The following is a 56504-nucleotide window of genomic DNA, read 5'->3' as shown; positions in this document are numbered from 1 at the left end:
GAGTGCAGGCGTCCTTGCCGGGCCGTCGAGCGAGTGGAACGCAGTACACGGCGCTGGTGCGGCGGCCCTTCGGGAGTCACTGTGCCGGCACGACTCGGCGTTGCGTTTCTTGGCAAGGGAGCGGCCATTCCCTTCGAAACGCGCCTTGAGTCGCACCGGCAAAGTGGCTCTGAGCGTTACCCAATTCGCCGCATGGCACACTAAACGGACAACCAATGACGGCCCGCACCGCATGAACCCGGACGGACAGCTCCTGCAACGCATCGCCGACGGCGATCGGTCCGCCGTGTCCGAATGCATCGATCGCTATTCCGGCCTGGTGTGGTCCCTGGCCCGGCGATTCATCGCTATCGAGGCCGACGCCGAGGAAGCGGTCCAGGACGTGTTCATGGAGCTCTGGTCGAAGGCCGACCGCTTCGACCCGGACAAGGCGGCCGAAGCCACCTTCGTGTCGATGGTCGCGCGTCGGCGGCTGATCGACCGGGGACGCAAGGAGAGCCGGCTGCCCGATCGGCAACCGCTGGCCGACCTCGAGCAGCAGCTGAGCAAGGACGGCCATGCCGCGATCGAAGCCAGCGTCGAGTCCGAGCGTGTGCTGCAGGCCATCGATCGGATGGAGCCGGACCAGCGTAGGGTGCTTCGCATGGCGACCTGGCTGGGCATGACGCATGCCGCCATCGCCGAGGAAACCGACTTGCCGCTGGGCACGGTCAAGAGCCACCTGCGGCGCGGCCTGATACGAATACGAGAGCAACTGGGCATCGCTCCTGCCGATGGAGCCGGATCATGAACAGCAAACCGATGAACGAAGAACTCCTGAACCTGTTGAGCGATCGCGCCCTGGGCGAGCTCTCTCCGGCCGACGACGAACGGCTCGACAAGCTGCTCGAAGCGGCCGTGCTGACCGACGAGGACGAGATCGAGCTCGCTGTCGCGGCGGCCATGAACGCATTCGCGGTCGCGGAGACGAGCGGCACGGAGACGACCAGCGGTGAAGCGCCGCCGGCATCGCTCGGCAAGAAGCTGCGCGCGGACGCCGATCGTTACTTCGAACCCGAGCCCGCGGTCTCCACGGTGAGCCGTCTCGACGAGGCGCGCGCCAGGCATACGAAGAACCACGATCGCGCTGCCAGTCGCAGCTGGACGGCGGGCATCGGTTGGGCCGTGGCCGCCATGCTTGCGGTGGTGGTCCTGGTCACCCTGCCGCAGGACCCGGTCCCGGACGGCGTCGAACCGGTCGTCGATGCCGCCGCTGCCCGATCGACCCTGATGGCCGAAGCCGGTTCCACCGTGATCGAATGGGGCCGCTCCGACATCCCGGCCTACAACAGCGTCACCGGCGACGTCGTCTGGAACGACGAGCGCCAGGAAGGCTACCTGCGCCTGGTCGGCATGCCGAGAAACGATCCTGCCATCGCCCAGTACCAGCTCTGGATCGTCGACCCCGATCGGGATGCCAACCCCGTCGACGGCGGCGTGTTCGACATCCCGGCGGGCGCTGACGAGATCATCATTCCGATCGACGCCAAGCTGGACGTATCGCAACCGGCTGCGTTCGCGATCACCCGCGAACAACCCGGCGGCGTGGTGGTGTCCGACGGGCCGCTGCTGATCGTGGCGGCGGTGGACGAAGTCGGCTGAGGAGCGGATGGAGCCGGACCGCTGGCCGCGAACCGCGGACCAGCCCGATCGTTCGACGCTCTCGCACCGGGTCGCTCGGCCCGCTCACCACTTCGTCGATACCGTTCCGGTGGCCGGGCACGGTGCGGAGGCCGACCGGGCGCCTAGCGCGGTTCAATGACCTAGCGCGGTTCAATGACCTAGCGCGGTTCAGTGACCTGGCGCGGTTCAGTGACCTGGCGCGGTTCAATGACAGCGATGCACTCCACCTCGACCCGAGCGCCGAGCGCGAGACCGTCCGCACCGAGAGCGCTGCGCGCCGGAAAACGCCCCGGCTCGAAGTAGGTCCGGTAGACGTCGTTGAATGCGCTCCACTCCTGCATGTCGTCGAGCATGACGAGGCACTTGACGAGGTGCTCCATGCCGAGACCGTTGGCTTCCAGCGTCGCGCGGATGTTTTCCATGGTCTGACGCGTCTCCGCCGCGATGCCACCTTCGACGAGCTCGAACGTCCGCGGCCGGACGCCGATCTGCCCGGACAGGTAGACGGTGTCGCCCACGCGCACCGCTTCGGAAAACGGTAGATCGGTCGGCAGGACTTCGCCGGAATTCAGGAACTGGGGCTCGGCGCTGGCCCCGAACGCGACCATCCATGCAAGCAGCCCTGCAAAACTCGTTTTCATCGGCATGTCCTCTGCTCCCGGCGGGTCAGGGACCGCGCCGCTCCCGGGGGATCGGTTCGAAGCCGTCGGCGAACAGCAGTTCGGCGGCAAACGCCTGCCGGAGCACGCCGAGCCCGTAGACGTCGTTGACGTTGTCCGGTGCGGTCAGCACCGCGATGTAGGCGACCTCCCCGGCTTCGTTGATCGTCACCCCGCCGGAGAACTCGATTCCGCTCGGGCTGTCGATCCGCGCCGGCCCGAGATCCGTGTCGACGAGGTCGCCTGCGCCGACCAACCTTCGGGGCAGCTGTCCGGACTCGGCCAGCCAGATCGCCCGCCGCCCGGTGCCGGCGTCGAAGGCCCGGAACGCGACCCGGCCCTGGTTGTCGATCGCCGGACCGAAGAACTCGATGTCACCGACGCCGTCTTCGCCTTCGGCCGCCAGCTGCTCGGTGATCGTTCCGTCGCTGAACCACACGCCCCGCTGGCCTGCGACCGTGGCGATGAAGCCGGTGTCCCCGGAGTCGTTGATCACCGGAGAATTGTCGAGGCTGGTGAAGGGGCTGCCGCCGTCGGCCGCCTGGTCGGAGACCAGCACGTCGAAACCGCCGTCGGGCCCGGTCCGGATGATCTGGTTTCCGCCGGCAGCCAACAGGGCCTTGCCGCCGATCTGGCCGGCGGCGTTGAACGACGGCGTGAACAGGAAGTCCCAGGGGCTGCCGGGCTGGATCGCCGCCTCCGCTGCATGGATGTTCAGGGTGCCCGACGACGTGTACGACGCCCAGGCGCGACCGCCGCCGCCGAAGGTCGCGCGAAATCCGATCGTTCCGGCGTCGTTGATCTGCACCGTCCCCCAGGAGGACGTGCCCAGCGGCTGCGCCGTGACCAGCGACACCGTGTCGCCGACCGGGTCCCAGCGATAGATGCCGTTTGCCGGCGTGTCGGTCTGAGCCCAGACGATCTCGGCAGCGTTGTTCAGGTCGGCATCGGTAAAGAACCAGGATGGATCGCCGGTCGCGACGACGTCACCCGTCGTGCCGTCCCCGAACCAGATGCCCCGGCTGCCGGCCACGCCGATCGAGGACAGGCGCAGGGCCGCTTCGCCCGCTTCGTTCAGCGCGACATCGTTGTTGGAAAACCCGGTATTTCCGGGAATCAGGAAGCCATCGACCGGGCCCGAACGGCCGATCAGTATCGGGACGGTCTGGGCGATCGCTGCGCTGGTGGCAACGAAGGCGACCGCCGCGAGTGCGAGCCGGCGCAGGACCATGAATTCTCTCGATCGAAGGCGTTCCTCCATCGTGCAGGAACCGGCGGGAGAGTTCAAACCCGGCTTCGTCGTACGGATCAGCGGTAGGCAAGCGCTCCGGAGACGTACTGCGTCAACGAATGGATTTCGCCTTCCTTTTCCTCGATCTGGTGCTGGACGAGTTCCCCGATGCCCAGGACTCCGACCAGCTTCTGTCCGGTCACGACCGGGAGGTGGCGGATGTTGGCCGCGGACATGATCGACAGGCACTTGTCCAGCGAATCGCTCTCGGTGACGGTGACGACATCGGCGGTCATGATCTCGGAGACCGGCGTGTCGATCGATGTCTTCTTGTGCAGCACCACCTTGCGCGCGTAGTCCCGCTCCGATACGACGCCGACCAGGCGGTCGTCTTCATCGAGCACCACGAGCGCGCCGCAGTTCTTCTCCGCCATCAGCTTGAGCGCGTCGATGACCGGCGCGTCCTCGCGGACGCTCCAGACCTCGCGGCCCTTCTCGTCCAGGAACTGTCGAATGCTGTACATCGGGAATCCTCGGGCATGCCCGGTCATTGATGATGAAATCACGGTGCGCTCGATGCGGTGAATGGCCCGTGAGCGGCCGGGGCGGCAGGCGCGCCGCCGTTCCGTGGCCGCGCTTCAAAGGTCAATCGATGATGTCCACGAGCTCGAGTTCGATCGTTTCGACCCGCCCGCCGCGATCGATTCCCCAGCGAGTCGTCGCAGGCTCCGGCTCGTCGAGCTGTCGACAACCGCGATCGAGTACCGGGACTCCGTTGCGTTCGACGGCCCGATCGCCCGGTCGCAGGCCGGCACGGTCCGCCGGTGTCCCGGGGTGCACGTGCGCCACTTCGAAGAAGCCCTCCGGGTCGGCCCGGAAGATCGCGCCGGACCCGCGCTCCGGCTCCATGCGCACGGGCGCGGCTTGCGCCGGCTGGAACCGGACCCGGTCGTTGGCGCCGTCGAAGGTCAGGACGAAGTGTTTGAGGACCTCGACGCCCATCAACTCGGTTCCGGAGGTCAACGAGACGATCGGCTGGTCGAACTCGAGGTTGGCGATGCGTACGGGATTCCGGACCCGCGCCGCGCGACGGATCGTGTACTTGTCGAAGCGAGTCGAAACGCCGGCGACGCGCGGCGCATGGAGCCACTCCAGCCCGTAGCGTCGCTTCAATTGGAGGCGGCCGTTCGACCCGCTGTCGATGAGGACGCGCCGCGCTCGATCGGGAAAGTCGACCCGCAGCCAGGGCCTGCGATCCGGACCACGCGACGAGAACACGGTCTCCCCGTCCGGTTCCGGCAGTGAACCGGTTTCGATGCGCATTTCGCCGGCCGGATAGTCCAGGACGATCAGGCGCCCGTCGAAGGCGCCGAAGGGAAGAAAGACGTCGAAGTCCTTGCCGAGCGCGGCCCCGAGGTGACTCATCTCGCGAACGCGCGGCCGGAACGTCGTGAACTCGAGTCCCTGGGCCGAAACCCCCTCCATGCGGACGGTCCGGCCGGGTTGCACGCGCCGCCCGCTCGCCCGTTCGAGCCCGTCCGGATCGATGAACAGGTCCGAACCGCCCGTATCGAACACGGCGGTCAATTCATGGGACGTTCCGCTCTCGCCCGTCCAGGCAAGGGGAACGACCCACAAGCCGTTGCACAGTTCCCTGGACACGACGACCGTCTCGGCGGCAGCGGCCTGGCAAAGCAACGGCAAGAGGAGCCAGATCGAACGGTTGCGTCTTGCGGCGCGTTGTGTCCCGGGCGACGAACTCATGCGACCAGTGTAGCCAGCCTGCTCCTGGCGCAGGGCAGCTTCCCCCGCCCCGGAGCAGGTGTACGATGGTCGCTCCAACCTGTGCCCGGGAAATGGATCATGAACTGGCCAAGAACATCGAGGGGACTGGCGCTCGCCGCGTCCATCTGCCTGCTATCGACCTCGGGGGCCGTCGGCCAGGAGGCGCAGGATGGCACCGGAGCCGGCGATCAACGAAGCGCCGACAGATCGCGGTTGCTGGCGCTGAACGAGGAGCTCGTGCGAAGCCAGATCGTCCAGCGCGACGCATCGTTCTTCGATCGGATCGCGGTCGATGAATTCCGGGTCCTCGCTCCCGGCGGCCTGATCGAAACCCGGGCCGAGGCCATCGCCGGAGTAACGGCATGGGATGTGACCGACGTGCAGCTGAGCGGAACGGACATCGTCTTTCACGGCGACGTCGCGATCATGACCGGCAGGATGGACATCGACGGCACGATGCAACCGGTCGGCCGGTGGGGTCCGTTGAAGTACATGAGCACCTGGATCAAGCAGGATGGCGAATGGCGGCTGGCATCGCGCTCGTTGACGCCGTGTCTCGACAAGCTGATCGAGATCGGACGCTGCTGATCGAGAGGCTGCCGCTCAGCCGTCGAGCAAAGCCTTCAGTGCAGCGAAGTTGTCGCGCGCGGCATCGGCGTCGACTTCCTTGCGGCCGTCCTTCCCCGGCCAGTCGAGCAGATCCCGGGGCAGTTCGTCGATGAAGCGGCTCGGCTCGCACTTGCGGGTCTCGCCGAACTGGCGCCGGGTCCGGCAGAAGCTGATCGACAGCCTGCGCTCGGCGCGAGTCAGGCCGACGTACATCAACCGGCGCTCTTCCTCGATCCGGCCTTCTTCGACGCTGTTGCGGTGTGGCAGCAGGTGTTCTTCCACGCCGGCCAGCCAGACCCGCGGAAATTCCAGCCCCTTCGACGCATGCAGGGTCATCAGCCGGACTTCGTCGACGTCCGAATCGCGGTCGTCGTCCGGGCTCGAAGCCAACGCGATCCGGGCCACCAGCTCGTCGGGCGACTTGCAGTCCTTCGCCAGCCGCCCGACCCACCCGACCAGGTCGTCGAGGCTCTTCCGCCGCCGCCGGGCCTGCTCGGGCTTGTCGGCGGTTTCGTCGAGAAACTCGGGATACTCCACGTGTTCGAGCAGATCGCCGAACAGCGGACCCAGCTCCTCGGGCTCGGCCCGGCTCGCCCGATCGGAAAAATCGACGACGAGGTTGATGAAGCCGCGCAGGCCCCTGGCCGCACGCTCGGGCAGCTCGCGCTGGAACGGCGCGTCATCGGCGGCCGACAGCAGGCTCTGCTTCGATGCGCGGGCGAAATCGAGCAGGCGGGCCAGCGAGTTCGAGCCGATCCCGCGCCGCGGCGTGTTGACCACGCGGAGGAAGGACGGGTTGTCCTCGGGATTGAACATCAGGCGCAGATAGGCCAGGCCGTCCCGGATCTCGCGCGCGTCGAACCAGCTCGGTCCCCCGGTCAGGCGGTACGGGATGCCGTACTCGCGCAGGGCCTTCTCGATTTCGCGGGCCTGGAAGTTCGAGCGGTAGAGCACCGCGGCCTGGCCCCAGCGCATCGAGGTGCCGCCGCGGGCAGCGACCAGGTCGCGCGCGATGCCCTCGGCCTCGTCGGTCTCGTCGGCGTACTCGCGGATCGCGATCGGGTCGCCCGGGCCGTGCTCGCTCCACAACCGCTTTTCGTGCGTGTGCGGATTGATCGCGATCACCGCATTGGCGGCGTTCAGGATGTTGCCCACGGAGCGGTAGTTCTGCTCGAGCTTGATGACCTTCAGGCGGGGGAAATCGGTACCGAGCTGGTCGAGGTTCTCCGGCCGCGCGCCGCGCCAGCCGTAGATCGACTGGTCGTCGTCGCCCACCGCGGTGAACTGCCCCGACTCGCCGGCCAGCCGCTTCAGCAGCCGGTACTGCGCCGCGGAGGTATCCTGCACCTCGTCGATCAGGAAATAGCGCAGCTTCGCGCGCCAGCGGGTGCGCAGTTCCGGGTGATCGAGCATCTTCGCCGGCAGCGCGATCAGGTCGTCGAAATCGACCGCGTTCAGTTCCTGCATTCGCTGCTGGTAGGCCTGGTAGACCGTCGCGACCAGGCCCTCGCCTTCGCTCTTCGCGTCGGCCAGGGCCCGGCCCGGGTCGATCCCCTCGTCCTTCAGCGCGCCGATCGCCGACATCGTCATGTACAGCTGGTCGTTCTTGACCTGGCCGGGCAGGAGCTCGCGAACCAGGTCGGCGGCGGCGTGCTGATCGAGGATGCTGATGCCGCGGGCCCGGCCGGCCGCTTCCGGCTCGGCGCGCAGGATCTGCCAGCCCAAGGAGTGGAAGGTCGAGATGATCAGCCCTTCGGCCGCCTTCTTCTTCAGGCGCTTGCCCACGCGCTGCCGCATCTCCTTCGCGGCCTTGTTGGTGAAGGTGATCGCGGCAATCTGCGAAGCCCGGAAGTGGCCCTGCCCGATCAGCCAGGCAATCTTCTCGGTGATCACGCGGGTCTTGCCCGACCCGGCCCCGGCCAGCACCAGCAGGGGCGAATCGACGTGCTGCACCGCGGCGCGCTGCTGGGGATTGAGACCGGACATAGGCGCGGCATTCTACCCCGGGCCACCGCCCGGGCCGGTGCCGAAACGACACCGATCGGGCACATTGCGGAACGTATACTGCACCGCATGCGATCCCGCCTCCACGCCCTGTCCGCGCTCCTGCTCACCGCCGCCGCGACCGCGATAATCGCCCCCTCGAATGCGCAGCAGCCGGCCGGCTGGACGGCCCTGGCGCAGAGTCCCGAGGCGGTGCTGGCCCACCAGCGCCTGCCGGGCAACGCGCGTGCCCAGGCCAAGCGGCGGGGAGCGATCCGGACCGTACCGCACCTGTTCGTCTACCACCGCGACGCCACCCCGGCGTTCCACATGGACGGCCTGCGCCCCGGCTTCGAACGCCAGCTGAACCTGCTGATCGACGCCTTCCGGATCGACCGCTCGATGGTCGAACTCGACACGCTGCTGGCCAACGCCCGCAACGCGGACGGCGTCGCGCCGCTTGCCGGTGATCTCGAGCCAGGGCGCATCGTCCTGGTGCTCTACACCCGCGAAGGATGCAGCGACTGCGAGGCCGTGCGCGACCGGCTCGAGACCTGGCTGGACGGCCGGCCCGACCTGCAGCCCAATCGCCTGCTGATCCGGATGCCCTAGCGGGGCTCGCGAACGGCAGCGGACGCCCGGCCGCTGCCGGGGCGGCGTGCGCAGCATGCGCCGACGACGGATCACCGGGCACTTTTATATCGACTCCATGGACCACGGATGGCCAAGCTCTACTTCTATTACTCGACCATGAACGCCGGCAAGACCACGGTGCTACTGCAGTCGGCGCACAACTACCGCGAACGCGGCCTGCGGCCGCTCCTGCTGACCCCGGCACTGGACGATCGGGCCGGCCGCGGAACGATTCGGTCGCGGATCGGGCTGGAGGCCGAGGCGCACGCCTTCGAGGCCGAGGAGAACCTCCTGGCCTCGGTGCAGGCCGACCTCGAGGTCCGCGGGCCGATCGCCTGCGTGCTCGTCGACGAGGCCCAGTTCCTGTCGCGTGATCAGGTCCACCAGCTCGGCGACGTGGTCGATCGGCTCGGCGTCCCCGTGCTGGCCTTCGGCCTGCGTACCGACTTTCGCGGGGAACTGTTCACCGGCAGCCGCTACCTGCTGGCCTGGGCCGACGAACTGAAGGAACTCAAGACCATCTGCCACACGGGCTCCAAGGCGACCATGGTGGTCCGCGTCGACGCCGAAGGCCACGCCATCACCGACGGCGCACAGGTCGAGATCGGCGGCAACGACCGCTATGTACCCGTCAGCCGCGCGGAGTTCAAGCGCGTGTTCTACGGCGGCGAGAAGGCGAGGTTGTTGAAAGGCAGGGAAGAGGGGAAAGGGACAGGGGGCTAGTAAAACCTTGGGACTCGGCGGCACTAGTCCCTAGCCCCTGGTCCCCGACCCCTTTTCCCCCTCCCCCCCCATCACCCGGTCGCCGCCGAGGTCGCCTTCGCCGTCCAGGATCGCGTCGATCCGGTCCAGGGCGTCCCACATCACGGGGATCAATGGGCGATAGCGAGTGTTCATTCCCGGAAACGGGACCAGCGAGTCGAAGTGCTGGGCGCCGTCGACCTCCCAGTAGGCCAGCGCTTCGGCGCCGGCCGCGCGCGCCGCGGCCACGTACGGGCGTGCGCTGAAGGCGGCCGGGATCAGGCCGTCCTGTCGGCCATGCACGACGACGACCGGCACATCGGGTAGCCGCCCGGTGGCCCGGGTCGCCTCGACGGCACGGCGCAGCGCATCGGCGTCGTCTCCGTCGCCGGTCCAGAGCTCGCGAAGGCAGACGAGACCGCCGAAGTCGGGGTCGTCGGGAAAGCGAATCGCGCGTGGGTCGAACCACTCCACGCCGCCGCCGGGGACGACACCGGACGTCTGTGCCCACCACAGGTTCCGCTGAGCGGCGGGCGCGGCGATACGGCGCCCGTCGGCACCGAGGACCGCGGTGCCGTAGCCGCACGGCATGGCATCGACCGGGGCCCGGAGATAGGCCGACGCGTAGAGGGCGGCGACGGCGCGCCAGACGTCGATGCTGGTGTTGACCGCAAGTTGTTCAAGCGCCCCGGCATCGAAACCGCCGGCCTCGAGCACCTCGCGCGCCGCGGCCGGTTCCGCGCGTTCGAGCAGGCCCGCCTCGACCAGGGACTCGCAGCGTACGCGGCCCGGGCCGACCAGCATCGGATTGGCGAACGGAAGGCCGGCCAGGGCGGCGGGATCCCCGAGCACGCAGGGCTGGAAGAGCGCCGCCTCGGTCGCATAGTCGTACAGCGGGCGTGCCCCGGGCGGCGTGACGTTCGGGGCCCCGACCACCGCCGCATCGAACAGGTCCGGCGGCGCCTGCTCCAGCGCACGCAGGACCGCGCCCCCGCCGTTGGACAGGCCGAACGCGATCACGCGAACCTCGGGCATCGGCTGCGACGGGTCGGGCCAGAGCTGTCGCAGCGCGTCGAGGCCGAATCGCGCGGCCTCGATCGTGTACCGACCCCAATCGGCCTCGGGGTGGTCGCCCGAGTGCGCATGGGGGATCGATACCCAGGCGCCGTCCACGACCGGCGGCGCCAGGCCCAGGGTGGCAGCACCACGTCCCGCACGCGTGCCGTCCAGGGTCACACCGCTGTCGCTGGCGTGGTCGAAGAGATCGGTACCTGCGCCCTTGTCGGTCATCGCCAGCGCACAGCCGCGCGGCAGCGCCCACGGACCGGCCACGGGCAGCGCGCCGTAGATGCCGCGCGAGCCCGACGATGGCGCGACCACCAGGCATGGCCGCTCCCTGTCCAGGTCGTCGGGAATCATCACCGCGACCCGGGCCGGATGGCTGCGCCCGGCCAATCGCAGCCAGGCGTGCATTTCGCGGCCGGGCACGGCGGGCAGGTCGTCGCTTTCCAGGCCGCCCGAGGCCGTCAGGTCGACCAAGCCCCCGTAGTTGGCATGGATCGCAACCCGGCGCAACTCTTCCGGCTCGGGCGCATCGCGATCGGCCGGCAGCGGCGGAGGCCGCCGCAGACCGTCGAGACCGAGTCCCGCAGTCAGCAGGTCGTCGTCGCCGGCATGATGACGCAGCAGCCTGCCTTCGAAGTCTGCCGAAGGCCGTTCGGCGCCGGCACATCCGGCAAGCATTGTGCAGCTGATCGCCAGCGCGCAGGCGATCGATGCGAAAAATGCCGGTCGTCCGTTCAAGCGCGTCGAAGGCGAGGGGCAGGACCGGACGTGAGGCGGAAAGCGGCGCATGGCGAAGCGTCCTCGATGACTGGGGAATGGAGGGATGAGGCGTATCGGCTGAATCTAGCACTTGCCCGCGCCGACCGGCATGGACTTTGGTACACCACCGCCGCGCCGATCGCGGCGCTAGACTCGATGCTGGCTCCCGATCTACGCGCCGAACGCATGACGCCACGACGATTCCGGATCCTGATCACCGGCGCCGGCAGCGGCATCGGCGCAGGACTTGCCGAACACCTCGCGGGGGCCGGGCACAGCATCCTGTGCACCGACCTCGACGAGACCGCTGCTCGCGCGGTCGCCGAACGGATCGTCGGCCGGGGGGGACGAGCGACGGGACATGCGCTGGACGTGACGCGGGACGAGTCGGTCGACGCGCTGCTCACCGCCCTGCCCGAGGCCCCGGATGTGCTGGTCAACAACGCCGGCATCCAGCATGTCTCCAGGCTCGAGGACTTTCCGATCGACCAATGGGACCTGCTGGTGCAGGTCATGCTCACGGGCGTGGCCCGGCTGACCCGCGCACTGCTCCCCGGCATGCGCGAACGCGGCTACGGCCGGATCGTGAACATCGGGTCCATCCACTCGCTCGTCGGCAGCCCCTACAAGAGCGCCTACGTGGCCGCCAAGCACGGCCTGATCGGCTTTTCCAAGGTCATCGCGCTGGAGACCGCGGACACCGATGTGACCATCAACACCATCTGCCCGACCTACGTGAAGACCCCCCTGGTCGAGAAGCAGATCGCCGACCAGGCGAGGGTCCACGGCCTGTCGGAAGACGAAGTGGTCGAGAAGATCATGCTCAAGCCGATGCCCAAGGGCGTGTTCATCGGCTTCGAGGAGCTGGCCGGCATCACCGCGTTCCTGTTCGGCCCGGCCGCGCGCAATATCACCGGCCAGGCCATCGTGGTCGACGGAGGCTGGACCGTCCAGTAGCGGCGAGCGGCTCCGCACCGGCCGGGGATTGCGCGTACCATGCGCTTCGAGCCCCTTCCGCGACCGCACGATGACCCGAATCGTCATCGCCGACGACCATCCCCTGTTCCGGACCGCGCTCGGTCACGCACTCGCCGCGGCACTCGACGGTCCCGAACTGCTCGAGGCCGCCGACCTGGAGGCGACGCTTGCCACGCTCGAACGATCGGCACCGGTCGACCTCGTCTTGCTGGACCTGCACATGCCCGGCAGCCAGGGGCTGGCCGGCCTGGCGCGCCTGCGCGGCCTGCATCCGGAGGTCGCCGTGGTCGTGGTCTCGGCCAACGAGGATCCGCGGGTGATCCGTCGCGCGCTCGACCAGGGGGCCGCCGGCTTCATCCCGAAGAGCGCCGGGCTCGACGAGATCGGCCGCGCACTCGAGGCCGTGCTCGATGGCCGGACCTGGGTTCCCGAACACCTCCAGCGAGCGATCCACGAGCAGGCCCCGGACGACGACGACGCCGAACTCGCCCACCGCATCGGTCAGCTCACGCCGCAGCAGTACAAGGTGCTCAAGCAGGTCGCCGACGGCCAGCTCAACAAGCAGATCGCCGACGCCCTCGGCATCCAGGAACGCACCGTCAAGGCCCACATGAGCGAAATCTTCCAGCGGCTCGGCGTGCGCAACCGGACGCAGGCCGGCGTGGCGTTCCGCAGGCTGGAGCTGATCGATCCGGCGGGGAAGATGGGGGACGCTTAGGGGCCGGCGTGGGCTGCGGCCGATCGGGTTCCCGCTGGCCGATTCGAAACGCAGGATCAAAGGCGTTTCGCCCGCTCGCTTCGCGAGCTTTCTGCGAAGCAGGTGTGCGAACTACCTTTGAATCAGCGACCTGAAAATGAAAATGCCCCGTCCATTCGACCGGGGCATTCGGAGAACACCGGGAAAGACGGAAATCTAGTCGATCTTCCCGTGACACTGCTTGTACTTCTTCCCTGAACCACAGGGACAGGGCTCGTTCCTGCCGATCTTGCGGCCGTCTCGAACGAAGGTGTCCGGAGTCTGTCCGGGCGGCGCTGCGGCCGGTCCGACGCCCGGGGTGGCTCCGGCCACCGCAGCGGCGGGCCGGCCCTGTGCAGCGGCGGCCCGTGCGTCCTGGTGCCTGAACTCCATCGGCCGCTCGCGCCGTCGCTGCTGATCGACCGCCTCGACGTCCTCGTCGCTCTTCACCTGGACACGCGACAGGATGCGGACCACCTCGTAGCGCATGCTCGCCAGCATCTCCGTGAACATCTCGAAGCCTTCGCGCTTGTACTCCTGCTGCGGCTTCTTCTGAGCGTGAGCCCGCAGTCCGATGCCGCGGCGCAGGTAATCCATGCTGGCCAGGTGTTCCTTCCACTGCTGGTCGAGCACCTGGAGCATCACGGCCTTTTCGAAATGGCGCATGACCTCGCTGCCGGTCTGCTCTTCCTTGGCCTTGAAGTGCGACTCGACGACCTCGAAGATCTTCCGCCGCAGCCCTTCCTCGTCGAGGTCCTCGTCCTCGTCGAGCCAGCGGCGCACCGGCGCATCGAGGCCGAAGTCGCTTTCCAGCGTCTTCTCGAGGCCTTCCGGATCCCACTGTTCATCGATCGAACCCGGCGGGATGTAACGGGAGATCGTCTCGTCGAACACTTCGTCGCGCACATCGGCAATGAAGTCGCCGATCTCGTCGGCTTCCATCAGTTCGTTTCGCTGGGCGTAGATCACTCGACGCTGGTCGTTGGCCACGTCGTCGAAGTCGAGCAGGTTCTTGCGCATGTCGAAGTTGTGCGCCTCGACCTTGCGCTGGGCGTTCTCGATGGCGCGGGAGACCCAGGGATGCTCGATCGCCTCGCCGTCCTTCATGCCGAGCTTCTGCATCATCCCGCCGAGGCGGTCGGACGCGAAGATGCGCATCAGGTTGTCCTGCAGCGAGAGGTAGAACCGGCTCGAGCCCGGATCGCCCTGGCGACCCGACCGGCCGCGCAGCTGGTTGTCGATGCGGCGGGATTCGTGCCGTTCGGTGCCGATGATGTGCAGGCCGCCGGCCTCGAGCACCTTGTCGTGGCGTTTCTTCCACTCGGCCTTGACCGCGTCGACCTTTTCCTTCGGCGCGCCGTCGCCCAGTTCGGCCAGCTCCGCGTCCAGGCTTCCGCCGAGCACGATGTCGGTGCCTCGTCCGGCCATGTTGGTCGCGATCGTAACGGCGCCGGGCCGCCCGGCCTGGGCGATGATGTGCGCTTCGCGCTCGTGCTGCTTGGCGTTGAGCACCTCGTGCTTGATCTTCGCCTTCATCAGTTCGCGCGAGAGCAGCTCCGAGGTCTCGATCGACGTGGTGCCGACCAGCACCGGCTGGCCGGCCCGGGTGCGTTCGACGATGTCCTCGATGATCGCCTGGTACTTCTCCTGCGGGGTCAGGAATACCAGGTCGGCGCGATCGTCGCGGATCATCGGCTTGTTGGTCGGAATGACGACGACTTCCAGGCCGTAGATGGTCTGGAACTCGTAGGCTTCCGTGTCGGCGGTCCCGGTCATGCCCGAGAGCTTGTCGTAGAGCCGGAAATAGTTCTGGAAGGTGATCGACGCCAGCGTCTGGTTCTCGCGCTGGATCGGCACACCTTCCTTGGCCTCGATGGCCTGGTGCAGGCCGTCGGACCAGCGCCGGCCCGGCATCGTGCGGCCGGTGAACTCGTCGACGATGACGACCTCGCCGTCGTTGACGATGTAGTCGACATCGCGGTTGAACAGGTAATGCGCGCGGAGGCAGGCATTGAGCGTATGGACCAGCGCGAGGTTGTTGGCGTCGTAGAGGCTGTCGTCGGCCTCGAGCAGGCCGGCTTTCGTCAGCAGCTCCTCGACATGCGCCATGCCGTCTTCGCTGAGGTGGACCTGCTTGGACTTCTCGTCGAGCGAGAAATCGCCGGGGCCGTCCTCTTCCTCCTGGCGCGTCAGTTCCGGCACGATTCGGTTGATCTTGACGTACAGCTCGGGTCCCTCGTCGGCGGGACCGGAGATGATCAGCGGCGTGCGCGCCTCGTCGATCAGGATCGAGTCGACCTCGTCGACGATCGCGTAGAACTGCTCGCGCTGGACCTTCTGCTCCTGCGAGAAGGCCATGTTGTCGCGCAGGTAATCGAAGCCGAACTCGTTGTTGGTGCCGTAGGTGATGTCGCAGGCATAGGCGGCGCGCTTGGCCGCCGAGGTCATGCCGGGGACCGAAACGCCGACCTCCATGCCCAGCGCACGATAGACCGGGCCCATCCATTCCGCGTCGCGCCGGGCCAGGTAGTCGTTGACCGTGACCACGTGGACGCCTTTTCCGGCCAGGGCGTTGAGGTAGACCGGAAGCGTGGCGACCAGGGTCTTGCCCTCGCCCGTCTTCATCTCGGCGATCTTGCCCTGGTGCAGGACCATGCCGCCGATCAGCTGGGCGTCGAAATGGCGCATGCCCAGCGTACGCAGTGCCGCTTCGCGAACCACTGCGAACGCCTCGGGAAGCAGATGGTCGAGCGATTCGCCGTCGGCGTGCCGTTGCTTGAACTCGTCGGTCTTGGCCTTGAGCTGGTCGTCGGTCAGCGCCTGGACATCCGCTTCCAGTTCGTTGATCCGGGCGACGTCCTTGTGCAGCTGTTTCAGCAGCCGGTCGTTCCGGCTGCCGACGATCCTGGTGATCAATCGCTTGAGCATCGTGAATCCGTTTGGTTCGTTGTCGTTGGAGCCGCGGGCCCCGGAGCGCTGCGGCCCGGCCGTCGGCGGCTGGCGGAAGACGTTGGGGCGAGCACTCCTGCAGGCAAGACCGGGCCGCATCGCGTCCGGCTCCTTGCCGGTCCCGCCCGGCCCGACTTCGCACAATCGACCATTCTAGCCAATTGCGCCCGTCCGCACCGGCCCGGGCCCTACAATGGCGGCCATGACGTCCCGCTCCCGTTCCGGCCCCCGCGACGTACGCGAGATCGCGCGCAGCGCCTCCGGCCTGCAGCAGGCGCTGCGCCGCGCCGAGACCTACCTCGCGCTGAACGCCCGCCTCGCCCCGGCCCTGCCGGAACCGCTCCGGGCGCACCTCCGGGTGGCTTGCATCGAGGGGGAAACGCTGGTCCTGGCCGCCGGCTCACCGGCCTGGGCGACCCAGGCCCGGATGCACCAGGCATCGCTTCTCGAAGTCGCGAAAGCCCTGTGGCCGCAGCCGCTTGCAAACGTGCGCGTGATCGTTGCCCCGGGCCTGGAGGCGCCGGCGGGCTGAGTCGGCGGTCACCGTCGGCAAGTCGCAGTCGCCGACGTGACCTGCCCCGCAACGGGGCCTAGAGCGCCTGGGCGGGCTGCAGGTAGGAAATCGGTGCGCGGGCGGCGTCGTCGAAGGTCACCTCTTCCCACGCGGATTCGTCGGCCAGCACCATGCGCAGCAGCTGGTTGTTCAGTTCATGGCCGGACTTGTAGCCGGTGAACCGACCCAGCGGGCTGGCGCCGAGCAGGTAGAGATCGCCGATCGCGTCGAGCACCTTGTGCTTGACGAACTCGTCCTCGTAGCGCAGACCGTCGGCATTGAGCACCCGGTAGTCGTCGACGACCACCGCGTTGTCCAGGCTGCCGCCGAGCACGAGATTGCGCTGGCGCAGGTACTCGATGTCGCGCATGAATCCGAAGGTCCGGGCGCGCGCTACTTCCTTGAGGTACGAAGTGGTCGAGAAATCCAGGTCCAGCTCGCAGTTGCGGTTGCGGAACACCGGGTGATCGAACTCGATCTCGAAGGCGACGGAGAACCCGTCATATGGCTCGAAGCGGACCCACTTGTCGCCGTCCGACAGCTCGACCGTTCGCTTGATCCGGATGAAGCGTTTCGGCGCGGACTGCTCGGCGATCCCGGCGGACTGGATGAGGAACACGAACGGCCCGGCACTGCCGTCCATGATCGGCACTTCCGAGGCGGTGAGATCGACGTAGAGGTTGTCGATGCCCAGCCCGGCCAGCGCCGACATCAGGTGTTCGATGGTCGCCACGCGAACGCCGTTTTCGCCGACCAGCGTGGTCGAGAGCGCCGTATCGCCGACTTCGTGGGCTTCGGCCCGGATTTCGAACACCGGGTCGAGGTCGACACGGCGAAAGACGATGCCGGTATCGGCGGGCGCCGGGCGCAACGTCATGATGACCTTCTGGCCGGAGTGCATGCCCACGCCGGTCGCGCGGATCACGTTCTTGAGGGTTCGCTGGTGGATCAATGCTCGATCTTCATGCCGGAAAACCGTTGGATACTAGCACAGCAGGCCGGTTCCCTCGGCATTTCCGACACATTTCTGCAACAGTGTTGCACCGCCGCAACAGGACGGACGGAGCGGTGCGAGCGCGGGCGACCCGGCGAGTGGCCGCCCGCATCCCGCACCGGTCCGATCTCGAACCGCGTCAGTCGGCCTGGTTGCGCAGGAAGGCCGGGATGTCGAGGTACTCGAACTCCTTCTGTTCGGCTTCGCTGCGGGCGCCGGAATCGGCCCGACCGCCGCGACCGCCGCCCAGCGTGCGCTGGGGCTGCGGCTCTTCGTCCTCGTCCTCGCTGAAGACCGGGCGGTCGTCGGTTCCCGTGCGCACGAGCTTCATCGGCTTCTCGCGTTCGACCCGCTTCTGGCCGAGCCCGGTGGCGACGACGGTGACCCGGATCTCGTCGTTCATGTCCGGGTCGATCACCGTGCCCATCACGACCGTGGCGTCCTCGCTGGCGAGGTCGGCGATGGTCGTGCCGACTTCCTCGAACTCGCGCATCGACAGGTTCATTCCGGCCGTGACGTTGACCAGGATGCCGCAGGCGCCGGACAGGTTGATGTCCTCGAGCAGCGGCGAACCGATCGCGGACTGGGCCGCCATCAGGGCACGGTCCTGACCGGTCGCGCTGCCGGACCCCATCATCGCCATGCCCATCTCCGACATGACGGTGCGGACGTCCGCGAAGTCGACGTTGATCAGGCCCGGCCGCGTGATCAGTTCAGCGATCCCCTGGACCGCGCCGGAAAGCACCTGGTTGGCGGCCTTGAAGGCGTTGAGCAGGGTGATGTCCGGGCCGAGCACGCTGAGCAGCTTGGAGTTCGGGATGGTGATCAGCGAATCGACGTGGTGGCCGAGCTCGTCGATGCCCTGCTGGGCGACCGCCAGCCGGCGCTGGCCCTCGAAGGGGAACGGCTTGGTCACGACCGCGACGGTCAGGATGCCCATTTCCTTCGCGGTCTGGGCGATCACCGGCGCGGCGCCGGTCCCGGTACCGCCACCCATTCCGGCGGTGATGAACACCATGTCGGAGCCGTCCAGCAGTTCGGCGACCCGGTCGCGGTCCTCGAGGGCGGCCTGGCGGCCGACTTCGGGGTTCGCGCCCGCACCGAGACCCTTGGTCACGCTCGAGCCGATCTGCAGCGTGGTCTTGCCGGCGAAGCTCTTCAGCGCCTGCGCGTCGGTGTTGACCGACACGAATTCGACGCCCTCGATGCTCGCCTCCACCATCTGGTTGACGGCGTTGCCGCCGCCTCCGCCGATTCCGAGGACCTTGATGGTCGCGCTCGGGGTGTAGTTCTCGATCAATTCAAAAGCCATGATGGTTCTCCTTTGCTCGCCGTTGAGAAATGCGTCAATCCCGGAATGGACCCGGCGCGCACCTTCTTGTTGGGTGCTTGGCGCCGAGCCCGGGCTTGCCCGCAAGTCGAATGAATGAGTGGTGGATGTGCGTGGCCTCCATGGTCAGAACTCGCCCTGGAACCACTGCTTGATTCGGGAAACCAGCCCGCCCGGCGACCCGCGCCCGAGCCCGCCGGCCCGCGGCCGGTCCAGCCGGCTGCCTCTGAGCAGCAGGCCGACGCCGGTCGCGTGGATCGGGTTGTTGACGACTTCGGACAGGCCGCGAACGTGCTGCGGCGCGCCGAGACGCACCGGCATGTGCATGATTTCCTCGGCCAGCTCGACCACGCCCTCCATGCGCGCGCCGCCTCCGGTCAGGACCAGGCCGGCCGGCACCAGGTTCTCGCAGCCGGACTGGCGCAGCTGCTTCTGCACGTGGTGGAACAGTTCGCGATAGCGCGCCTCGACGACCTGGGCCAGGGTCTGGCGTTCCAGCCGGCGCGGCGGCCGGTCGCCGACCGAGGGCACCTGCAGCGTCTCGTCGCTGGACGCCAGCTGTTCGAGCGCGCAGGCGTACTTGATCTTGATTTCCTCGGCGTGCAGCGTCGGCGTGCGGAGGGCGACGGCGATGTCGGACGTCACCAGGTCGCCGGCGATCGGAATGCACGCCGTGTGCTGGATCGCACCTTCGGCGAATACAGCGATGTCCGTGGTACCTGCACCGATATCGATCAGACCGATGCCGAGCTCCTTTTCATCCTCGCTGAGCACCGACTCGGCCGAGGCCAGCGAGTGCAGGATCAGGTCATCGACCTGCAAACCGCAGCGAGCCACGCACTTGGTCACGTTCTGGACCGCGCTGTTGGCGGCGGTGACCAGGTGCACCTGTACTTCCAGCCGCACGCCCGACATGCCGACCGGCTGGCGGATGCCGTCGGTGGAATCGATCACGTAGCCCTTGGGCAGTACGTGGAGGATGCGCTGGTCGGCCGGGATGGCGACCGCGCGCGCCGATTCGAGCACCCGCTCGACGTCGGAGTCGGTGACTTCCGTATCGCGGATCGCGACCGCGCCGCTGGACTGGCGCGAGGACACGTGGGTCCCCGCGATGCCGGCGAATACCGAGTGGATCTCGCAATCGGCCATCAGTTCGGCTTCTTCGACCGCGCGCTGGATCGATTGCTCGGTGGATTCGATGTCGACGACCATGCCGCGCTTGAGTCCGCGCGAGGCATGCGAGCCGAGGCCGATGACCTCGACCCCGCCGTCGGGCTGGATCTCGCCGACGATGGCGACGATCTTGCTGGTGCCGATGTCGAGCCCGACCACCAGCGACTTGTCGGGTTTCCTAGCCATGATTACCGTCCGTCCGTGCGTACGTTCGTGGGGCCCTTTCCGGACCGATGGAGCGCGACGCGTCGCCGCGCGCCGCGATTTCGGTGGCCGGTTCGCCGGCCGCGGTGTCTTCGCCCGTGCCGATGGCCAGGCCGTTCGGATAGCGCAGGTCGACACGCCGGATGCCCTGGACCCGGGCCAGCCGGGCGTGCACATCGAGAAAGCGATCCAGCCGCTGCTCGATTTCTTCGCGCCCCAGAAGGAGGTTCCAGCCCGATTCCAGCGTGACCGTCCACGCGCCGCGCGGATCCAGCGTGACCACCGAGGCCTCGATACCGTTGGGCCGCAGGCGCCCGGCCAGCGCCTGCCAGGTCGCGAACACGTCAGCCTGCCGACCTTCGGGACCGCGAAGCTGGACCAGGCCCTGCATCCCCGCGGTCCCGGCCACCTCGAAGGCGTCGCCGCGTCGACTGACCAGAGCGTTTTCGTTCCAGCGGGCCACCGGCTGGTGCTCGACCACGGAGATGGTCAAGGCATCCGGCCACTGGCGACTGACCGCGGCGAAGGCAACCCAGGGCAGGGCCTCGACCGCCATGCGCGCCCGCTCGACGTTGACCACGAAGAAGCCCCGGCGCGCTTCCGCGGCCACCGCGGCGCGGACCTGCGCCGAGGTCGTGCGCTCGAGCTGTCCCTCGACCTCGAGCCAGCGGATCGGCCAGCGCTCCGGGTCCTGCCAGCCGCCGAAGGCCCAGACCGCGGCGACCAGCACGGCCAGTGCGGCCGGCATCATCAGCATCCAGGCCGCCCGATTCATGACCCCTCCCCGGCCGCGGTCGCCAGCACCTCGGCGACCAGCGCGTCGAAGTCCAGCCCGGCGGCCTTCGCGGCCATCGGCACCAGTGAGTGATCGGTCATGCCCGGGACGGTATTGGCCTCGAGCAGCCACGGATTGCCGTCGCCGTCGAGCAGGAAATCGACCCGCCCCCAGCCGCGTCCGCCCAGGGCGTCGAAGGCCCGGCATGCCAGCTGCGCAAGCTGCGCTTCAACGTCGGCCGCCAGGCCGCAGGGACAGTGGTAGCGCGTGTCGTCGGAGGCGTACTTGGCCTGGTAGTCGTAGAAGGCACGCGGGGTTTCGATCCGGATCAGCGGCAGGGCGCGGTCGCCCAGGATCGCTGCGGTGTATTCCGGGCCGTCGACCAGGCGTTCGACCAGCGCGCGATCGTCGTGCTCGAGTGCGTTGGCGATCGCCGGTGCCAGGTCGCCGGCCTCGTCGACGCGGCGCATTCCGACGCTCGACCCTTCGCGCGCCGGCTTGACGAACAGCGGTGGCTCCAGCGTCTCGAGGATTGCCCCGGCCTCGTCGGCCGACCGGGCGACCCGCCAGTCCGGCGTCGGCAGACCGATCGCGCGCCACACGCGCTTGGTCTGGAGCTTGTCCATGGCCAGCGCAGAGGCCAGGATGCCTGAACCCGTGACCGGAACCCCGACGGCAGAAAGCACGCCCTGGAGACAACCGTCCTCGCCACCGCGGCCGTGGAGCACGTTGAACACGCGATCGATCCGTCCGTCACCGGCCGCGTCGAGCACGGCGCGGACACCATCGAGTTCGACGAACTCGACGCCCAGCCGCTCCAGGGCGGCCGCCACGGCCCGTCCGCTGTTCAGCGACACCTCGCGCTCGGCGCTGTCGCCGCCCAGGGCCAGGCCCACGGTTCCCCAGCGGTCGGCGTCGAAGGTGTCTCGACGAGTCATCATGCGGCCTCCGCGTCGAGCAGCGCGGGCAGTCGCCCGATGTCGCCGGCGCCCATGACCAGCAGCAGGTCACCGTCCCGGACCCGGTCGTCGAGGACACCGGGCAAGTCGTCGACGGTTCCCGCACGGGTTACCCGGGCGGGTCCGCGGGGTTCGATCGCTTCGGCCAGTGCATCGCTGGTGATACCTGCGATCGGCGCCTCGCCGGCGGGGTAGATGTCGGTCAGGATCACTTCGTCGACCGCGGCCAGCACGCGGGCGAACGCGTCGAACTGGTCGCGCGTCCGGGTGAACCGGTGCGGCTGGAACACGAGAACCAGCCTGCGGTCGGGCCAGCCGGCACGGGCCGCCTGGAGCACCGCGTCGAGCTCCGTCGGATGGTGGCCGTAGTCCTCGAACACCAGTGCACGGCCGCGTGCGAAGCGACATTCGCCCACCTGCGCGAAGCGCCGGCCGATCCCGGAAAAACCCTCCAGTCCCTCCGCGATGGCTTCGCTCGTCGCGCCGATCTCCCAGGCCACCGCGGTCGCGCCGAGCGCATTGAGGACGTTGTGCCGGCCCGGCTGGGAAAGGGTGGCCGAAAGCGGTGACTCGCGCTCGGGCAGGTGCAGGTCGAACAGCATCCGCCGGCCCTGCTGGCGAATCCGCGTCGCGCGCACGTCAGCCTCCTTGTGGACGCCGTAAGTCAGCACCGTGCGTCCCACGTCGGGGACCAGCTCGGCAACGTGCGGGTCGTCGATGCACAGGACCGCGACACCGAAGAACGGCAGGTGGTGGAGGAACTCGAGGAACGCGCCCTGAAGGCGATCGAAGCTGCCCTGGTAGGCATCGAGATGATCGCGGTCGATGTTGGTTACCACCGAGATCACGGGCTGAAGGAGCAGGAACGAGGCGTCGGACTCGTCCGCCTCAGCGACCAGGTACCGGCCCTGGCCGAGGCGGGCGTTGGAGCCGAATGCGTTGACCACCCCCCCGATCACGAAGGTCGGATCCATGTCGGCTGCCGCCAGCAGTTCGGCCACCAGTGACGTGGTGGTCGTCTTGCCGTGCGTGCCGGCCACGGCGATCCCCTGGCGGAACCGCATCAGCTCACCGAGCATCTCGGCCCTCGGCACGACCGGGATCCGGGCGGCGCGCGCGGCTTCCAGCTCGGCATTGTCCTCGGCGATGGCGCTCGAACAGACCACGACGTCGGCGCCGGCGACGGCAGCCGCGTCGTGACCGATCCGCACGTCGATTCCGCCTGCACGGAGCTGGCGCACCGCCGACGACTCGTTCAGGTCGCTGCCGCTGACCGTGAAGCCGAGGTTGGAAAGGACTTCGGCGATGCCGCTCATGCCCACGCCGCCGATGCCGACGAAGTGGATGCGCCGTACCCGATGCATCAGGGAAGGCGCCGGGCGCGGATCGGGCGAAAGACCGGTGGTCATGCCATCACCTCCCGACACGCATCGGCGACCCGGCGGGCGGCGTCGGGTCGGGCGAGAGCACGGGCGCGGCGCGCCATCGATTGGGTCAGCTCGCGACAGACGCCGGCGATGTGGTCGGCCAAGCGCTCGGGACCGAACTCGTCCTGCGGCATCAGCCAGGCTGCCCCGGCGTCGGCCAGGTAGCGCGCGTTCCCGGTCTGGTGGTCGTCGACCGCCGCAGGAAACGGCACCAGCAACGCCGGAACGCCGGCGGCGGCGAGTTCGGCCACGGTCAGTGCACCGGAACGGCAGATCGCAAAATCGGCCCAGGCCCAGGCTGCCGCCATGTCGTCGATGAACTCGACGACGTCCGCATCGACGCCGGCCTTGGCGTAGTTGTTTTCGGCCGACTGCAGTTGTCGCCCGGCCTGGTGCCGGGTCACGGGGCGTTGTTCGGACGGCAGCCGGGCCAGGGCCTCGGGCACCACCTGGTTGAACACTTGTGCTCCCTGGCTCCCGCCGATGACCAGCAGGCGCAGGGGTCCGGTCCGGCCGGCCAGGCGCGGTGCCGGCTCGGGCAGGGACTCGATCTCTTCGCGGACCGGGTTCCCGGTCACGCGGGCATTCTTCAGCACGTCGGGAAACCCGGTGCAGACGATCGACGCGAAAGGTGCCAGCCAGCGGTTGGTCAGGCCGGCAACCGCGTTCTGCTCGTGGATGACCAGTGGAATCGAAAGCATCCGGGAGGCCAGGCCGGCCGGTCCGGCCGCGTAGCCGCCCATGCTCAGCGTGCAGTCCGGACGCGTGCGCTTCAGAATGCCCCGGGCCTGCCAGAGCGCGCGCAGGACGCGGAACGGCGCCGCCAACCAGCCGAGGGCACCGCGCCCTCGCAGCCCGGTGATCCGGACCCGGTCGAGCTCGATGCCGGCAGCGGGCACCAGGCGGTTCTCCAGCCCGTGGGGCGTGCCCAGCCAGCGCACTTCGACGCCGTCGGCGCGCAGTGCTGCGGCCACGGCCAGGCCGGGAAAGATGTGTCCGCCGGTCCCGCCGGCCAGGATCGTGACCCTCATGACGCCCACTCCTGCCGGCGACGCGGCCGGGCGAGTTCGGCGCGGCCCAGCTCGCGGCCGATCTTGATCACCAGCCCGAGCGCGGCCAGGGTCATCATCAGGCTCGATCCACCGGCCGAGACCAGCGGCAGGGTCAGCCCCTTGGTCGGCAGCACGCCCAGGTTCACGCCGATGCTGACCAGTGCCTGGAGGCCGATCCACAGCCCCACGCCGAACGCAACGAACGCTGCGAAGGGTCGGTCCGCGCGCTGCGCGGCAAGGCCGATCCGGAAGATGCGGAACACCAGCACGGCGAACAGCGCGAGCACGAACAGGATGCCGAGCAGGCCGAGTTCCTCGGCGAGGATGGCGAAGATGAAATCCGTATGGGCCTCCGGCAGGTAGAACAGTTTCTGCACGCTGGACCCGAGGCCGACGCCCGTGACCTGGCCGCGACCGACCGCGATCAGCGCCTGGACCAGCTGGAAGCCGGCGTTGTAGGGGTCCGAAAACGGGTCGCCGAGGATCGCGATGCGGCGCAGTCGATAGGGCTCCATCGCCGCGAAGGTCACCAGGGGAATCGCACTCATTCCGAGCAGCGCGAGGTACTTCCAGGCCGCACCGGCCAGCCAGACCATGCCGCCGATGATCGCCATCAGCACCACGGCGGAGCCCATGTCGGGCTGCTGCAGCAGCACGGCGGCGATCAGTGCGCCGACCATCAGGGGCTTGAGCGTCTCGGTGAACCCCGAGTTCCCCAGCGCAGGCCGCGCCGCCAGGTACCCGGCGACGTAGACGATCATCAGCAGCTTGACCGCCTCCACCGCCTGGAACCGGGTCACGCCGAGGTCGATCCAGCGCTGGGCGCCGTTGACCGTGTGCCCCAGGCCGGGGACGAACACCAGCAGCAGCAGGACCAGGGAGGCGACCAGGCACAGGCGGCCGCTCTTCTCCAGCCACCGGGTATCGACCAGCTGGAAGCCGCCGGCCAGGACCAGTCCGAGCACGACGAAGATCACGTGCTTACCCAGGAAATGCCACTCGCCGACCGCGTACTTCTCGGCCACCGCAACGGACGTCGAGGCGACCATGACGATGCCGACACCGAGCAGCGCCAGGGCGGCCAGCATCAAGGGACCGTCGATCTCGACCGACCGGGCGGGATCGCCGTGGCGTCGGGCCTGTCTGCGCACGGCACCCATCAGCGCACCTTCAACGTGGCCAGGCCGACCAGCACCAGCACCACCGCGACGATCCAGAACCGGACGATGACCTTCGGCTCGGGCCAGCCCTTGAGTTCGAAGTGGTGGTGGATCGGCGCCATCCGGAAGATCCGCTTGCCGGTCAGCTTGTACGACGCGACCTGCAGGATCACCGAGACCGTCTCGATGACGAAGATGCCGGCCATCAGCATGAAGACCAGTTCCTGCCGCACGATTACCGCGACCAGGCCGAGCGCCGCGCCGACCGCCAGCGCGCCGACGTCGCCCATGAAGACCTGGGCCGGATAGGTGTTGAACCACAGGAAGCCGAGCCCGGCCCCGGCCATGGCACTGCAGAAGATCGCGACTTCCCCGGCGCCGGGGATGAACGGAAAGCCGAGGTAGTTCGCGAAGATCGCGTTGCCGACCGCGTAGGCGAAGATGCCGAGGCCGATCGCCACCATCACGGCCGGCACGATCGCCAGGCCGTCGAGGCCGTCGGTCAGGTTGACGGCGTTGGACGAACCGACGATGACGAAGTAGGTCAGGACGACGAAGCCGACGCCCATCGGCACGGCGACGTCCTTGAAGAACGGCACCAGCAGCTCGGTCGCGCCGGGCACGTCCGCGGTCTGGTAGAGGAAGACCGCCGCGACCAGCGCGGCCAGCGACTGCAGCGTGTACTTGGCCGCCGCCGAAATGCCGCGCGAGTCGTTGTACTTGAGCTTGCGCCAGTCGTCGACGAAGCCGATCGCACCGAAGGCCGCGGTGGTGAACAGCACCGTCCAGACATAGCGGTTGGCAAGGTCGGCCCACAGCAGCGTCGCGACGAGGATCGAGATCAGGATCAGCGCGCCGCCCATGGTCGGCGTGCCGGCCTTGTCGAAATGGGTCTGCGGACCGACCTCGCGAATCGGCTGGCCGATCTTGCGCGACACCAGGTAACGGATGAACACCGGTCCGACCAGCAGCGAGACGGCCAGCGCGGTCAGCGCGGCCATGATCGTCCGGAACGTGATGAAGCCGAACAGGGCGACATCGAGCGCCAGCCAGTCCTCCAGCAGCCAGATCAGCATGCCCCGGCCTCCCCGGCCGCCAGCCGCTCGATCACCGCTTCCATGTGGGCCGAACGCGAGCCCTTGACCAGGCAGACCACGCCCGCGCGCAGATCGGCGCGCAGCGCTTCCGCCAGGGCGATCGGCGAGTTGAAGCGACGGCCCTCGCGACCGAAGGCCTCGGCGGCCTGCGCCGCGTCGTCGCCGGTCGCGTAGAGCCGACGGACCCCGAACTCGGCGGCCGCCCGGCCCACTTCGCGATGCAGTTTCGAACTTTGCTCTCCAAGCTCGGCCATGTTGCCGAGCACCAGCCAGCGCTCGCCGTCCTGTTCTGCCAGCACCGCCAGCGCGGCGTAGAGCGAGGCCGGGTTGGCGTTGTAGGTGTCGTCGATCAGGGTCCAGTCGCCAGCCATCGCGCGGACCTGCAGGCGGCCCGGCACGCCGTGGGCGGCCGCCAGGCCAGCCTCGATGTCGGCCGGCGAGACGTCCAGCGCAAGCGCCGCGGCCGCCGCGGCCGCGGCATTGGCCCGGTTGTGCGCGCCGGGCAGCGCCAGGTGCAGGCCGATCGTTCCCTCCGGGGTCTGCAGTCGAGGCGAGCCCTGCTCGTCGACAAGCCGGACGTCGGCCTCGGCGTGACGGCCGAAACGGATGCACCGCGCGTCGCCGGCCCGGCCGATCCAGTCGTCGTAGAAGCGATCGTCGCGATTGACGACGACCGTGCCCGTGCCGCCCATCGCCGCGCCGACCGCCTCGAACAGTTCGCCCTTGCAGCGGGCGACGCCTTCCACGCTGCCCAGCCGTTCCAGGTGGGCCGGTCCGGCATTGGTCACGATGCCGATCTCGGGACGGGCGAGACCGGCCAGGTACGCGATGTCGCCGGGCTGTCCGCAGCCCATCTCGATCACCGCAAAGCGTTGTGTCCCATCCAGCCGCGCGAGGGTCAGCGGGACGCCGAGCTCGTTGTTCAGGTTGCCCTCGGTGGCCAACGTCGGGCCGAGCCGGCGCAGGATGCCGGCGAGCATGTTCTTGACCGTGGTCTTGCCGTTGCTGCCGGTCACCCCGATGACCCGGGTGTCCAGCGATTCGCGCCAGGCTGCGGCCAGCTGGCCGAACGCGCGCTCGACGTCATCGACCACGAGCTGGGGCAGCGAGGCATCGAGCGCCCGCTGGACCAGCGCCGCCGCGGCGCCGGACGCGGCCGCGGCTTCGACGTAGTCGTGACCGTCGACCCGGGCACCGGGCAGCGCGCAGAACAGCTGGCCGGCGCGGACCCGGCGCGAATCGATCGCGACACCTTCGAACGCGGTTTCGCCGTCACCGACGACCCGTCCACCGGTGAATTCGGCCGCCTGCTGGAGGGTGAACCGGATCATGCGGCCTCCTCCAGCGCGGCCTGGACCGCCTCGAAGTCCGAGAACGGGCGGACCGTGTCGCCGATGACCTGCTCCCGCTCGTGGCCCTTGCCGGCGACCAGCACCACGTCGTCAGGACCGGCGTCGCGGACCGCCAGGCGGATCGCTGCCGCCCGGTCGCGCATGACCCGGCTTCGATCCGGCCGCGCCATGCCGGCCTGGATTTCGCGCACGATGGCCAGGCCGCTCTCGTGGCGCGGGTTGTCGTCCGTGAGCACCACCGCGTCGGCCAGACCCTCGGCGATCCGTCCCATCTCGGGGCGCTTCGCGCGATCCCGGTCACCGCCGCAACCGAACACGCAGATGACCCGCCCCGGCACCAGCGGCCGCAGCGCATTGAGCGCGTTTTCCAGCGCATCCGGCGTGTGCGCGTAGTCGATGACGACGCGCTTGCCGTGCGCTTCGACCCGGTTCATCCGACCCGGGACCGGGTCGAGACCCGCCAGGCGATCGGCGATCGCACCGGCGTCGAGACCGCGTTCGGCCAGTTCACCGGCCACGACCATGAGGTTCAGCACGTTGACCCGCCCGATCAACCGGCTCGTGGCCTCGACCGGCCCGATCGGCAGGTGCAGGGTCAGGGCCAGTCCGTCGAGGTCCGCGCGGCGAATCTCGGCGGTGACGTCGGCACCCCGGGACGGGTCCAGCGCGTAGGTACGCAGGCCGTCGCGGCCGCGCAGGCTCGCGGCCATCGCGCGTCCGAAGGGATCGTCGAGGTTGATCCACTGCCGCCGGCTGGCGAAGTCGTTGAACAACCGCGCCTTGGCCGCACCGTAGGCTTCGAAGCTGCCGTGGTAGTCGAGGTGGTCGTGACCGAGATTGGTGAACGCCACCGCCGTGAAGGTCAGACCGGCCAGCCGGCCCTGGTCCAGCGCGTGCGAGGACGCCTCGATCGCGACCCGCTCGAGGCCCTCGCCGGCCAACCGGGCCAGTAGGGCATGGACCGCGAACAGGTCCGGCGTGGTGTGGGTGGCCGGGTCCAGCGCACCGGGCCGCCCGTTGCCGAGCGTGCCGATCATCGCGCCATCGAAGGCCTGCGCCATCAGCCAGGCGATCGAGCTCTTGCCGTTGGTGCCGGTGACGGCGAACAGGTCCAGGCCGGCGACCGCATCACCGTGAAACCGGCGGACCAGGTCGACGGTCCGGGACGCCAGGCCGCGCACCGCGACGTAACGCTCGGCGTTGCGGCCGCGGAGCGAGGCGCTGGCGTCCTCGGGCAGCGAATCCTCTGGATCGTAGAGAACGACGCTTGCGCCGGCCTCGAGCGCCCGCTCGGCGTGGACCAGCCCGTGGGTCGAGCCGCCCTGCAGGGCAACGAAGGCGTCGCCGGACCGGACCGAGCGGCTGTCCCGGGTCAAGCCGCCGATCATCAGCGACGGCAGCGGCTCGGACGAAGTCACCCAGCCGCGCAGCAGCGTAGCGAGCGCGATCATTCGCCGTCTCCGGCCTGCGCGATCAGCGTGCGCACGTCGTCGGGCGGAACGTCCATCAAGCGCAGGGCGTCGGCCATCACCCGGCCGAACAGCGGCCCGGCCACGGCCCCACCGTAGTATTCATCGCCGCGCGGGTCGTGGATGACGACGACCGCGGCCAGCCGGGGCCGGGAAACCGGCGCGAAGCCGGCGATGCTGGAGACGTAGCGGTCGCCGTAGCCGCCGACCCCGACCTTGCGGGAGGTGCCGGTCTTGGCCGCCACCCGGTACCCCGGCACGTCGGCGCGGGTTGCCGTGCCGCCCGGCAGCGTCACCGTTTCGAGCATCTCGCGCAACTGCGAGGCCAGCGACGGATCCATCACCGTCTGCACGGGATTGTCGGAGCCGAGGACGAAGCTGGGCTGGCGCAGGCGGCCGTCGTCGGCGATCGCGGCCGTCGCTCGCACCAGCTGCAGGGGCGTGACCGACAGGCCGTAGCCGTAGGACAGCGTGGCCTGTTCCAGCTTCCGCCAGCGCTCGTAGTCGCGCAGCACGCCGGCGGACTCACCGGGGAACCCCGTGCCGGTCACGGTGCCGAAACCCAGCCGCGAATACATGCTCCACAGGTGGCGGGGATCCATGCCCAGCGCCAGCTGGACCACGCCGACGTTCGACGACTTGGTCAGGATGCCGGTCACGGTCAATTCGCCGTAGTCGCGCACGTCGCGGATCGTGTGGCCGGAGACCTGCATCGTGCCCGGCGTGGTGTCGATGACGAGTTCGGGATAGGCCAGACCGGCTTCCATCGCCGCGGCCACCACGAAGGGCTTGACCACCGAGCCGGGCTCGAGCACGTCGGTCAGGGCGCGGTTGCGGCGCCCCTCGGGGCTGCCGAGGTCGCGCGAATTCGGGTTGAAGGAGGGCACGTTCGCCATCGCGAGGATGTCGCCGGTGGTCACGTCGAGCACCACGACCGACCCGGACCGCGCCTGGTGCTCGGCGACCGTCCGCGTCAGCTCGCGGTAAGCCAGGTATTGCAGCCGACGGTCCAGGGTCAGGTGCAGGTCCTGCCCCGGTTCGGCTTCACGGACCAGTTCGACGTTCTCGACCACCCGGCCGAGCCGGTCCTTGACCACGCGCTTGGCGCCGGCGTGACCCATCAGCCAGCTGTCGTAGGCCAGCTCGAGCCCTTCCTGGCCGACCTCGTCGATGTTGGTGAATCCGACGACCTGGGAGGCGACGTCCGAGGTCGGATAGAAGCGGCGATACTCGCGCTGGAGGAACACGCCGGGGATGTCCAGTTCGCGCACCCGGTCGGCGAGGTCGGGGGCGATCCGCCGGATGATCCAGACGAACTCGCGGTCCGCGCGCTGGGTCAGGCGGCGCTCGATCGCCTCGGCGTCCTGGCCGAGAACGCCGGCCAGCATCGGAATCCGGTCGGCGGCCTGCAGCAGCTCGCCGGGATGGGCCCAGACCGATTCGACCGGCGTCGACACGGCCAGCGGCTCGCCGTTGCGGTCCAGGATCGACCCGCGCATCGCCGGAATCTCGACCTGACGCAGGAAGCGTGCCTCGCCCTCGCTCTGCAGGAACTCCGTGTCCATCACCTGGAGCTTGACGGCGCGGGCGACCAGCAGGAGCGCGCACGCGGCCATGATCGCGAGAATCATCGCGACGCGCACTCGGCTGCCGCCGGGCTGGACCCGGGATGCGGTGCCCGGATCAGCCATCGCCGCGCACCAGAAGGCCGACGCGGGACGGAGCCCGCATCTGCAATTGCTCCCGGGCCTGGCTCTCGATCCGGCTGGACTCGCCGAGGAAAGCCAGCTCCAGCTGCAGCCTCGACCATTCGACGCGCTCGGCATCATGGTCGCCGGCAGCGGCCTCGAGCTCGATGAACAGCTGCCGCGCCTCGTGCCGCGCGCCGACCAGCGCGACGGCGCTCACGATCACCGCGACCAGCAACAGGACCAGGATCGCCCAGCGATTCATCGACCGCCCCCCGGCGTTTCGCCCGAGCCCACGCGCGACGTACGCTCGGCGACCCGCATTCGCGCGGAGCGAGCGCGAGGATTGCATCGTTGTTCGTCTTCGTCGGGCCGGACCAGCTTGCCGACTTCGCGGAGACGCGGCCGGAACGACGGCGCCGCCGGCATGCGGCGGCTGGCCGCAGGCGGGCGGGCGTGCTGCCGGATGAATCGTTTGACGATCCGGTCCTCCAGCGAATGGAAACTGATCACCACGAGGCGGCCGCCGTCGGCCAACAGGTCGATGGCCGCGTCGAGCGCGCGCTCGATCGCATCCAGCTCGCCATTGACCACGATGCGGATGGCCTGGAAGCTGCGCGTGGCCGGGTCGATCCGGTCGCGGGCGGCCGCACCGGCCGGCACGGCCGACCGGATGATCTCGGCCAGCTGCACCGTTCCGACAATGGGGGTCTCCTGCCTCGCCCCGACGATGGCGCGGGCGATCCGTCGCGAATGCCGCTCCTCGCCGTAGTCGAACAGGACCCGGACCAGTTCGTCCTCGTCGACCCCGGCCAGCCACTCGGCGGCCGAGGGGCCCGCGTCGGGATTCATCCGCATGTCCAACGGGCCGTCCTCGCGAAAGCTGAAGCCGCGCGCGGCATCGTCGATCTGGGGCGAGGAAACGCCGAGATCCATCAGCAGGCCGTCGACACGACCGTCGAGGTCCAGCTCGGCCGCGATCCGGTCGAGATCGCCGAAGCTGGACTGGACGAAGCGCACGCGTTGATCGTCGGAGAACCGTTGACGTCCGGCGGCCAGCGCCTCGGGATCGAGGTCGATCGCCACCAGACGTCCGCCGGGACCGAGCTGCTCGAGGATCCGGCCGCTGTGTCCGCCGCGGCCGAAGGTCGCGTCGACGTAGGTGCCGTTTTCCATCACGTTCAGCGCGTCCACCGCCGCCTCCAGAAGTACCGGGACATGAGTCACGCGTCAGAGAACCAGTTGGGCCATTTCGGTCGAGGCCTGTTCCTGCATCGACCGCTCCTCCTCGGCGCGCCGCTGGCTGAGCACGTTCTCGTTCCAGATCTCGAAGCGCGCGCCCATGCCCATGAGCACGACCTTCTTCTCCAGGCCCGCGACCTGCCGCAGCGTCTGCGGCATCAGCAACCGCGCACTGCCGTCGGGCTCCAGCGGCGTGGCCGAACCGACCAGTCGACGCTGCAGGCTGCGGTGGCTGGGGTTGAACGTGGTCAGCGCCATCACCTGGTCGCGGACCCGCTCCCATTCGGGTTCGGGGTAGAGCCAGAGGCACCCGGCATCGAACGCCGAGTAGGTCAGGACCAGCCGATTGGCGCACGCCTCCTCGACGGCCGCCCGATAGCGCGTGGGGAGCGCCATGCGGCCCTTCGAATCGAGGTTGATTGCGGTCTCGCCGAAAAACATCTCTGGTCCTATGACTCCACTGAATCCCACAATTTCCCACTAGGCGCCACAATAGTCCTTGCGGTCAACCCTGTCAAGCCGGTTTGCCCCGGTAAATCAGGGCTTTGAGCGGGGTCCTGGGGATCGTTCAGCAGGCACTGTACGGAGATACAGCGGACTTGAAAATGTGAGGTTCATCACACCGACCTCGCCCGATGCGGGCGAGGGGTGGGAAAAAGGGGCGGAGCCGGCCGATAAGCCGGGTTCTGTCGTGGACAGTCATTCCTCTGGGACGGCTGTCACCAGCCGCCTCGAGCAGCCTACCCGGATGCAGCGCGGGCCGCGCCGTCGCATCCCTATTTGGCCTTGCTTCGAGTGGGGTTTACCGTGCCGCCGACGGTTACCCGCGACGCGGTGCGCTCTTACCGCACCTTTTCACCCTTACCGGCAGCCCGAAAGCCGCTGGCGGTCTGTTTTCTGTGGCACTTTCCGTGGGCTCACGCCCCCCAGGCGTTACCTGGCACCCTGCCCTGCGAAGCCCGGACTTTCCTCCGCTTCCACAAGGGAAACAGCGACTGTCTGGCCGGCTCCGAGCCGATTATGACCGATCGGGAGGCGGTCTGTTCGGGCGCAAGGGACTTGACAGTGTGTTACTGTTGTATAACACTATGTATGCCGGAGTGGACTCGCGTTCTCGCTTACCATTCCGCGAATGACGCCGTGCGTTCACGGCCGATCGACCCGAATCGAACCGAACCCAAAACGGAGCCCAATCAGATGAGATCCCTGCTTTGCCTTTCCCTGTCCGCCGCCCTGCTCCTGGTCGGCTGCGGCGATGACCAGGCACCGGAGGCGTCGCACAACGGCGCGTCGCCGTCGGCACGCTCCGGCGCGTCTGCCCCGAGCTTCTTCGATCGCATCGACGCCGACACGCCCTACCTGTTCGCCAATCTCGAGCGCTCGCCCGAGGCGCTGGTCGATTCCATGTGGGCGATCAACGACGCGTCGGCCGAGAGCAACCAGGCCATGATGAACGCGCTGGCCGAGGACGAGGATGTCCCCGCGGAGGCGCGCGCGCTGATCAACGAGTTCATGAGCCTGTCGACCCGCGAGGGCTGGGAAGCCGCCGGCCTGCACGTCAATCCGATGTATGCGCTGCACGGCATCTCCGTGTTCCCGGTGCTGCACATGGAGCTGGCCGATTCGGAGGCCTTCCGCGCGAAGCTCGCGTCCGTCGAAGCCCAGCTGGGAGAGGAACTGACACGGCGCGACGTCGACGGCGAATCGATCATCTGGGCGACCGAGGACGGGATGCCGATCGGTCTTGCGGTGCACATCAGCGACGACCTGGTCACGGTCGGTCTCGTCCCGGACCAGCCCGCGGTACTCAGCCGGCTGGTCGGCGCGACCGCGCCGATCGACCCGATCGACGCCGGATCCCTGGACGACTTCAATGCATCCCTGGGCTTCACCCCCCACGGCAGCGGCTACATCGACTGGCAGCGCCTGCTGGCCCGCGTGATCGGCCCCGACCCCGTGCTCGCGGCGATCGATGTCGACGGCGCCCTGGAAACGTTCCGCAACGATCCGGCCTGCCCCGCCGAGTTCCAGGCCCTGACCGCCGCGATGCCGCGCCTCGTCACCGGCTACACCCGCCTGGACGATGAACAGGCCGATTTCCTGATGCGCCAGGAAACCTCTCGCGCCCTCGGCGAAGGTCTCGCGCCGATCGCCCGCGCTCCGATCTCGATCGATCGCGAACTCAACGGCCTGATGAACTTCGGCCTCGCCATCGATCTGATCGCCGCGCGTGAATTCGCCCGCGGGCTGGTCAACGGCTGGGTCGAGAACCCGCCCGGCTGTGCCGCGTTCTCGGCGATCGCCAAGCAGGCGCCGCAGATGCAGGACATGCTGAACCGTCCGATTCCGCCGGTCGTCACCAACGTCAAGGGCCTGTTCCTGGAAGCGAACCGGCTGGAGATGGGCGAAGGCGGCCTGCCCACCGGCGGCGGCACGCTGTCGTTCTTCATGAAGGACCCGCAGCTGCTGGTCGGCATGGCGCAGATGTTCTCGCCGCAGGTCGCCGAGCTCAGCCTCGAACCGGGCGGCGAGCCGCAGAAGGTTCCGATGGAGGCGATTCCGCAGCTCCAGGGCACCGGACTGGAAGCCTGGATGGCGATGAGCAAGAGCGCCATCGGCATGGCGATCGGCGAAGACCAGATCGACGCCCTGGTCGACGGTCTCGATGAAGACGCCGCCGACGGCTTCGTGCTGGCCGGCCGGATGGACTTCGACATCCTGGTCGACCTGATGGACTTCGCGACCCAGGGCGTCCAGGCCGAAGGAGCGGATCCGCAGGCGGTGCAGATGCTCGAAGCCCAGCGCGCACAGTACGAGCGGATGGCCGAGTACTACGACCAGGTCTCCGGCAAGATGGGCCTGAGCGAAGCTGGCATCGACTTCGTGTTCGAGGCGCGCTTCGAGAACTGATTACCGGGCATCGCCACCCGAATGCAACCCCGCGCGGCCCCGCCGCGCGGGGTTTTTCGTGCCTTGCCGAACCCGGCGCGACGCGCGGCGCGCTGCACGGACGAATACCGAAAAGCGGTCTCTCGCTGAGACGCGGAGACGCAGAGGAAAACGGAAGTCCGAGGCACCAGCCCCTGGTCCCTGGTCGCTGGTCGCGTGACCCTGAAGCCGTTCGGCAGCCCGGGTAAGCGCAGCGCACCCGGGGCTTTGAAGCATCAACCCGAATTCCCCGGGTGCGGCCTACGGCCCAGCCCGGGCTACGCCGCTGCAAGATGCCTGGCTTCGCTCGCGAGCTCCTTTCCACAGCCCGGTGGCCGCCCACCGGTTCGCTCGCAAGCTCACTCCCACGAACGGGTGGCCCTGATCATCCTTCGCGGGTGCGGTCGAGACACTCCCTGGCCAGTGGAATCGAAAGGACCCGTCGCTCGGCGAGTGCTCGCTGGCTCATCGCTTCGACCAGCCGCGTCAGTCGACCGACGCCGCGCGGTCCGTGGCGGAGCAGGTAATCGACCAGCCCCCGCCCGGCAACCACCGAGTAGTCTTCCAGCAACTGCCGCAGGAGCGCCTCCAGGCCCCGGTCGTCGAGCGGCCGCAGCACCAGGTGGACGGCCTGCCCCAGCCTCGACCGCAGGTCCGGCAGGTCGATGCCCGAACGATCGCCGCCGGTCAGCACCACCCCTGTCCGCGCCGATCGCCAGCGATTCAGCGCGTTGAACAACGCCCGTTCGCCTTCGGCCGACCCGGCCAGCGCATCGTAGTCATCGACGATCACCCAGTCGATCGACGCGGCGTCGGCGGCGTCGAGCAGGCTCGCTGCGGTCGGTGAACGCGCCGGCACGAAGGCGACCCGGAGACCGCGCTTCGACAGGTCGGCAACGGTGGCCAGGGCGAGGTGCGTTCGACCCGAATCCGGCGGCCCGGAGACCCGCACCCACTGGCCGGGCTCGAGGCCGTCGCGAAGCGTGCGAACGACCAGGGCGTTGTCGCCGGCAACGAAATTCGAGAATCGGGGCCGGCGCGGAGGCGCCAGCGCCAGCGGCAGCTGCGGCACCGTCATCGCGAGCGACGCCCGTCGCCGTCGGAGGACTCCCGCTCGCGCGCGATCCGCGCGGCACGAGCGCTCCAGATGCCGACGTACTGGAACAGGGTCGCGACCACCAGTAGGCCGACGGCGGCGATCAGGCCGACCAGGATCGGATCCTTGACCGGTAGCCCGGCCAGCTCGACCAGCGTGACCATCATCAGCAGCAACTGCGCCACCGTATTGATCTTGGACAATCGCGTCGGCTCCGGCTGGACCGCCTCGAAGCGGAAGTGATAGACCGCTGCGCCGGCCACGATGACCACGTCGCGCAGCACCACCAGCGCGACCAGCCAGGCCGGCAGGTGGCCGAGGGCGCCGAGCACCACGTAGGTGCCGACCAGCAGCAATTTGTCGGCCAGCGGGTCGAGAATGCCACCGAGCCGGGTCTGCCACCCGAACCGGCGAGCCAGTGCACCGTCGAGCCAGTCGCTGACCCCGGCGACGACTGCCAGGCCCAGCGCCCAGGCATAGTCTCCGAGCACCAGGAGCCACAGGATCGGAGGCACCAGGACGAGGCGCAGCCCGGTCAGCACGTTCGGAAGCTGCCGCAGCATCGACCCGCCGTGCGTGCGCGCGGTCACAGCGCCAGCGCGTAGTACAGCGTCCGGCTGCCGATATCGTGGCGCACGAAGCGCAGCAGGCCGGACAACTCGATGCGCTGCTGCAGGCCGTCGGCGCGAGAGACCAGCTCGAAGGTCAGCGTATCCCCTTCGGCAGCCAGCACGCGCAGGCCCTCGACGCCGGTCAGGCTCGCCAGGAAGCGGCGAACCTCTGCGTAGTGGACGGGCCGGGCGAGCCCGGATACGACCACGCGCCGCCGATCGGGCGTATCGGGCCGCACCGCGAAGCGCGCGGCCAGTGCACCGGCGATCCGGGCCAGGCCGAGGTCGACCACTTCGGCCGGCGACGCACCCGAGCGCGAGAACGACTGTTCCTCGCCGCCCAGGCGCCAGACCCAGCGGCCCGTCCAGTAGCCCTCGTTGCGGCGCAGGTCGAGCAACACCACGCCGTCGGCCCCGTAGCGGGCCCGGGCCGCGTCGGCCGCGCCGCTGAAGCCGCCGCGAATGTCCGACGGCGTGACCTCGATGCGATCGCGCGCGTCGAGAATCGGTCGGGTCAGCGGCAGTCCGTAGCGGAACTCTGCCCGTTCCAGCGCGTGGCGCAGGATCGGATCGGGGTCGAGATACGCCGCACCGTCCTTGTCGTCGCCGGCGATCCACAGCAGCATTTCCGGCCGCTCCCGGCCCCAGCGCGGCAGCGAGGCCTCATCGAGGACGCGATCGATCGAAATCGGATCGAACTCCACGCGCAGGTGCCGCTCGATGACCGTTTCCGCCCTCGTCGCGCGATCACTTGCCGCCGGCCGCCCCGCGTCCCGGACGCGGGCCGAAGTCACGGGAGGCGCCGGCACTTCGATATCGCGAAACTGCGTGGCCAGGGTCAGCGACTGCGCCCGGGAATCGTCCAGGCCCAGCTCGGCGACCAGGTCCTCGCCAACCCGTCCCGTGACCCGGACCAGCACCTGGTTCAGGGCTCGCGATAGGGGCGTTCCCGCTTCATCGGACGCCACCGGCACCTCGCCGGTGTAGAGCGTGGCATCGGTCGGCTGCGCCCGGACAGGAACGGCCTGGAGCAGCACGGCGGCCAGCAGCAGGAGCGGGAGAGTCGAGAGGCGCATGATGCGCGGAACGATAGCACAGCGCGCCCCCCGCGACCGTGCGTCGCAGCGGCCGCTGAGGCACAATGCGCGGCACGCCTGCCGACGCCCGGAATCGACCATGAGCAAGCCGCCGCCCCCTCCTTCGGACCCTCGCCTCAGCTACCGCGACGCGGGGGTCGATATCGACGCGGGCAATGCGCTCGTCGACCGCATCAAGCCCCTGGTCAAGCGCACGATGCGCCCCGAAGTGCTGGGCGGCCTCGGCGGCTTCGGCGGCTTGTTCGCGCTGGGCGATCGCTATCGGGATCCGGTGCTCGTCTCCGGCACCGACGGTGTCGGTACCAAGCTGATGCTGGCCCGTGCGCTGAACCGCCACGACACGATCGGCGTCGACCTGGTCGCGATGTGCGTCAACGACATCCTCGTCACCGGCGCCGAACCGCTGTTCTTTCTCGACTACTTCGCCTGCGGCAAGCTCGAGGTCGACGCCGCGGCCGACGTCGTGGCCGGCATCGCACGCGGCTGCGAACAGGCCGGTTGCGCGTTGATCGGCGGGGAAACCGCCGAGATGCCCGGCATGTATCCGCCCGGCGAGTACGACCTGGCCGGGTTTTCGGTCGGAGCGGTCGAACGCGATCGGATGATCGACGGCTCGACGATCCGGGCCGGCGACGCGATCATCGGCCTGCCGAGTTCGGGCCCGCACAGCAACGGCTACTCGCTGATTCGCAAGGTGCTGGAGCGCGCCGGGGGCGTCGAGGCCGAACGCGAGCGTGCCGAGGCGCTGCTGGCGCCGACGCGGATCTACGTCCGCGACGCGCTGGCGCTGACCGCCGACCACGCGGTACGAGGCATGGCGCATATCACCGGCGGCGGCCTCACGGAAAACATCGTGCGGGTGATCCCCGAGTCGCTGGGCATCGAGCTCGACGCCTCGTGCTGGGCCGAACCCGACCTCTTCGGCTGGCTGGCCGAGGTCGGTCGCATCGAGACGGCCGAGATGCGACGCACGTTCAACCTCGGCGTCGGCTTCGTCCTGATCGTGCGCGAAGCCGATGCCGCGGCCGTGATCGAAGCACTCGAGCGGCGCGGCGCAGACCCGCTCGGCGTGATCGGCCGGGTCATCGACGCAGGCGACGGCGAGCGCGTGCGCTACGTCGAGGCGTGATGCCCGCATGATGGAGCCCCGGCGACTGGTGGTGATGCTGTCCGGTCGGGGCAGCAATGCGCTGGCGATCGCCGATACGATCGACCAGGGCCGGCTACCGATGACACTGGTGGGCGCGATCGCGGACCGCCCGGCCGAGGGTCTCGACGCGCTTGCCTTGCGCGGCATCGACACCGCCGAGATTCCACGCCACGCCTTCCCCGATCGCCGATCGTTCGAGCAGGCGCTCGACGACGCGCTGTCCGGTTACGGGCCCGACCTGGTGGCCATGGCGGGCTTCATGCGCGTACTTTCGGGGAACTTCGTCGAGCGGCACGCCGGACAGCTGGTCAACATCCATCCTTCGCTGCTGCCGGCGTATCGCGGGCTGGATACCCACGCGCGCGCGCTCGCCGACGGCGTGGCCGAGCACGGCGCCAGCGTGCACTGGGTCACGCCCGAGCTGGACGGCGGCCCGGTCATCGCCCAGGCGCGCGTGGCGGTCGAACCCGGCGACGACCCCGACGCCCTGGCCCGCCGGGTACTCGTCCAGGAGCACCGGCTGTACCCGGCCGTGCTGGCACTTCTGGCCCGCGAAGCGGTCTTATCCCCTCATGGACAGGAAGCCAACTCCGATGAAGACGATCTCCGGTTCCGCGCTCCACTGCTGCTGGATCGCGATCTGGATGCTGACGGCCGTCGCATCGACCGCAACGGCAACTGAAGCACCGCCGTTCAGCGAGCACGAAGCGAGCTACGCGGTCACCCGGAACGGGGATGCGCTTGGCGTCCTCCAGTCCAGCCTGACCCGGCGCGAGGACGGCCTCTGGCACTACCGGGTCGAGTCCGAGGCCACCGCATTCCTGGTCCGGGTCCTGGGCTTGTCGACCACAGAGGCCGCGTGGTTTGCCTGGACCGACGAGGCCGTGCTGCCGCTGACCTATCACCATGTCGCGGAGCGGCCGGGTCGCGATCGCTTCTGGCAGCACCGCTACGACTGGACCGAGCTGCATACGGACACCACCACCCACAACGGCGAAACGCGCGTGCCGCTGGCCGCCGGCGCCGTCGATCCGCTGACGCTCCGGCTCGCGGCGGCCGGCGAGATCGCCGCCGGCCGGGGCGGTGAGGACCTGGAGTTCCTGGTTGTCGAGCGCGACGAACTGGAGACCCAGCAGTATCGTTTCCTCCGCCGCGAGTCGCTGATCGTGGACGGTCGCTGCTTCGACACCCAGGTCTACGAGCGCTTCCGCAAGGAGGGCTCGAGCCGCAACTACATCGCCTGGCATGCGCCCGCGATCGGCGGCCTGCCGGTGCGCATCGTCTACGTCGACGACGGCGACACGATCGTGATCGAACTGGACGACTGGTCGCCGGCCACTGCGCTTCCGGAGCCCGGTGCCTGTCCGGCCGATGCCAACACAGGTTAAGGAGCCCCGCCCGGCAAGCGGTAGACTCCTGCTTCTGGATACGCACTCCGAGGGCATCCCATGGTCCGTTCCGCCGTTTCCTCAGTCCTTCTCCTCGCCGCGCTCGTTTTGGCCGGCTGCTCCGTCAACCCCGTCACCGGAGACCGCGAACTGGTCGCCGTCGGCGAAGACTGGGAGCTGCAGGTCGGCGCCCAGCAGTACGCACCGCTGATCCAGGCCCAGGGGGGCGACTACGAGCTCGACCCGGGCCTGGTCGACTACGTGCAGCGGGTCGGCCAGCGCCTCGCGGCGGAATCCGATCGGGACCTGCCCTACGAATTCGAAGTCATCAACGAGTCGATTCCCAATGCCTGGGCGCTGCCCGGCGGCAAGATCGCGATCAACCGCGGACTCCTGGTCGAGATGCAGTCCGAGTCCGAGCTCGCCGCCGTGCTCAGCCACGAGATCGTCCACGCCGCCGCACGCCACGGCGCGCTGGGCCAGACCCGCAATCTGCTGCTGCAGGGCGCGGTGCTCGCCGGCGGCATCGCCGTGGGCGCCGCGACCGAGGACGACCGCTACACCCAGGTTGCATTGCTCGGCGGCAGCATCGGTGCACAGTTGATCAACCAGAGCTACTCGCGCGAAGCCGAGCGCGAGGCCGACCTCTACGGCATGCGTTACATGAAGCGCGCCGGCTACAGCCCGGTCGGCGCGGTCGAGCTCCAGGAGACCTTCGTGCGCCTGTCCGAAGGCCGGGACCACGGCGGCTTCGGCGCCCTGTTCGCCTCGCACCCGCCGAGCCAGGAACGCGTCGAGAACAACCGCGAACTGCTCGCCGAACTCGGCCGCGAAGGCGAGATCGGGCGCGAGGACTACCAGCGCCGGACCGCGAAGCTGCGCGCCGACCAACCGGCCTACGAGGCCTACGACGAAGGCCGCAAGGCGCTGGCCGACGAGGATGTGGACACGGCGCTGGCCAAGGCCGACGAAGCCATCAGGATGCTGCCGGAAGCAGCGATCTTCCACTCCCTGCGCGGCGACGCCCTGGCTGCCCGCGAGGACTATCGTGAAGCCGAACGGGCCTACGACCGGGCCGTCCGGCGCGACCCGAGCTGGTTCTATCATCACCTGCGTCGCGGCATGGCGCGAAACGAGCTCGAACGCTACGACGCCGCCCGCGGCGACCTGAACGCGGCCAACGAACTCATGCCTACCGCGATCAGCCACTACCTGCTCGGCACCATCGAACAGCGCGCCGGAAACCGCAGCCAGGCCATCGAGCACTACCGCGTGGCCGCGCAGGCGCAGACGCCGGTCGGCCAGCAAGCGCGCGAGCGCCTCCAATCGATGGGTGTGGCACCCAGCGGCTAGCCGCGACACGCGCTCTCCCGTCGTCGCTCGGCGCGAGGGGTACGGCGTTGCCCCTCTCCGGAACATCGCCGCGGGTGCTAGGCTAGCCGCCGTTCGGCGCGCCCCAGCCCCGCCGCCCCGGCGGTGGGCGATCGGCGCCGGTCGCCCTCTTCAGGAGATTCAGGATGCCCGCACGCCAGCGGCTCGTTGACCGTTCCGCCGTGCCGCCGCTTGCCGCTCTCGGCTGCGCGATCCTGTTCATCGCGCTCACGGGCCTGGCGGCCGAGCGCCTCGGCATCCCCGTCGCCGACCTCACCCGCGATCCGGCCTCGACGATGGGCGTCCATCCGTTCATCGGCATCGTTTCGACCATCGGCATTCTCCTGTGGACCGCGACCGCGTCGATCTGCCTGTTCAGCGCCGCGCGGGCACGACGCGGGGGTTCCGACGAGGATGTCCGCTTCCTGCTCTGCACCGGAGCGCTGACGGCGACGCTGCTCGTCGACGACCTGTTCATGCTCCATGAATGGGCCTTCCCGCTGCATATCGGGGTGCTCGAGGAAATCGTCTACGGCACCTACGTGCTGATCTTCCTGCTGTACTACCTCCGCTTCCGGGGCCCGCTGGCCGACCACGGCCTGCCGTTGCTGCTCCTGGCCTGCGCTTGCTTCGCCGCGTCCATCCTGTGCGACCAGCTCGTGCCCAACGAAGGCCTGCAGTACCTGGTGGAGGATGGCTTCAAGCTGACCGGAATCACGGCCTGGTTCCTGTTCCACACGCGGGCCTGCTCGCGAATCCTGGACACGGCGGCCCGGGCGAACCGTTCGACGTCTTCCACGGCACCGTCGCGGGGCCGAGTGCAGCCGGGACCGGGCTCTCCCGCGACCGGACCAGCGGCCAGCGCGCCACGGCCGGGCGCTTGCGCGGACCCTGGCGATCGTGCACGATGATTTCGCTGGGGCGCAACGACCGACCGTGGGACGCCGGAAATGGTGCGACACGCAGACCGAACACGCGGCAAGCCGGGCGACGGGATCACGCCGCCATCGCGCCTGTCCGTCGGTCGAATGCGCCATCGGCATGATCGGGAGCCGTCGCGATGAACCAGGAAGTCGGCCTTGCCCTGTTCGCCGGCGGACTCACCGCCGTCGGCTGGCTGGTCAACCACATCCTCGGCGAGCGCGCCGAGCGTCGACGACGCCATGTACAGGCCCGCCTCGACTACACGACCCAGCAGCTCCAGGAACTGTACGGGCCTCTCGCATTCCTGATCATCGAAGGCCGGCAGATCTTCAGTGACCTGCTGGATTCGCTGGGTCGCCGTCACGTGTTCGACGGCGACCGACCGCTTCCACCCGAGGAACTGAAGACCTGGATCTTCTGGCTCGAGAATGCCTTCCTTCCGAGCAATCGGCAGATCCGAGACCTCCTGCGGTCGAAGACTCACCTGATCGAAGGCGCGCGGATGCCCGACAGCTTCGCACGGTTCCTCGAGCACCACAGCTCGTGGGAGATCCGGCACCAGCGGTGGGAGAAGGAGCAGGTCGACTATTCCTGGCACTCGGGCGTCAACTGGCCCGAGGACTTCGGCGCCGAAGTCCTCGCGACGTTCCGCCGACTCAAGGAACGACACGCCGAACTGGTCGGCCAGCTGTAGTCCGCATGCCGTCCCTACCCACCGGGGCGGGCCGCCGAGGGTCGGTTCGGGGCGAGCCGCCGCCGGCGGGCGTGGCTACTGCAATCCGACATCCGGGTAGAAGCGGGCCGGGCTGACATGGTCGGGCAAGGGCGCGAGTCCGGCGTCGGCGAGCACGTTGCCGAGGGCGCGTTCGGCCTCGTCGCGGGGAAGGCCGCTGATCCGGACGAACTCGTCGAGGGACATCTGGCGACTCCCGTCGCTGATCACGGACCGGGCGAGCATCTCTGCGCGCACCCGGAGGTCCGGGCTGCCGCCGGCGCCCGAAAGGCGCAGGAAGTCGCGCCGTGCCAGCTCGTAGGCAACTTCCCGGGGCACGCCGAGGGCAACCTGCTTCGCAACGAGATCATGGAGGAACAGTTGCTCCGCGGTACCGATCCGCCGCCCCGATCCCGCATTGCGGTTGTAGCGCGAGATCAGTTCGTCCAGTTCCCGACCGGCGGAGGCCGGCAGGACCAGGTCCAGGCGCTCGGTCCGTTCGAGCGGGCGGTTCATCCGTTCCGTGCCCGTTGGTCCGCCCGCGTTCGGACCCGGACCTTCGAGCAGATCACGGTCGCGCCCATGTGCCGCCACACCGGCGTCGCCGGCTGCATCAGCTGCGCCGGCGCCGCCGGCCTCGCGGTGGCGCGCGTGGATCCGGCGCAGGCGGTCGATCTCGTCGGGGGATGCCAGCCGTTCGAAGGGTTCTTCGCGGGTCATGGTGCCGGTCGATTCCAGGTCGTCGAAGAAATCGCGCCCCTGTCGCGAGGATCCTTCCACGAAATCATCGAGGAGGCGGAGATCGCGCGCGCCGAGATCTTCGGTCAACGCGTTGGCCAGGAGGATCTCGAGATCGACGACGTCCGGGTTCTCCGGACTCAGGACATGGAGTCCGCGCGCTTCGAGATGCAGGCGCTCGAGGCCCCGGATCGAGTCGATCATGTCTCCCTCCGATCCAGCGCGACGGAAGCGTCGCACGCCGGCGGCGATCTGCTCGAAGGGCACCCCGGCATCCAGCGATTCTTCGACGGCGTCGATCAGCCCCGGCACGATGCGGTCCCGTCGCGCGATGGCGCCACCGATCCGTTCCCTGGTGCGCTCGCGCGCGCTCCGTTCGGCACGCTCGACCAACGCCTCGACTTCCGGTGCACTCCTGCCGGCGTTGGCCGGGTCGTCCTCCACCCGCCGACGCAGGTCGGCGCGCTCGCTGTCGGTCAGGCGGAAGTCGTCGCGCGAACGCCGGCGGTAGAGTTCCTCGGCCAGCTCGGCCTGCTCTTCGACCGTCTCCCGCAACCGCTCGAGATACTCGGCAAGGTCGTCCGGCCCGTTGAAATCACCGCCGGACCGCGCCGCATCATCCGGAGGGTCTCCGCCATCGCCACCGCCGTCCATGCGCTCCGTCCGGCTTCGAGCCGATGCGTCGTCGCTCATGCGCTCCGTACCGGCGTCGCTCGGATCGATCGCGTCGTTCCCCGTGCGGCGCGTCCCGGTCCCTTCGTGTCCGCCGGAGAGCGCCCCGGCGCCTTCGTCGCGGCGGATGTCCCGTGCCGACGGGTCGGTCGGCGAATCGCCGTCGCTCCGGCTCGTCGCAGCGCGCCGGGCGGCCGGGTGCGGCTCCACTTCGAGGACGATGTCGAAGGGCGGCGGACCCTCGTCGGTTTCCCGAAGTCCGTGGCGACGCAGGTAGTCGTCGAAACTCTCCTCGGCAGGGCCCGGGATGTGCGACTCGCGGAAACCGCCGAGCGCGTATCCGGTGCCGGTCAGATCCAGGCGGGCGTTCCGGATGCGGTAACCGGCGAGATCGATCAGACTGCGCGCATAGTCCAGCGATCGCGTGTTCATCAGGAACTCGGAAACGCCGGCCTGTTCGATGAACTCGTCCCAGGACAACTCCGGGTAATGGGTCTGCTTGAACCAGGTGATCTGGACATTGGTCCGCGAGTTCATCACGAAGGACATGTGCACTTCGCGTAGCGGATTCCTGCCGGCGCCGCCGTAGCCGACCCCCACCCGATTCAGATAGCGCAACTGTGCGAACAGGAACGCGGGGAAGCCGCGTTCGGAAAGCCGGACGGGCAGCTCCGCGTCGATGTTGGCGGGGATGTGCTCGCGATAGGCCTTCTGCAGGCTGAGGGTGCCCGTCGAGGGATCGTAGCGGCGGATCAGCTCGTCCTGGGTGCCGTTCGGAGCACGGATCGTGATCATGTCGGCACCGGTCTCCATGCGCTTGAAGTTGATGAACCAACCCTTCCGGCTCAGCGCCCGGCGGCTTTGCGGATTCTCCATGCTCGCCTGGGTGTAGGCCTCTTCCCCCAGCGGCTCCCGCCTGCGGCTCATGCGCAGCTCGAGACGCCGCCGGAAATCGGCGGCACCGTTCCACGGGGTGTACAGCAGCATCTCCCGCGCCTCCGATGCGCGTCGGCCGCCGCTGTCGAGCGCTGCCCGGATGACCTCGCGACCCTCGTCGGTCATGGAGCGCAGGTCGCGCCGGAAGTAGATGGGTCTCTGCGCGGCGTCGAACAGGACGGACATGCCGCGCGTCCAGGCAGGAACGGGCGCCGAGGTTTCGAGGTTGCGCAGGTTGTCGAGCAGCCGTCGGGAGTCGTCGTCGAGCGCTGCCGCGGCGTTGCGCAGACCGCGCCGCTCACCCATGAAGCGCAGCATGTCCGTGTAGTCGCGGCGGTTCAGGCCCGTCGGGATGCGCCCGGGGTCGAACTCGTAACGCTGCAGCAGGCTTCGCCCGCGAAGCCAGCTCGCGCGGCGGTGAACGCTTCGGATGTCCGAGAAGATCTCCCCGACGCCGCGGGGAACGAACTCCATGACCAGTTCCGCGGAGACCATGAAACCGAATGCCGTCACCGTCTGGAACAGGGTCACGGCTTCTGCCTCGGCCCGCCGCAGGCGCCCATGACCGAGCACCTCGACAGCGCCCAGGGCGAATGCCAGCTCCCGTTCGCTCGAGGCGTAGGCGCTGCCGATGTCGTACGCCTCGCTTCCGATCTGCGCGGCCTCGATGACCAGGGAGGCCACCATGCCCGCGAAGCCGCCCCAGACCGCGACGGGAACCAGGGCGATGTCCACGGCCATGAGGATCAGGTCCGTGTCTTCTTCGGACAGCGCCTCGTAGGTCGATACCTGCTGTGCGAGCTGGGCGATGCGCCAGACGCGGAAGCGCGCGTCGTAGTCGGGCTCCCAGGTCGGATTTCGCTCGCCGGGCAGGCTCGAATCACCCAGCAGCACGAGACGCGGGAAGAGCTGCAACCGGATCGCATCGAACCCCGTTCCCGTGAGTTCCAGCAACTCATCGATGTCATCGGTGTCACAGGGGTCGATGTCCACCGCGACGTCGCGCGCGGATTCGATGCGTTCGGCGTAGGTCGACAGGGCCTCGCGCGTCGCCGCGATCACCCAGGGCGGCACATCGAGCCGGCCGTGGCGGTAGCGGTTCCCGGCATTGTCCGTTTCGTAGGTTTCCGAGAACGGCATCTGCTCGCCGCCCTCTCCCGTGACTTGAACGTCGCCGAGCGCGTGTGCGTGGGCGAGGACCTCGGGCTCGATGCCGCGCCGGAAGGCCACGATCTCCTCGTCGCTGCGTTCCTGTGCGTACTGGTCGTAGCGGTCCTGCATCAGGTCAAGGAAGCTCTTTCGCAGCAGGATCAGCGCCGCGTAGTCGCCCAGCTGCACGGTGGTGGACAGGGTGTCCCAGAAGAACAGCCGCCGCTCGTTGAACCGGTGGACGTCCCGGTGGTTCGCGGCGGCGAAGTCCTCCAGCTCGATTCCGCTGCAGCGAGCGGCTTCGGAGAGGTAGGCCTTCCACTGCGTTTCCACGCCGGGGTCCGCCGGGCTGCGATGCATCTGCAGGCGGGCGACGGCCGGTCCGATCGACACGAGGCCGGTTTCGTCCGCAAGAGCCGCGGTCAGCAGGTCGCCCGGCGCGACCGGGACCACGTGGTAGGCCGCGGACGTCGGTGCCGGCGGCAGCGCGATCGCCGGCGCCTGGCCCACGGAAGCCGCGGCCTCGCTGCCTATATCGACCAGGTGCAGCGGATCGGTGCGGTAGGTGCGTGGCCGGTCGGTGCGATGGGCGGGAACCCGGGCGCCGTCGGGCCCCAACCGCATCGGTGCTCCATTGCGGCCGGGCATCACCCACAGGGTTTCCTCGTCCAGGTCCAGTGCCGTGACGATCTCGATCTGCAGCGCCTCGGGGATGAACGCATCCCGGGTGGCTTCGAACGCGCGGCCCTCCATTCCGGCGCTCGTGGGCCGAACCGCGCGAACGAAGCGCACGGTGGCGCGGTTGTCTCCGAACTCGAGCATCCAGCTGCCCGCCAGGCCGTTCATCGTGAAGCTCTGGATACCCGGCTTCACGCCCGGAACGAGGTCGGCCCGCACCACGACGAAGTCGAGATCGGTCAGCGCTTCGCGGGACGTGCCCTCGGGCAGCAGGGCAAGGAGTTTCTCTTCTGCTCGCGACAATTCGTCGTTACCGTGCGCGTCGCGTGCCATCCGGCGGCCGTAGCGCACGAAGCTATAGGAAACGCCCTCGCTTTCCGAGACGAACCGGGCTGCGTGGCGCGGACCCTGCGGCAGGTTCCGACCCACGACCACCAGCGTCCGATAGTCGTTGTCCCGGCGATGGCCGTTGTCCTGGAAGCGGTGCGGGTAGTTGGGCAGGTCGCTGAATCCGCCGGCATAGGACAGCTGATCGGGCAATACGAAGGCCAGGTCGATGATCGGTTCGGGACGACTCCAGGCTTCCGTGCCCTGCTGCAGGCCGGTGCCGTCGTCGGCGATGGAGAAATCGCCGACGCGGCCGCCACCGTCGCGCGCCCGCCCGGTGAACGGGTCGGCCACGTACGACCAGGCGCCGAGCAGCGTGTCGGCCGCGACCAGTTCCATGTCCAGCGACAGGCGGTGCCGATCCGAGGGCTTGCGCTCGGCGATGGCGATGCGCAGCGTGTTCCCGCCGCTTCGGGCCTCCAGCTCGCGCGCCGATTCGGGCACGATCAGGTGGTGCTGCGGGTATCCATGGCCGTCGTTGAGCCACAGCACCGGGCTTTCGCCCTCCATGTCCACGCGCAAGGTCGCGCCGGATCGCACGTAGCGGGTCGAGACGAGCGTGTACTCGCGATCATCGACCGGATGCCGATAGATCGCGCGAACGGTTTCGGCAACCTCGTCCACCTCCACCACCCCCGGGACTCTTCCGAGGTTCCGGTCCTCGTAGTAGGTCTGCCAGCGGCCATCCAGGGAGACCACGGCCGGGTCGAAGCGATCGTCCCGGCCCGGATCGTCCGGTGCGGGCTGGCCCAGCCCGGACATCGGCAGCGCCAGTCCGACCAGGAGCAATGTCGCAAGGCTACGGCGAACCACCGGCCTGCTCCTCGGTGGGCCAGATGGCGTACAGCAGCTCGCTGCGGACGATGGTCGGATCGCTGTCGTCCCGGTACAGGTTGATCTCGTCGGCGGTTGCGAACGGCAGGTCGAAGGAGACCGGGTAGAACGCCCGACGGGCCGGCTCCTTCAAGCGGCCTTCGATCACGAAGGCCCTGCCGTATTCGACGGGCCCTTCGATGGGCCTGTAGGACCCATCGATCCGCTCCACCAGGTTCAGTTCCATGTCCTCGATCAGGCGCTCACCGACCGCGCATTCGGCCTCGCTCATGGCCTCGCCCACCGCCGGCCAAACGCTGCCGGCTGCACCCAGGTCGTTGGCCACGCCGAACGCCGACAACCCGCCGTCGCTGTCGTTGAACGGCGACAGCTCTTCCCGCACGACGAATTCGCTGCGATCGAGCAGCACGCAGTCGTAATGGCGCCCACCCAGCAGCCCGCAGCCGTTGTGCGACTGGATGAGCCTGGCTTCGTAGTGACCGGGCTTGTCGAACACGAACTCGGCCCGCGCGAGTCCGGACGAGAAATCGAGGTACTCGCTGCGCTGTTCGACGGCAACGGCACTCTCGCTCCCGCCTTCGAGTCGCGTACCGAGGCGCACGACTTCGATCCGGCCCTCCCGGCCCTGTCGCAACGGGTGGTCGTCCGGAACGTTGGCAGTGACCGCGATGGTTTCGCCGACGACCCAGGCCCGTCGCGCCATGCCCAGCGCATCGGTCAAGGGTGTGGCGAGGAGGTCGAAGCCGCGTTGTGCAACCAGGTCCGCGGTGCCGTCGACGGACGCCCGCGAAAGGGAGGCCAGATGCAACGCAGGCAAGGCGAAGGGCCGTTGCCGGAACTCGATGGCGCAGCCGGGCACCCGATGCCCCAGGGGCTTCACGGAGAGATCCAGGGGCGCGCCACCGGGATCGGACCAGGTCGCTTCGGGCTCCTCGCCGAGCAGGAAGACCCGGCCACCCCCTGGCATGCGCAGTCCGAAGCGGCCGCCGCTGGCCATGACCTCGAACGGATGCGTGAGCAGGGGCATGGCCCGGCCCATGGAACTCATGGTCAGCGCGAGCCGGTAGTGACCGGGCTCCAGGTCCGCATCGAGATCGAAGCCCGTTTTCTCGAGACCTTCGATCGGCCAGCGTTCGAGTACCTCTCCGACCGGGGTCTGCATCGCGAGCGGGCCGGGTCGCATCGGTTCACTGGCGCGAAACAGCATGAGTTCGGCACGTTCGCCCTGCATGCCCGACAGATCGATCATCACCGGGATGTCATCGCCCTCGCGGATGCGTATGCGGTCGTAGCCGAACTGGGGCCTTCCGGCAATCGTGAAGGAGAAGGGCACCGTCGGGGTGACCTCCGAACGCGATCCGTCCGATGCGACCGTGGGCGAGACGATCACCTGCGGAGCACGCCGGAAAAACGGTCGCTCGTCGAGGAGGTACCGGGTGCTGTCCATATCGTCGATCAGCAACTGCACCGCGAATTCCCCACCCGTCGGCGGCATCGCGAAGGTGTAGGGCACCTCGGGCTCGGCGTGCTGGACGAACTGGAAGGTTTCCGGCGTGCGTAGGCCGCTGGGCTGCAGTTCGACGAGGCGAAGCATGTAGCCCGGCCCGGCGTTGAATCCTGACATGGCCGGCGCGGAAAACTCGACGATCATCACGCCGGCATATCCGGCCTCGTCGGCGCTGGTGATGCGCAAGGCCCCCGGCCGCTCGGGCACGATCACGTCGAAGGGCTGTCGATCGATCATGAAGCCGTTCTGCAACAAGCGTGCCTCGTAGGGGCCGGGGTCGAGATCCTCGAAGGTCCGCTGCGATTCGGCGAGGTGCTGGCCGTTCCTGTCGATCAGCATTTCCGTCACCACGATGTCGTCGACGGCGTCGGCGCCACCACGCAACGCCCGGCCCCGGCGCACGAGCTGGAACTCGATCGGAATCGGTTCGCCGTTCGGCCGGACGCGCGCGGGCGGACGCCGCTCGATCGTCACGATCGCGCCGAAGTCCTGCACCGATCCGCCGTCGACGTCCAGCGCCCCCCGCGCCGGTGGCGCGTCCCGCACGAGCCGGACGTGACCGATCGGGCGGTCGTTGAGGAAAACGGTGAAATCGCGAACGGCTTCGCCACGGTTGAGGTAGGGCAGGAACTCGACGCGAGACCGGTTCCGATCGAGGGAGCGAGTGATGTCGCTGTAGCCTGGCGAGACCAGTCGCAGACGCAGGTATTCGCCGTCGCTTAAGCGGTAGTCGGCGACCAGCATCTCGCTGCTGGAAAAGATCGCTTTCGTGAAGCGGACAGCCTGCGCGCGCAGCGCTTCACCAGGGGCGCACGAGAGAATCAGGAGAACCGCAAGCCAGACGACCCGCCCGCAGGACACCCGGCGAACGGACGATCGGACCCCTGGGCTCGGCACTCGCGTGGCCATAGGCACCAGACCCCGATCCTGATCGTGGGCTCTTGCGCAGTATAGAGCGCTGAATCGAGCGAATCCAGCACGCCCGAGCGCGCGTTCCGTCTCCCACAGCAGGCACCGGCAGGTCCACCGTGATCGACCGATGACCCGATAGGAAAAAAGTCCGCGGTCCGCTCCCCATGCTCGAAATCCGCCGCATCGAGATCACACGGCAGGCGCTCGGAGCCCGGGCGGACTTCTGAAGCGACGCTGAAGCAAGGCAGACATCGCTGCTACGGAGCTGCCGGTAGGATACGTAACAATCGATCCGTTCGCTCAAGGAGGGTTCAGTGACCCGATTCTTCGCTCCACTCGTGCTGCTCGTCCTCTCGATGGTCGCCGTCGCGGCCGACAAGGTCGTCTATTCCACCGCCGAACTGCAGGTCTCGGGCAAGAACGATGTCGATGCCATCGTCGCGCAGTTCGTCGAGGACACGGAAGCCACCACGCCCGTCGAGCCGGAGCGGATGATGTTCCTGGTCGATGGTGAGGCGGTCGAGCGCCTCGACGATTACCTGCCGCGCTCCGACCGGGTCGAGGTGATGTCGGACGGCACGTACATCATCATCAACGTGGTGATGCAAGCCGAAGCCGAGGTCGACTGAGTGCAGGCCACCCGCTCGATCGGACCCCGCGTTTCCCGATGATCGATGAGGCCTACGTCCAGGAGCCGGCGGTCCCGGACGTCGCCGAGTACTGCGACCTCCGCACCCGCTGCGGGCTCTCGCCGAAGCGCGCCGGGGCCGCGTCGAAAGGCCTCCCGAACAGCCTGTTCTCGACCGTCATCCGGCGGGAGGGTGCGCTGGTCGCGATGGGCCGCGTGGTCGGCGACGGCGGCTGCAACTTCGAGGTCGTCGACGTGGCCGTGCACCCCGACCACCAGCGCCGCGGCCTGGGAACGAGAATCATGCGAGCGATCCGGGAATGGCTCGACGACAACGCGCCGGAGACGGCCTACGTTTCCCTGATCGCCGATCACCACTCGCCGAAGCTGTACTCGAAGTTCGGCTTCGAGCCCACCACGCCCAGGTCGATCGGGATGGCGTACAGCGTGAGACGCCGCGATCCGGGATCGAAGTAGTCGATCGACGGTTCGAATCACTCCTGGACCCGGACCCGCCCACCCCTCCTCAAGATTGAAGGCCGGTAGGAGTGAGCTTGCGAGCGAACCGAACCTTTCCGGAAGAATGCAGGCCTGTGGGAGTGAGCTTGCGAGCGAACCGAACACTTCCGGAAGAATGCAGGCCTGTCGGGGCGAGCTTGCGAGCGAACCGAACCTTTCCGGAAGAATGCAGGCCTGTGGGAGTGAGCTTGCGAGCGAACCGAAAAACTTCACCATTCGCTCGCAAGCTCACTCCCACAGGCACAGCTCCGGCAGCGCTAGGCGGCCTTGTCCGTGACCCGACGAATTCGCGCGCCGAGCTGCCCCAGCTTCTCCTCGATGTTCTCGTAACCGCGATCGATGTGGTAGACCCGGTCGATCAACGTCGATCCCTCGGCCACGAGACCGGCCAGGACCAGCGAGGCCGATGCGCGCAGGTCGGTGGCCATCAGCGGCGCGGCCGCCAGTTTCGGTTTGCCGCGGATGACGACCATGTTGCCGTCGACGCGCATGTCGGCACCGAGACGCTGGAGTTCCTGGACATGCATGAATCGGTTCTCGAACACCGTCTCGCGGACCACGCCGGTGCCCTCGGCGATCGCGTTGAGCGCCGTGAACTGCGCCTGCATGTCGGTCGGAAAGCCGGGATACGGCGCGGTGGTGACATCGACTGCCTTCGGCCGACGACCGCCCATGTCGAGCTCGATCCAGTCGGGCCCGCTGTCGATCGTCGCACCGGCCTGCTCGAGTTTCTGCAGCACGGCGTCGAGCGTCCGCGGGTCGGCGCCCCGGGCGTGGACCTTGCCGCCGGTCATGGCGCCGGCCACCAGGAACGTGCCGGCCTCGATGCGGTCGGCCAGCACCCGGTAGTCGAAGCCGGCCAGCTCGGGCACGCCGCGGATGACCAGCGTGTTGGAGCCCGCGCCTTCGATATCGGCCCCCATGTCGTTGAGGCACCGCGCCAGGTCGGCCACCTCCGGCTCCTGTGCCGCGTTCTCGATGACGCTCGTGCCCTCGGCGCGCACCGCGGCCATCATGATGTTCTCGGTGCCGGTCACGGTCGCGGTGTCGAGCACGATCCGCGCCCCCTTCAGCGATTTCGCCTCGGCCACGATGTAGCCGGACTCGATCCGCACGTCCGCGCCCAGCGCCGCCAGGCCGCGCAGGTGCTGGTCGACCGGTCGGGCGCCGATCGCGCAGCCGCCCGGCAGCGACACGCGGGCTGCACCGAAGCGTGCCAGCAGCGGGCCCAGCACGAGTACCGAGGCGCGCATGGTCTTGACCAGCTCGTAGGGGGCCTCGTGGTGGGCCACCCGCGACGTGTCCAGTTCGATCGTCAGCTGGTCGGCCAGGCCGACCTCCGCGCCCATCTGGGCCAGCAGCTCGATCGACGTGGTCACGTCCTTGAGGTGCGGCACGTTCTTCAGGCGGCACGGTTGCTCGGTGAGCAGGCTGGCCATGAGGATCGGCAGCACGGCGTTCTTGGCGCCGGAGATCGGCACCGTGCCGGCCAGCGGCACACCACCGTCGATCCGGATCCGGGTGCTCACGATGCCTGGCCGAGTTCCTGCGGCGTTTTCAGCTGCAGGGAGAGGGCGTGGATCTCGCGTCCGAGCTCGGGTCCGATGGCGTCGTGTACGCGCCGGTGACGCTGGACGCGGCTCTGGCCGTCGAAACCGGCGTCGACGACTTTCGCGCTAAAATGCACGTTGTCGTCGCTCGATACGGAGACGTCGGCGTCCGGAAACGCCTCCCGCAGCAGCTTCTCGATCTGTTCGCTGTTCATGGATACTCTGTTGGGTTTCCCGGCATGATTTCACGTTCGGTCCGGCGACTCGTTCGCCGACGGGGCGGTGAAGTGCAGTTTCCGCGGCCGGCTCGCGGTCCGCGCGGTGGCGCGGACGCGGGCTCCGCAGCTTCTTTCGTCAAGAATCCGACATGGTAAACGAATCGATGGTTTCATCTGGATCAACCGCCGGTACCGGGGCAACGACCCAAGCGACAGTGATCGCCGGATGCTGATCCCGCTGCTGCAGCTTGCTGCCGGCTTCGTGCTGCTGATCTGGTCCGCCGACCGTCTCGTGGCCGGCGCCTCGGCACTGGCACGGAATTTCGGCGTCTCGCCGATGGTCGTCGGCCTCACCATCGTCGGTTTCGGCACCTCGGCGCCGGAAATGGTCGTCTCGGCGCTGGCCTCGCTGGAAGGCAATCCCTCGCTGGCCATCGGCAACGCGCTGGGCTCCAACATCGCCAACGTCGGCCTGATCCTCGGCCTGACCGGGCTGATCTACCCGATGGACGTCGAGGCCTCCGCACGCCGCCGCGAGTTCCCGATTCTCGGCCTCGTGACGATCCTGACCGCCGTCCTGATGGTGAACGGCTCCCTTAGCCGCGCCGATGGATTCATCCTGATCGGCGGCCTGTTCCTGTTCATCGCTTCGATGGCCGTACGCACGCTGGTGCAGGCCAAGTCCGACCCGACCACCGACGCGCTGCTGTCGGAGATTCCGGAAGGCATGCCGACGAAGACCGCGGTGATCTGGACCCTGATCGGCCTGGTCGTGCTGCCCGTCTCGGCCCAGATGCTGGTCGACGGCGCAGTCTCGCTGGCGGTGATGATCGGCGTTTCCGAGGCGGTGATCGGCCTGACCGTGGTCGCCCTGGGCACCAGCCTGCCCGAGCTCGCCGCGGCGATCGCCAGCGCGGTGAAGAAGGAAGACGACCTGGCGATCGGCAACATCCTCGGCTCCAACCTGTTCAACCTCCTGGGCGTCCTCGGCATCGCCGCCCTGATCCACCCGATGACGATCGAACCGATCCTGATCTGGCGCGACCTGCCGGTCATGGCGGGCATTTTCGTGGCGCTGGCGATCGCCGCCTACACCGGACGGCGCGTCGGCCGCGGCGAAGCGGGCGTGCTGCTGCTCGCCTACCTCGTCTACCAAGTGGTGGTATTCCACGAGGCACTGGGCTGAGCGGCTACACTTGGCGCATGAGCGATTCCGCACCGAACCGCACCCGTACGAAGACCGACGGCGACGAACTCGACGGCGCCGCGCTGATCGAGCGCGGGCGTGAAGTCCTGGCCACGGAGGCCCGGGCGATCACCGCGCTGGCCGGGCGGCTCGACGACGCGTTCGTCGACGCCTGCCGCCTGGTGCTGGCCTGCGACGGCCACCTGATCGTTACCGGCATGGGCAAGTCCGGCCATATCGGCCACAAGCTGGCGGCCACGCTCGCGTCGACCGGCACGCCGGCCTTCTTCGTCCACCCGGCCGAGGCCAGCCACGGCGACCTGGGCATGATCCGCAGCGGCGACCTGATCGTCGCCCTGTCGAACTCTGGCGAGACCGCCGAACTGCTGGCCCTGCTGCCGGTCATCAAGCGGCTCGGGGTCCGGCTGATCGCGATGACCGGCAACGCCGACTCGACCCTGGCCCGGCACGCCGACGTCCACCTCGACACCGGCGTCGACCGCGAAGCCTGCCCGCTGGGCCTGGCGCCGACCGCATCGACGTCGGCCCAGCTGGCGATGGGCGACGCGCTGGCCATGGGCGTCCTCGACGCGCGCGGCTTCACCGCCGAGGACTTCGCCCGCTCCCATCCCGGCGGCTCCCTCGGCAAGCGGCTGCTGCTCCACATCGCCGACGTGATGCATTCCGGCGACGACCTGCCGGCGATCGGCCCCGACCGCACCGTTTCCGACGCGATCGTCGAGATCACCCGGGCCCGGCTCGGCCTGTGCGCCGTGATCGACGACGCGCGACGGGTGCTGGGCATCCTGACCGACGGCGACCTCCGGCGCGGCCTCGACGGCGTCGGCGATATCCGCACCACGCCGGTGCGCGACCTGATGACCGCCGAGCCGCAGACGATCGATGCCGACGCGCTGGCGGCCGAGGCGGTCGAGCAGATGCAGGCCCGCCGCATCCAGGGCTTGCTGGTGGTCGACGAGGAGGGCCGGCTGGTCGGCGCCCTGAACTTCCAGGACCTGCTCCAGGCCGGCGTCGTATGAACGGGGGA

At 68.7% G+C, this 56504-nt stretch carries 49 protein-coding genes and 1 other RNA gene (1 of these 50 cut by a window edge); 20 read left to right on the top strand and 30 right to left on the bottom strand.

Annotated elements, in window-relative coordinates; translation table 11 throughout:
* The first annotated feature begins 232 nt into the window (after nucleotides 1-232).
* Both KUV67_09865 and KUV67_09860 read left to right on the top strand, forming a co-directional pair.
* Nucleotides 233-790 carry a sigma-70 family RNA polymerase sigma factor gene (locus KUV67_09865; protein ID MBY6205186.1) on the top strand — a complete coding sequence of 186 codons (558 nt, stop codon included), beginning with the start codon at nucleotides 233-235 and terminating at the stop codon, nucleotides 788-790.
* Entirely contained in the window at nucleotides 787-1641 is an 855-nt protein-coding gene (locus tag KUV67_09860; protein MBY6205185.1) for an anti-sigma factor, read from the top strand. The genes KUV67_09865 and KUV67_09860 overlap by 4 nt, the downstream gene beginning before the upstream one ends.
* Before the next feature lie 179 nt (nucleotides 1642-1820).
* Here KUV67_09860 and KUV67_09855 read toward each other — a convergent pair whose 3' ends face one another.
* The 4 genes from KUV67_09855 to KUV67_09840 form a co-directional block, all read right to left on the bottom strand.
* Entirely contained in the window at nucleotides 1821-2303 is a 483-nt protein-coding gene (locus KUV67_09855; GenBank protein MBY6205184.1) for a RidA family protein, read from the bottom strand.
* Between the two features lie 25 nt (nucleotides 2304-2328).
* Complete coding sequence (locus KUV67_09850) at nucleotides 2329-3552, bottom strand: hypothetical protein (protein MBY6205183.1); 1224 nt, start codon at nucleotides 3550-3552, stop codon at nucleotides 2329-2331.
* Between the two features lie 77 nt (nucleotides 3553-3629).
* Complete coding sequence (locus KUV67_09845) at nucleotides 3630-4076, bottom strand: CBS domain-containing protein (protein MBY6205182.1); 447 nt, start codon at nucleotides 4074-4076, stop codon at nucleotides 3630-3632.
* Between the two features lie 121 nt (nucleotides 4077-4197).
* The gene (locus tag KUV67_09840) at nucleotides 4198-5214 is read right to left on the bottom strand and encodes a hypothetical protein (GenBank protein MBY6205181.1); all 1017 of its coding nucleotides are present in this window, start codon (nucleotides 5212-5214) and stop codon (nucleotides 4198-4200) included.
* A 201-nt stretch (nucleotides 5215-5415) separates the two neighbouring features.
* Here KUV67_09840 and KUV67_09835 point away from each other — a divergent pair, with 201 nt between their 5' ends.
* Nucleotides 5416-5925 (top strand): nuclear transport factor 2 family protein, encoded by a 510-nt coding sequence (locus tag KUV67_09835; protein MBY6205180.1) that lies wholly within the window; start codon nucleotides 5416-5418, stop codon nucleotides 5923-5925.
* 15 nt (nucleotides 5926-5940) lie between these two features.
* On the opposite strand, the gene KUV67_09830 is transcribed toward KUV67_09835, so the two are convergent.
* Entirely contained in the window at nucleotides 5941-7932 is a 1992-nt protein-coding gene (locus tag KUV67_09830) for a UvrD-helicase domain-containing protein (protein ID MBY6205179.1), read from the bottom strand.
* A gap of 87 nt (nucleotides 7933-8019) precedes the next feature.
* On the opposite strand from KUV67_09830, the gene KUV67_09825 reads away from it, so the two are divergent.
* Together KUV67_09825 and KUV67_09820 are read left to right on the top strand one after the other, a co-directional pair.
* Entirely contained in the window at nucleotides 8020-8541 is a 522-nt protein-coding gene (locus tag KUV67_09825) for a hypothetical protein (GenBank protein MBY6205178.1), read from the top strand.
* A 108-nt stretch (nucleotides 8542-8649) separates the two neighbouring features.
* Entirely contained in the window at nucleotides 8650-9285 is a 636-nt protein-coding gene (locus KUV67_09820) for a thymidine kinase (GenBank protein MBY6205177.1), read from the top strand.
* Nucleotides 9286-9315: 30 nt separating this feature from the next.
* Here the strand turns inward: KUV67_09820 and KUV67_09815 are convergent, their stop codons facing one another.
* Nucleotides 9316-11046 carry a D-(-)-3-hydroxybutyrate oligomer hydrolase gene (locus KUV67_09815; protein ID MBY6205176.1) on the bottom strand — a complete coding sequence of 577 codons (1731 nt, stop codon included), beginning with the start codon at nucleotides 11044-11046 and terminating at the stop codon, nucleotides 9316-9318.
* Between the two features lie 267 nt (nucleotides 11047-11313).
* On the opposite strand from KUV67_09815, the gene KUV67_09810 reads away from it, so the two are divergent.
* Complete coding sequence (locus tag KUV67_09810) at nucleotides 11314-12084, top strand: 3-hydroxybutyrate dehydrogenase (GenBank protein MBY6205175.1); 771 nt, start codon at nucleotides 11314-11316, stop codon at nucleotides 12082-12084.
* Between the two features lie 70 nt (nucleotides 12085-12154).
* On the top strand, nucleotides 12155-12823 hold the full coding sequence (locus KUV67_09805; GenBank protein ID MBY6205174.1) for a response regulator transcription factor: 669 nt from the start codon (nucleotides 12155-12157) through the stop codon (nucleotides 12821-12823).
* Between the two features lie 195 nt (nucleotides 12824-13018).
* On the opposite strand, the gene secA is transcribed toward KUV67_09805, so the two are convergent.
* Nucleotides 13019-15769, bottom strand: a complete 2751-nt coding sequence (gene secA, locus KUV67_09800) for a preprotein translocase subunit SecA (GenBank protein ID MBY6205173.1) — start codon at nucleotides 15767-15769, stop codon at nucleotides 13019-13021.
* 223 nt (nucleotides 15770-15992) lie between these two features.
* Between secA and KUV67_09795 the strand changes: the two genes are divergently transcribed.
* A complete protein-coding gene (locus KUV67_09795; protein MBY6205172.1) occupies nucleotides 15993-16322 on the top strand; it encodes a DUF721 domain-containing protein in 330 nt (109 codons plus the stop codon).
* Between the two features lie 58 nt (nucleotides 16323-16380).
* Here the strand turns inward: KUV67_09795 and lpxC are convergent, their stop codons facing one another.
* From lpxC to rnpB, 16 genes are all read right to left on the bottom strand, one after another.
* On the bottom strand, nucleotides 16381-17295 hold the full coding sequence (lpxC, locus tag KUV67_09790; GenBank protein ID MBY6205171.1) for a UDP-3-O-acyl-N-acetylglucosamine deacetylase: 915 nt from the start codon (nucleotides 17293-17295) through the stop codon (nucleotides 16381-16383).
* Nucleotides 17296-17476: 181 nt separating this feature from the next.
* The gene (gene ftsZ, locus KUV67_09785; protein MBY6205170.1) at nucleotides 17477-18649 is read right to left on the bottom strand and encodes a cell division protein FtsZ; all 1173 of its coding nucleotides are present in this window, start codon (nucleotides 18647-18649) and stop codon (nucleotides 17477-17479) included.
* A 144-nt stretch (nucleotides 18650-18793) separates the two neighbouring features.
* A complete protein-coding gene (gene ftsA / locus KUV67_09780) occupies nucleotides 18794-20026 on the bottom strand; it encodes a cell division protein FtsA (GenBank protein MBY6205169.1) in 1233 nt (410 codons plus the stop codon).
* Nucleotides 20019-20819 (bottom strand): cell division protein FtsQ/DivIB, encoded by an 801-nt coding sequence (locus KUV67_09775; protein ID MBY6205168.1) that lies wholly within the window; start codon nucleotides 20817-20819, stop codon nucleotides 20019-20021. The genes ftsA and KUV67_09775 overlap by 8 nt, the downstream gene beginning before the upstream one ends.
* Nucleotides 20816-21757, bottom strand: a complete 942-nt coding sequence (locus KUV67_09770; protein MBY6205167.1) for a D-alanine--D-alanine ligase — start codon at nucleotides 21755-21757, stop codon at nucleotides 20816-20818. Before KUV67_09770 ends, KUV67_09775 begins: the two co-directional genes overlap by 4 nt.
* On the bottom strand, nucleotides 21757-23187 hold the full coding sequence (gene murC, locus KUV67_09765) for a UDP-N-acetylmuramate--L-alanine ligase (protein MBY6205166.1): 1431 nt from the start codon (nucleotides 23185-23187) through the stop codon (nucleotides 21757-21759). Before murC ends, KUV67_09770 begins: the two co-directional genes overlap by 1 nt.
* Nucleotides 23184-24236: an undecaprenyldiphospho-muramoylpentapeptide beta-N-acetylglucosaminyltransferase gene (murG, locus tag KUV67_09760; GenBank protein MBY6205165.1), complete on the bottom strand. Its 1053-nt coding sequence runs from the start codon at nucleotides 24234-24236 to the stop codon at nucleotides 23184-23186. Before murG ends, murC begins: the two co-directional genes overlap by 4 nt.
* Entirely contained in the window at nucleotides 24233-25417 is a 1185-nt protein-coding gene (gene ftsW, locus KUV67_09755; protein MBY6205164.1) for a putative lipid II flippase FtsW, read from the bottom strand. Before ftsW ends, murG begins: the two co-directional genes overlap by 4 nt.
* The gene (mraY, locus tag KUV67_09750) at nucleotides 25417-26493 is read right to left on the bottom strand and encodes a phospho-N-acetylmuramoyl-pentapeptide-transferase (protein MBY6205163.1); all 1077 of its coding nucleotides are present in this window, start codon (nucleotides 26491-26493) and stop codon (nucleotides 25417-25419) included. Before mraY ends, ftsW begins: the two co-directional genes overlap by 1 nt.
* Nucleotides 26487-27845 (bottom strand): UDP-N-acetylmuramoyl-tripeptide--D-alanyl-D-alanine ligase, encoded by a 1359-nt coding sequence (locus tag KUV67_09745; GenBank protein ID MBY6205162.1) that lies wholly within the window; start codon nucleotides 27843-27845, stop codon nucleotides 26487-26489. Before KUV67_09745 ends, mraY begins: the two co-directional genes overlap by 7 nt.
* Nucleotides 27842-29317, bottom strand: coding sequence for a UDP-N-acetylmuramoyl-L-alanyl-D-glutamate--2,6-diaminopimelate ligase (locus KUV67_09740; protein ID MBY6205161.1), 1476 nt, complete (start codon nucleotides 29315-29317; stop codon nucleotides 27842-27844). The genes KUV67_09745 and KUV67_09740 overlap by 4 nt, the downstream gene beginning before the upstream one ends.
* Nucleotides 29314-31026, bottom strand: coding sequence for a penicillin-binding protein 2 (locus KUV67_09735; protein MBY6205160.1), 1713 nt, complete (start codon nucleotides 31024-31026; stop codon nucleotides 29314-29316). The genes KUV67_09740 and KUV67_09735 overlap by 4 nt, the downstream gene beginning before the upstream one ends.
* Nucleotides 31019-31288: a cell division protein FtsL gene (gene ftsL / locus KUV67_09730; protein MBY6205159.1), complete on the bottom strand. Its 270-nt coding sequence runs from the start codon at nucleotides 31286-31288 to the stop codon at nucleotides 31019-31021. The genes KUV67_09735 and ftsL overlap by 8 nt, the downstream gene beginning before the upstream one ends.
* Nucleotides 31285-32250: a 16S rRNA (cytosine(1402)-N(4))-methyltransferase RsmH gene (gene rsmH, locus KUV67_09725; GenBank protein MBY6205158.1), complete on the bottom strand. Its 966-nt coding sequence runs from the start codon at nucleotides 32248-32250 to the stop codon at nucleotides 31285-31287. The genes ftsL and rsmH overlap by 4 nt, the downstream gene beginning before the upstream one ends.
* Nucleotides 32251-32253: 3 nt before the next feature.
* Nucleotides 32254-32706: a division/cell wall cluster transcriptional repressor MraZ gene (gene mraZ, locus KUV67_09720; GenBank protein ID MBY6205157.1), complete on the bottom strand. Its 453-nt coding sequence runs from the start codon at nucleotides 32704-32706 to the stop codon at nucleotides 32254-32256.
* Between the two features lie 218 nt (nucleotides 32707-32924).
* Nucleotides 32925-33276, bottom strand: an RNA gene (gene rnpB / locus KUV67_09715) — RNase P RNA component class A.
* Nucleotides 33277-33462: 186 nt separating this feature from the next.
* Between rnpB and KUV67_09710 the strand changes: the two genes are divergently transcribed.
* Complete coding sequence (locus KUV67_09710; protein ID MBY6205156.1) at nucleotides 33463-35175, top strand: hypothetical protein; 1713 nt, start codon at nucleotides 33463-33465, stop codon at nucleotides 35173-35175.
* A 403-nt stretch (nucleotides 35176-35578) separates the two neighbouring features.
* Here KUV67_09710 and KUV67_09705 read toward each other — a convergent pair whose 3' ends face one another.
* Genes KUV67_09705 through KUV67_09695 form a run of 3 tightly spaced genes read right to left on the bottom strand, consistent with a single transcriptional unit; the run spans nucleotide 35579 to nucleotide 37976 of the window.
* Nucleotides 35579-36271, bottom strand: coding sequence for a hypothetical protein (locus KUV67_09705; GenBank protein MBY6205155.1), 693 nt, complete (start codon nucleotides 36269-36271; stop codon nucleotides 35579-35581).
* Nucleotides 36268-36852, bottom strand: a complete 585-nt coding sequence (locus KUV67_09700; protein ID MBY6205154.1) for a CDP-alcohol phosphatidyltransferase family protein — start codon at nucleotides 36850-36852, stop codon at nucleotides 36268-36270. Before KUV67_09700 ends, KUV67_09705 begins: the two co-directional genes overlap by 4 nt.
* 23 nt (nucleotides 36853-36875) lie before the next feature.
* Entirely contained in the window at nucleotides 36876-37976 is a 1101-nt protein-coding gene (locus KUV67_09695; protein ID MBY6205153.1) for a DUF2066 domain-containing protein, read from the bottom strand.
* Nucleotides 37977-38076: 100 nt separating this feature from the next.
* Between KUV67_09695 and purM the strand changes: the two genes are divergently transcribed.
* From purM to KUV67_09665, 6 genes are all read left to right on the top strand, one after another.
* Complete coding sequence (gene purM, locus KUV67_09690) at nucleotides 38077-39126, top strand: phosphoribosylformylglycinamidine cyclo-ligase (GenBank protein MBY6205152.1); 1050 nt, start codon at nucleotides 38077-38079, stop codon at nucleotides 39124-39126.
* A 7-nt stretch (nucleotides 39127-39133) separates the two neighbouring features.
* On the top strand, nucleotides 39134-39829 hold the full coding sequence (purN, locus tag KUV67_09685) for a phosphoribosylglycinamide formyltransferase (protein MBY6205151.1): 696 nt from the start codon (nucleotides 39134-39136) through the stop codon (nucleotides 39827-39829).
* Entirely contained in the window at nucleotides 39741-40535 is a 795-nt protein-coding gene (locus KUV67_09680; GenBank protein ID MBY6205150.1) for a DUF3108 domain-containing protein, read from the top strand. Before purN ends, KUV67_09680 begins: the two co-directional genes overlap by 89 nt.
* A gap of 108 nt (nucleotides 40536-40643) precedes the next feature.
* Nucleotides 40644-41888, top strand: coding sequence for a M48 family metalloprotease (locus KUV67_09675; GenBank protein MBY6205149.1), 1245 nt, complete (start codon nucleotides 40644-40646; stop codon nucleotides 41886-41888).
* Nucleotides 41889-42052: 164 nt separating this feature from the next.
* Nucleotides 42053-42817 (top strand): hypothetical protein, encoded by a 765-nt coding sequence (locus KUV67_09670; GenBank protein MBY6205148.1) that lies wholly within the window; start codon nucleotides 42053-42055, stop codon nucleotides 42815-42817.
* Between the two features lie 149 nt (nucleotides 42818-42966).
* A complete protein-coding gene (locus tag KUV67_09665; GenBank protein MBY6205147.1) occupies nucleotides 42967-43524 on the top strand; it encodes a hypothetical protein in 558 nt (185 codons plus the stop codon).
* Nucleotides 43525-43599: 75 nt separating this feature from the next.
* Here KUV67_09665 and KUV67_09660 read toward each other — a convergent pair whose 3' ends face one another.
* Together KUV67_09660 and KUV67_09655 are read right to left on the bottom strand one after the other, a co-directional pair.
* On the bottom strand, nucleotides 43600-48915 hold the full coding sequence (locus KUV67_09660; GenBank protein MBY6205146.1) for a hypothetical protein: 5316 nt from the start codon (nucleotides 48913-48915) through the stop codon (nucleotides 43600-43602).
* A complete protein-coding gene (locus KUV67_09655; GenBank protein MBY6205145.1) occupies nucleotides 48902-51187 on the bottom strand; it encodes a hypothetical protein in 2286 nt (761 codons plus the stop codon). The genes KUV67_09660 and KUV67_09655 overlap by 14 nt, the downstream gene beginning before the upstream one ends.
* A gap of 482 nt (nucleotides 51188-51669) precedes the next feature.
* Here KUV67_09655 and KUV67_09650 point away from each other — a divergent pair, with 482 nt between their 5' ends.
* Together KUV67_09650 and KUV67_09645 are read left to right on the top strand one after the other, a co-directional pair.
* Nucleotides 51670-51984 (top strand): hypothetical protein, encoded by a 315-nt coding sequence (locus KUV67_09650; GenBank protein MBY6205144.1) that lies wholly within the window; start codon nucleotides 51670-51672, stop codon nucleotides 51982-51984.
* A 38-nt stretch (nucleotides 51985-52022) separates the two neighbouring features.
* The gene (locus tag KUV67_09645) at nucleotides 52023-52460 is read left to right on the top strand and encodes a GNAT family N-acetyltransferase (protein MBY6205143.1); all 438 of its coding nucleotides are present in this window, start codon (nucleotides 52023-52025) and stop codon (nucleotides 52458-52460) included.
* 299 nt (nucleotides 52461-52759) lie between these two features.
* Here KUV67_09645 and murA read toward each other — a convergent pair whose 3' ends face one another.
* Nucleotides 52760-54031, bottom strand: a complete 1272-nt coding sequence (gene murA, locus KUV67_09640) for a UDP-N-acetylglucosamine 1-carboxyvinyltransferase (GenBank protein MBY6205142.1) — start codon at nucleotides 54029-54031, stop codon at nucleotides 52760-52762.
* Complete coding sequence (locus KUV67_09635) at nucleotides 54028-54267, bottom strand: BolA/IbaG family iron-sulfur metabolism protein (protein MBY6205141.1); 240 nt, start codon at nucleotides 54265-54267, stop codon at nucleotides 54028-54030. Before KUV67_09635 ends, murA begins: the two co-directional genes overlap by 4 nt.
* A 229-nt stretch (nucleotides 54268-54496) precedes the next feature.
* On the opposite strand from KUV67_09635, the gene KUV67_09630 reads away from it, so the two are divergent.
* The 3 genes in view from KUV67_09630 to KUV67_09620 are tightly spaced (at most 17 nt apart) and all read left to right on the top strand, a layout consistent with a single transcriptional unit that may run on beyond the window.
* Complete coding sequence (locus tag KUV67_09630) at nucleotides 54497-55456, top strand: calcium/sodium antiporter (GenBank protein MBY6205140.1); 960 nt, start codon at nucleotides 54497-54499, stop codon at nucleotides 55454-55456.
* 17 nt (nucleotides 55457-55473) lie between these two features.
* Nucleotides 55474-56496: a KpsF/GutQ family sugar-phosphate isomerase gene (locus tag KUV67_09625; protein ID MBY6205139.1), complete on the top strand. Its 1023-nt coding sequence runs from the start codon at nucleotides 55474-55476 to the stop codon at nucleotides 56494-56496.
* Nucleotides 56493-56504, top strand: partial view of an HAD family hydrolase gene (locus KUV67_09620; GenBank protein MBY6205138.1) — the 5' end (the start) only. 543 nt of this gene lie beyond the right edge of the window; 12 of the gene's 555 nt are visible here — the first part of the coding sequence; its start codon is at nucleotides 56493-56495; the stop codon falls past the right edge of the window. Before KUV67_09625 ends, KUV67_09620 begins: the two co-directional genes overlap by 4 nt.

The organism is Halomonas denitrificans (genome assembly GCA_019800895.1).
Classification (GTDB): domain Bacteria; phylum Pseudomonadota; class Gammaproteobacteria; order Xanthomonadales; family Wenzhouxiangellaceae.
This window is presented reverse-complemented; position numbering and strand designations above follow the sequence as displayed.

What these genes read in the sequence shown, in the direction of transcription:
- KUV67_09860 (MBY6205185.1), top strand. Translation starts at nt 787, where the DNA reads ATGAACAGCAAACCGATGAACGAAGAACTCCTGAACCTGTTGAGCGAT.
- KUV67_09850 (MBY6205183.1), bottom strand. Translation starts at nt 3,552, where the DNA reads ATGGTCCTGCGCCGGCTCGCACTCGCGGCGGTCGCCTTCGTTGCCACC.
- KUV67_09820 (MBY6205177.1), top strand. Translation starts at nt 8,650, where the DNA reads ATGGCCAAGCTCTACTTCTATTACTCGACCATGAACGCCGGCAAGACC.
- KUV67_09700 (MBY6205154.1), bottom strand. Translation starts at nt 36,852, where the DNA reads ATGCTGCGGCAGCTTCCGAACGTGCTGACCGGGCTGCGCCTCGTCCTG.
- KUV67_09735 (MBY6205160.1), bottom strand. Translation starts at nt 31,026, where the DNA reads ATGGCTGATCCGGGCACCGCATCCCGGGTCCAGCCCGGCGGCAGCCGA.
- KUV67_09775 (MBY6205168.1), bottom strand. Translation starts at nt 20,819, where the DNA reads ATGAATCGGGCGGCCTGGATGCTGATGATGCCGGCCGCACTGGCCGTG.
- KUV67_09810 (MBY6205175.1), top strand. Translation starts at nt 11,314, where the DNA reads ATGACGCCACGACGATTCCGGATCCTGATCACCGGCGCCGGCAGCGGC.
- KUV67_09655 (MBY6205145.1), bottom strand. Translation starts at nt 51,187, where the DNA reads ATGCTGGTCGCCGACTACCGCTTAAGCGACGGCGAATACCTGCGTCTG.
- KUV67_09855 (MBY6205184.1), bottom strand. Translation starts at nt 2,303, where the DNA reads ATGAAAACGAGTTTTGCAGGGCTGCTTGCATGGATGGTCGCGTTCGGG.
- KUV67_09795 (MBY6205172.1), top strand. Translation starts at nt 15,993, where the DNA reads ATGACGTCCCGCTCCCGTTCCGGCCCCCGCGACGTACGCGAGATCGCG.
- KUV67_09705 (MBY6205155.1), bottom strand. Translation starts at nt 36,271, where the DNA reads ATGACGGTGCCGCAGCTGCCGCTGGCGCTGGCGCCTCCGCGCCGGCCC.
- KUV67_09680 (MBY6205150.1), top strand. Translation starts at nt 39,741, where the DNA reads ATGAAGACGATCTCCGGTTCCGCGCTCCACTGCTGCTGGATCGCGATC.
- KUV67_09645 (MBY6205143.1), top strand. Translation starts at nt 52,023, where the DNA reads ATGATCGATGAGGCCTACGTCCAGGAGCCGGCGGTCCCGGACGTCGCC.
- KUV67_09805 (MBY6205174.1), top strand. Translation starts at nt 12,155, where the DNA reads ATGACCCGAATCGTCATCGCCGACGACCATCCCCTGTTCCGGACCGCG.
- ftsZ (MBY6205170.1), bottom strand. Translation starts at nt 18,649, where the DNA reads ATGGCTTTTGAATTGATCGAGAACTACACCCCGAGCGCGACCATCAAG.
- mraZ (MBY6205157.1), bottom strand. Translation starts at nt 32,706, where the DNA reads ATGTTTTTCGGCGAGACCGCAATCAACCTCGATTCGAAGGGCCGCATG.
- murC (MBY6205166.1), bottom strand. Translation starts at nt 23,187, where the DNA reads ATGACCACCGGTCTTTCGCCCGATCCGCGCCCGGCGCCTTCCCTGATG.
- purN (MBY6205151.1), top strand. Translation starts at nt 39,134, where the DNA reads ATGATGGAGCCCCGGCGACTGGTGGTGATGCTGTCCGGTCGGGGCAGC.
- KUV67_09635 (MBY6205141.1), bottom strand. Translation starts at nt 54,267, where the DNA reads ATGAACAGCGAACAGATCGAGAAGCTGCTGCGGGAGGCGTTTCCGGAC.
- KUV67_09670 (MBY6205148.1), top strand. Translation starts at nt 42,053, where the DNA reads ATGCCCGCACGCCAGCGGCTCGTTGACCGTTCCGCCGTGCCGCCGCTT.
- KUV67_09815 (MBY6205176.1), bottom strand. Translation starts at nt 11,046, where the DNA reads ATGCTTGCCGGATGTGCCGGCGCCGAACGGCCTTCGGCAGACTTCGAA.
- KUV67_09745 (MBY6205162.1), bottom strand. Translation starts at nt 27,845, where the DNA reads ATGATCCGGTTCACCCTCCAGCAGGCGGCCGAATTCACCGGTGGACGG.
- KUV67_09830 (MBY6205179.1), bottom strand. Translation starts at nt 7,932, where the DNA reads ATGTCCGGTCTCAATCCCCAGCAGCGCGCCGCGGTGCAGCACGTCGAT.
- KUV67_09865 (MBY6205186.1), top strand. Translation starts at nt 233, where the DNA reads ATGAACCCGGACGGACAGCTCCTGCAACGCATCGCCGACGGCGATCGG.
- KUV67_09665 (MBY6205147.1), top strand. Translation starts at nt 42,967, where the DNA reads ATGAACCAGGAAGTCGGCCTTGCCCTGTTCGCCGGCGGACTCACCGCC.
- murG (MBY6205165.1), bottom strand. Translation starts at nt 24,236, where the DNA reads ATGAGGGTCACGATCCTGGCCGGCGGGACCGGCGGACACATCTTTCCC.
- KUV67_09825 (MBY6205178.1), top strand. Translation starts at nt 8,020, where the DNA reads ATGCGATCCCGCCTCCACGCCCTGTCCGCGCTCCTGCTCACCGCCGCC.
- KUV67_09835 (MBY6205180.1), top strand. Translation starts at nt 5,416, where the DNA reads ATGAACTGGCCAAGAACATCGAGGGGACTGGCGCTCGCCGCGTCCATC.
- ftsA (MBY6205169.1), bottom strand. Translation starts at nt 20,026, where the DNA reads ATGGCTAGGAAACCCGACAAGTCGCTGGTGGTCGGGCTCGACATCGGC.
- purM (MBY6205152.1), top strand. Translation starts at nt 38,077, where the DNA reads ATGAGCAAGCCGCCGCCCCCTCCTTCGGACCCTCGCCTCAGCTACCGC.
- mraY (MBY6205163.1), bottom strand. Translation starts at nt 26,493, where the DNA reads ATGCTGATCTGGCTGCTGGAGGACTGGCTGGCGCTCGATGTCGCCCTG.
- secA (MBY6205173.1), bottom strand. Translation starts at nt 15,769, where the DNA reads ATGCTCAAGCGATTGATCACCAGGATCGTCGGCAGCCGGAACGACCGG.
- KUV67_09625 (MBY6205139.1), top strand. Translation starts at nt 55,474, where the DNA reads ATGAGCGATTCCGCACCGAACCGCACCCGTACGAAGACCGACGGCGAC.
- KUV67_09630 (MBY6205140.1), top strand. Translation starts at nt 54,497, where the DNA reads ATGCTGATCCCGCTGCTGCAGCTTGCTGCCGGCTTCGTGCTGCTGATC.
- KUV67_09740 (MBY6205161.1), bottom strand. Translation starts at nt 29,317, where the DNA reads ATGATCGCGCTCGCTACGCTGCTGCGCGGCTGGGTGACTTCGTCCGAG.
- KUV67_09695 (MBY6205153.1), bottom strand. Translation starts at nt 37,976, where the DNA reads ATGCGCCTCTCGACTCTCCCGCTCCTGCTGCTGGCCGCCGTGCTGCTC.
- ftsW (MBY6205164.1), bottom strand. Translation starts at nt 25,417, where the DNA reads ATGGGTGCCGTGCGCAGACAGGCCCGACGCCACGGCGATCCCGCCCGG.
- ftsL (MBY6205159.1), bottom strand. Translation starts at nt 31,288, where the DNA reads ATGAATCGCTGGGCGATCCTGGTCCTGTTGCTGGTCGCGGTGATCGTG.
- KUV67_09770 (MBY6205167.1), bottom strand. Translation starts at nt 21,757, where the DNA reads ATGACTCGTCGAGACACCTTCGACGCCGACCGCTGGGGAACCGTGGGC.
- KUV67_09710 (MBY6205156.1), top strand. Translation starts at nt 33,463, where the DNA reads ATGAGATCCCTGCTTTGCCTTTCCCTGTCCGCCGCCCTGCTCCTGGTC.
- KUV67_09845 (MBY6205182.1), bottom strand. Translation starts at nt 4,076, where the DNA reads ATGTACAGCATTCGACAGTTCCTGGACGAGAAGGGCCGCGAGGTCTGG.